The sequence below is a fragment of the Sporosarcina newyorkensis genome, from assembly GCF_900167515.1.
Classification (GTDB): Bacteria; Bacillota; Bacilli; order Bacillales_A; family Planococcaceae; genus Sporosarcina; species Sporosarcina newyorkensis.
The window spans coordinates 1-57,671 of the sequence record NZ_FUYJ01000001.1; the positions used below are offsets into that span (position 1 = coordinate 1).

Annotated in this window: 62 protein-coding genes and 1 riboswitch (1 of these 63 running past the window's edge); of the genes, 59 read left to right on the plus strand and 3 right to left on the minus strand. The window is 42.2% G+C overall.

What is annotated here, in order from left to right; translation table 11 throughout:
• Positions 1-294: 294 nt before the first annotated feature.
• From B5D59_RS00005 to B5D59_RS00020, 4 genes are all read left to right on the plus strand, one after another.
• Complete coding sequence (locus B5D59_RS00005; protein WP_245799408.1) at positions 295-1,332, plus strand: DUF1835 domain-containing protein; 1,038 nt, start codon at positions 295-297, stop codon at positions 1,330-1,332.
• A 52-nt stretch (positions 1,333-1,384) separates the two neighbouring features.
• Positions 1,385-1,738, plus strand: coding sequence for a DUF2200 domain-containing protein (locus B5D59_RS00010; RefSeq protein WP_009497198.1), 354 nt, complete (start codon positions 1,385-1,387; stop codon positions 1,736-1,738).
• Positions 1,739-1,860: 122 nt separating this feature from the next.
• Positions 1,861-2,898 carry a hypothetical protein gene (locus B5D59_RS00015; protein WP_040758193.1) on the plus strand — a complete coding sequence of 346 codons (1,038 nt, stop codon included), beginning with the start codon at positions 1,861-1,863 and terminating at the stop codon, positions 2,896-2,898.
• A gap of 181 nt (positions 2,899-3,079) precedes the next feature.
• The gene (locus tag B5D59_RS00020) at positions 3,080-3,364 is read left to right on the plus strand and encodes a hypothetical protein (RefSeq protein WP_009497196.1); all 285 of its coding nucleotides are present in this window, start codon (positions 3,080-3,082) and stop codon (positions 3,362-3,364) included.
• Between the two features lie 527 nt (positions 3,365-3,891).
• Here the strand turns inward: B5D59_RS00020 and B5D59_RS00030 are convergent.
• The gene (locus tag B5D59_RS00030; RefSeq protein WP_078816431.1) at positions 3,892-4,800 is read right to left on the minus strand and encodes an aldo/keto reductase; all 909 of its coding nucleotides are present in this window, start codon (positions 4,798-4,800) and stop codon (positions 3,892-3,894) included.
• Between the two features lie 62 nt (positions 4,801-4,862).
• Here B5D59_RS00030 and B5D59_RS00035 point away from each other — a divergent pair, with 62 nt between their 5' ends.
• From B5D59_RS00035 to B5D59_RS00090, 12 genes are all read left to right on the plus strand, one after another.
• Positions 4,863-5,414 (plus strand): NUDIX hydrolase, encoded by a 552-nt coding sequence (locus B5D59_RS00035; RefSeq protein WP_009497193.1) that lies wholly within the window; start codon positions 4,863-4,865, stop codon positions 5,412-5,414.
• Between the two features lie 62 nt (positions 5,415-5,476).
• On the plus strand, positions 5,477-5,989 hold the full coding sequence (locus tag B5D59_RS00040) for a hypothetical protein (protein WP_078816433.1): 513 nt from the start codon (positions 5,477-5,479) through the stop codon (positions 5,987-5,989).
• Between the two features lie 96 nt (positions 5,990-6,085).
• Entirely contained in the window at positions 6,086-6,556 is a 471-nt protein-coding gene (gene fur, locus B5D59_RS00045) for a ferric iron uptake transcriptional regulator (RefSeq protein ID WP_009497191.1), read from the plus strand.
• 44 nt (positions 6,557-6,600) lie between these two features.
• Positions 6,601-7,500: a site-specific tyrosine recombinase XerD gene (xerD, locus tag B5D59_RS00050; RefSeq protein WP_078816434.1), complete on the plus strand. Its 900-nt coding sequence runs from the start codon at positions 6,601-6,603 to the stop codon at positions 7,498-7,500.
• A gap of 23 nt (positions 7,501-7,523) precedes the next feature.
• On the plus strand, positions 7,524-8,717 hold the full coding sequence (gene deoB, locus B5D59_RS00055) for a phosphopentomutase (protein WP_078816435.1): 1,194 nt from the start codon (positions 7,524-7,526) through the stop codon (positions 8,715-8,717).
• An 8-nt stretch (positions 8,718-8,725) separates the two neighbouring features.
• The gene (locus tag B5D59_RS00060) at positions 8,726-10,021 is read left to right on the plus strand and encodes a pyrimidine-nucleoside phosphorylase (protein ID WP_078816990.1); all 1,296 of its coding nucleotides are present in this window, start codon (positions 8,726-8,728) and stop codon (positions 10,019-10,021) included.
• Positions 10,022-10,896: 875 nt separating this feature from the next.
• Positions 10,897-11,250: an STAS domain-containing protein gene (locus B5D59_RS00065; RefSeq protein ID WP_040758189.1), complete on the plus strand. Its 354-nt coding sequence runs from the start codon at positions 10,897-10,899 to the stop codon at positions 11,248-11,250.
• Positions 11,240-11,686, plus strand: coding sequence for an anti-sigma F factor (gene spoIIAB / locus B5D59_RS00070; RefSeq protein WP_009497185.1), 447 nt, complete (start codon positions 11,240-11,242; stop codon positions 11,684-11,686). The genes B5D59_RS00065 and spoIIAB overlap by 11 nt, the downstream gene beginning before the upstream one ends.
• Positions 11,687-11,689: 3 nt before the next feature.
• Positions 11,690-12,478 carry a SigF/SigG family RNA polymerase sporulation sigma factor gene (locus tag B5D59_RS00075; protein ID WP_009497184.1) on the plus strand — a complete coding sequence of 263 codons (789 nt, stop codon included), beginning with the start codon at positions 11,690-11,692 and terminating at the stop codon, positions 12,476-12,478.
• 1 nt (position 12,479) lies between these two features.
• Positions 12,480-13,940: a spore germination protein gene (locus tag B5D59_RS00080; protein WP_078816436.1), complete on the plus strand. Its 1,461-nt coding sequence runs from the start codon at positions 12,480-12,482 to the stop codon at positions 13,938-13,940.
• Between the two features lie 89 nt (positions 13,941-14,029).
• Positions 14,030-15,358, plus strand: coding sequence for a diaminopimelate decarboxylase (lysA, locus tag B5D59_RS00085; RefSeq protein ID WP_009497182.1), 1,329 nt, complete (start codon positions 14,030-14,032; stop codon positions 15,356-15,358).
• 178 nt (positions 15,359-15,536) lie between these two features.
• Entirely contained in the window at positions 15,537-15,911 is a 375-nt protein-coding gene (locus B5D59_RS00090) for a GNAT family N-acetyltransferase (RefSeq protein ID WP_009497181.1), read from the plus strand.
• Here the strand turns inward: B5D59_RS00090 and B5D59_RS00095 are convergent.
• Entirely contained in the window at positions 15,908-16,417 is a 510-nt protein-coding gene (locus tag B5D59_RS00095) for a DUF309 domain-containing protein (protein ID WP_009497180.1), read from the minus strand. The genes B5D59_RS00090 and B5D59_RS00095 overlap by 4 nt on opposite strands.
• A gap of 37 nt (positions 16,418-16,454) precedes the next feature.
• Here B5D59_RS00095 and B5D59_RS00100 point away from each other — a divergent pair, with 37 nt between their 5' ends.
• From B5D59_RS00100 to B5D59_RS00170, 14 genes are all read left to right on the plus strand, one after another.
• A complete protein-coding gene (locus B5D59_RS00100) occupies positions 16,455-17,201 on the plus strand; it encodes a segregation/condensation protein A (RefSeq protein ID WP_078816437.1) in 747 nt (248 codons plus the stop codon).
• The gene (gene scpB, locus B5D59_RS00105; RefSeq protein WP_078816438.1) at positions 17,194-17,811 is read left to right on the plus strand and encodes an SMC-Scp complex subunit ScpB; all 618 of its coding nucleotides are present in this window, start codon (positions 17,194-17,196) and stop codon (positions 17,809-17,811) included. Before B5D59_RS00100 ends, scpB begins: the two co-directional genes overlap by 8 nt.
• A complete protein-coding gene (locus B5D59_RS00110; RefSeq protein ID WP_078816439.1) occupies positions 17,808-18,818 on the plus strand; it encodes a D-alanyl-D-alanine carboxypeptidase family protein in 1,011 nt (336 codons plus the stop codon). The genes scpB and B5D59_RS00110 overlap by 4 nt, the downstream gene beginning before the upstream one ends.
• Positions 18,819-19,016: 198 nt before the next feature.
• A complete protein-coding gene (locus B5D59_RS00115) occupies positions 19,017-19,748 on the plus strand; it encodes a pseudouridine synthase (RefSeq protein ID WP_078816440.1) in 732 nt (243 codons plus the stop codon).
• Between the two features lie 104 nt (positions 19,749-19,852).
• On the plus strand, positions 19,853-20,386 hold the full coding sequence (resA, locus tag B5D59_RS00120) for a thiol-disulfide oxidoreductase ResA (RefSeq protein ID WP_078816441.1): 534 nt from the start codon (positions 19,853-19,855) through the stop codon (positions 20,384-20,386).
• 15 nt (positions 20,387-20,401) lie between these two features.
• Positions 20,402-22,051 (plus strand): cytochrome c biogenesis protein ResB, encoded by a 1,650-nt coding sequence (resB, locus tag B5D59_RS00125; RefSeq protein WP_078816442.1) that lies wholly within the window; start codon positions 20,402-20,404, stop codon positions 22,049-22,051.
• Positions 22,051-23,235: a c-type cytochrome biogenesis protein CcsB gene (ccsB, locus tag B5D59_RS00130; RefSeq protein ID WP_078816443.1), complete on the plus strand. Its 1,185-nt coding sequence runs from the start codon at positions 22,051-22,053 to the stop codon at positions 23,233-23,235. Before resB ends, ccsB begins: the two co-directional genes overlap by 1 nt.
• A 290-nt stretch (positions 23,236-23,525) precedes the next feature.
• Positions 23,526-24,245: a response regulator transcription factor gene (locus B5D59_RS00135; RefSeq protein WP_078816444.1), complete on the plus strand. Its 720-nt coding sequence runs from the start codon at positions 23,526-23,528 to the stop codon at positions 24,243-24,245.
• The gene (locus B5D59_RS00140) at positions 24,242-26,032 is read left to right on the plus strand and encodes an ATP-binding protein (RefSeq protein WP_078816445.1); all 1,791 of its coding nucleotides are present in this window, start codon (positions 24,242-24,244) and stop codon (positions 26,030-26,032) included. Before B5D59_RS00135 ends, B5D59_RS00140 begins: the two co-directional genes overlap by 4 nt.
• Positions 26,033-26,080: 48 nt before the next feature.
• A complete protein-coding gene (locus B5D59_RS00145; RefSeq protein ID WP_078816446.1) occupies positions 26,081-26,617 on the plus strand; it encodes a sigma-70 family RNA polymerase sigma factor in 537 nt (178 codons plus the stop codon).
• The gene (locus B5D59_RS00150; protein ID WP_078816447.1) at positions 26,610-27,815 is read left to right on the plus strand and encodes a GerMN domain-containing protein; all 1,206 of its coding nucleotides are present in this window, start codon (positions 26,610-26,612) and stop codon (positions 27,813-27,815) included. The genes B5D59_RS00145 and B5D59_RS00150 overlap by 8 nt, the downstream gene beginning before the upstream one ends.
• A gap of 72 nt (positions 27,816-27,887) precedes the next feature.
• Positions 27,888-28,022, plus strand: a riboswitch (FMN riboswitch).
• 188 nt (positions 28,023-28,210) lie between these two features.
• A complete protein-coding gene (locus B5D59_RS00155; RefSeq protein ID WP_078816448.1) occupies positions 28,211-28,792 on the plus strand; it encodes an ECF transporter S component in 582 nt (193 codons plus the stop codon).
• Positions 28,793-29,044: 252 nt separating this feature from the next.
• Complete coding sequence (locus tag B5D59_RS00165) at positions 29,045-30,250, plus strand: MFS transporter (RefSeq protein ID WP_078816991.1); 1,206 nt, start codon at positions 29,045-29,047, stop codon at positions 30,248-30,250.
• 172 nt (positions 30,251-30,422) lie between these two features.
• On the plus strand, positions 30,423-30,959 hold the full coding sequence (locus B5D59_RS00170; protein WP_078816450.1) for a DUF1572 family protein: 537 nt from the start codon (positions 30,423-30,425) through the stop codon (positions 30,957-30,959).
• A gap of 126 nt (positions 30,960-31,085) precedes the next feature.
• Here B5D59_RS00170 and B5D59_RS00175 read toward each other — a convergent pair whose 3' ends face one another.
• A complete protein-coding gene (locus B5D59_RS00175; RefSeq protein ID WP_078816451.1) occupies positions 31,086-31,343 on the minus strand; it encodes a ferredoxin in 258 nt (85 codons plus the stop codon).
• A gap of 111 nt (positions 31,344-31,454) precedes the next feature.
• Between B5D59_RS00175 and B5D59_RS00180 the strand changes: the two genes are divergently transcribed.
• The 29 genes from B5D59_RS00180 to hisC form a co-directional block, all read left to right on the plus strand.
• Positions 31,455-32,489, plus strand: coding sequence for a YpbB family protein (locus tag B5D59_RS00180; protein WP_078816452.1), 1,035 nt, complete (start codon positions 31,455-31,457; stop codon positions 32,487-32,489).
• Complete coding sequence (locus B5D59_RS00185; protein ID WP_078816453.1) at positions 32,489-33,922, plus strand: RecQ family ATP-dependent DNA helicase; 1,434 nt, start codon at positions 32,489-32,491, stop codon at positions 33,920-33,922. The genes B5D59_RS00180 and B5D59_RS00185 overlap by 1 nt, the downstream gene beginning before the upstream one ends.
• A 150-nt stretch (positions 33,923-34,072) precedes the next feature.
• Positions 34,073-34,774, plus strand: coding sequence for a LysM peptidoglycan-binding domain-containing protein (locus B5D59_RS18070; protein WP_078816454.1), 702 nt, complete (start codon positions 34,073-34,075; stop codon positions 34,772-34,774).
• Positions 34,775-34,897: 123 nt separating this feature from the next.
• Entirely contained in the window at positions 34,898-35,662 is a 765-nt protein-coding gene (locus B5D59_RS00195; protein WP_078816455.1) for a metallophosphoesterase, read from the plus strand.
• 27 nt (positions 35,663-35,689) lie between these two features.
• The gene (locus B5D59_RS00200) at positions 35,690-36,655 is read left to right on the plus strand and encodes a YpdA family putative bacillithiol disulfide reductase (RefSeq protein WP_078816456.1); all 966 of its coding nucleotides are present in this window, start codon (positions 35,690-35,692) and stop codon (positions 36,653-36,655) included.
• A 108-nt stretch (positions 36,656-36,763) separates the two neighbouring features.
• Positions 36,764-37,459, plus strand: coding sequence for a glutamic-type intramembrane protease PrsW (gene prsW, locus B5D59_RS00205; protein ID WP_078816457.1), 696 nt, complete (start codon positions 36,764-36,766; stop codon positions 37,457-37,459).
• 82 nt (positions 37,460-37,541) lie between these two features.
• The gene (sleB, locus tag B5D59_RS00210) at positions 37,542-38,327 is read left to right on the plus strand and encodes a spore cortex-lytic enzyme (protein WP_139365914.1); all 786 of its coding nucleotides are present in this window, start codon (positions 37,542-37,544) and stop codon (positions 38,325-38,327) included.
• Positions 38,328-38,351: 24 nt separating this feature from the next.
• Positions 38,352-39,635, plus strand: coding sequence for a PepSY1/2 domain-containing protein (locus B5D59_RS00215; protein WP_078816458.1), 1,284 nt, complete (start codon positions 38,352-38,354; stop codon positions 39,633-39,635).
• A 69-nt stretch (positions 39,636-39,704) separates the two neighbouring features.
• Positions 39,705-40,349, plus strand: coding sequence for a flagellar brake protein (locus tag B5D59_RS00220; RefSeq protein ID WP_078816459.1), 645 nt, complete (start codon positions 39,705-39,707; stop codon positions 40,347-40,349).
• A gap of 75 nt (positions 40,350-40,424) precedes the next feature.
• Positions 40,425-41,102 carry a (d)CMP kinase gene (gene cmk / locus B5D59_RS00225; protein WP_078816460.1) on the plus strand — a complete coding sequence of 226 codons (678 nt, stop codon included), beginning with the start codon at positions 40,425-40,427 and terminating at the stop codon, positions 41,100-41,102.
• Positions 41,099-41,683: a lysophospholipid acyltransferase family protein gene (locus tag B5D59_RS00230; RefSeq protein WP_078816461.1), complete on the plus strand. Its 585-nt coding sequence runs from the start codon at positions 41,099-41,101 to the stop codon at positions 41,681-41,683. Before cmk ends, B5D59_RS00230 begins: the two co-directional genes overlap by 4 nt.
• Before the next feature lie 80 nt (positions 41,684-41,763).
• Positions 41,764-42,912 carry a 30S ribosomal protein S1 gene (gene rpsA, locus B5D59_RS00235; RefSeq protein ID WP_078816462.1) on the plus strand — a complete coding sequence of 383 codons (1,149 nt, stop codon included), beginning with the start codon at positions 41,764-41,766 and terminating at the stop codon, positions 42,910-42,912.
• A 142-nt stretch (positions 42,913-43,054) separates the two neighbouring features.
• Positions 43,055-44,365, plus strand: coding sequence for a ribosome biogenesis GTPase Der (der, locus tag B5D59_RS00240; RefSeq protein WP_040758831.1), 1,311 nt, complete (start codon positions 43,055-43,057; stop codon positions 44,363-44,365).
• A gap of 26 nt (positions 44,366-44,391) precedes the next feature.
• Entirely contained in the window at positions 44,392-45,414 is a 1,023-nt protein-coding gene (locus B5D59_RS00245) for an NAD(P)H-dependent glycerol-3-phosphate dehydrogenase (RefSeq protein ID WP_009497150.1), read from the plus strand.
• Positions 45,415-45,425: 11 nt separating this feature from the next.
• Positions 45,426-45,638: a DUF2768 domain-containing protein gene (locus B5D59_RS00250; RefSeq protein ID WP_425441317.1), complete on the plus strand. Its 213-nt coding sequence runs from the start codon at positions 45,426-45,428 to the stop codon at positions 45,636-45,638.
• Between the two features lie 3 nt (positions 45,639-45,641).
• Positions 45,642-46,355 (plus strand): hypothetical protein, encoded by a 714-nt coding sequence (locus tag B5D59_RS00255; RefSeq protein ID WP_078816463.1) that lies wholly within the window; start codon positions 45,642-45,644, stop codon positions 46,353-46,355.
• A gap of 385 nt (positions 46,356-46,740) precedes the next feature.
• Positions 46,741-48,219, plus strand: coding sequence for a stage IV sporulation protein A (spoIVA, locus tag B5D59_RS00260; protein ID WP_009497147.1), 1,479 nt, complete (start codon positions 46,741-46,743; stop codon positions 48,217-48,219).
• A 433-nt stretch (positions 48,220-48,652) separates the two neighbouring features.
• Entirely contained in the window at positions 48,653-48,925 is a 273-nt protein-coding gene (locus tag B5D59_RS00265) for an HU family DNA-binding protein (RefSeq protein ID WP_009497146.1), read from the plus strand.
• A 269-nt stretch (positions 48,926-49,194) separates the two neighbouring features.
• Positions 49,195-49,764 (plus strand): GTP cyclohydrolase I FolE, encoded by a 570-nt coding sequence (folE, locus tag B5D59_RS00270; RefSeq protein WP_078816993.1) that lies wholly within the window; start codon positions 49,195-49,197, stop codon positions 49,762-49,764.
• Between the two features lie 65 nt (positions 49,765-49,829).
• Positions 49,830-50,051, plus strand: coding sequence for a trp RNA-binding attenuation protein MtrB (mtrB, locus tag B5D59_RS00275; RefSeq protein WP_009497144.1), 222 nt, complete (start codon positions 49,830-49,832; stop codon positions 50,049-50,051).
• 36 nt (positions 50,052-50,087) lie between these two features.
• Positions 50,088-50,819, plus strand: a complete 732-nt coding sequence (locus tag B5D59_RS00280; RefSeq protein WP_078816464.1) for a heptaprenyl diphosphate synthase component 1 — start codon at positions 50,088-50,090, stop codon at positions 50,817-50,819.
• A 16-nt stretch (positions 50,820-50,835) separates the two neighbouring features.
• Entirely contained in the window at positions 50,836-51,531 is a 696-nt protein-coding gene (locus B5D59_RS00285; RefSeq protein ID WP_009497142.1) for a demethylmenaquinone methyltransferase, read from the plus strand.
• Positions 51,532-51,557: 26 nt separating this feature from the next.
• Positions 51,558-52,532, plus strand: coding sequence for a polyprenyl synthetase family protein (locus B5D59_RS00290; protein ID WP_078816994.1), 975 nt, complete (start codon positions 51,558-51,560; stop codon positions 52,530-52,532).
• 92 nt (positions 52,533-52,624) lie between these two features.
• Entirely contained in the window at positions 52,625-53,071 is a 447-nt protein-coding gene (gene ndk / locus B5D59_RS00295) for a nucleoside-diphosphate kinase (RefSeq protein WP_009497140.1), read from the plus strand.
• Positions 53,072-53,185: 114 nt separating this feature from the next.
• Positions 53,186-53,956, plus strand: a complete 771-nt coding sequence (locus B5D59_RS00300; protein WP_009497139.1) for a CheR family methyltransferase — start codon at positions 53,186-53,188, stop codon at positions 53,954-53,956.
• Between the two features lie 26 nt (positions 53,957-53,982).
• A complete protein-coding gene (aroC, locus tag B5D59_RS00305; protein WP_078816465.1) occupies positions 53,983-55,164 on the plus strand; it encodes a chorismate synthase in 1,182 nt (393 codons plus the stop codon).
• 1 nt (position 55,165) lies between these two features.
• Positions 55,166-56,272 (plus strand): 3-dehydroquinate synthase, encoded by a 1,107-nt coding sequence (gene aroB, locus B5D59_RS00310; RefSeq protein WP_078816466.1) that lies wholly within the window; start codon positions 55,166-55,168, stop codon positions 56,270-56,272.
• Complete coding sequence (aroH, locus tag B5D59_RS00315) at positions 56,269-56,634, plus strand: chorismate mutase (protein WP_009497136.1); 366 nt, start codon at positions 56,269-56,271, stop codon at positions 56,632-56,634. Before aroB ends, aroH begins: the two co-directional genes overlap by 4 nt.
• 25 nt (positions 56,635-56,659) lie before the next feature.
• On the plus strand, positions 56,660-57,671 hold the 5' portion of the coding sequence (gene hisC, locus B5D59_RS00320) for a histidinol-phosphate transaminase (protein ID WP_078816467.1). It continues 80 nt past the right edge of the window; only the first 1,012 of its 1,092 coding nucleotides appear in the window; it begins with the start codon at positions 56,660-56,662; its stop codon lies beyond the right edge, outside the window.

The following is a 57,671-nucleotide window of genomic DNA, read 5'->3' on the forward strand; positions in this document are numbered from 1 at the left end:
TATTGCTCGTTCTGTAGGAAGCGCTCTAGGCCCTGCGAATAAACACCGGTTGCCTCGAATACGATTTCTGGTAGTTGACCGTCTAGTTTCCTAACCGCACACTAAGTAACCCGAACCTTTTGTGTTTTTTGCGATCGTTCGTCTTTCATTATGAACAAATTAGTTTTGTCCCAGCCCCTTTTTTATTGGTAAAAATATCAGGGGGTAAGTGGCTGGTATGGTATAATTATGGAAAGGTTCGACTTTTGAATTAACTTCTGTCTTTCCTTAGGACTAAAGCAGAGGAGGATGAAAATGGAGGATATAAATTGGTTGAAACAAGCTATCTCTAAATTAGATGAGCAAGAAGCTAAGGCACTATTGCATGTGTTGCTAGTGCGTTCTGAACAGCATGAAGAAAATGAACTGAGCGAAATACTGCAGTCGGTGAAAGAATCATTGCGTCGTCTTTCAAAAAATGATGGGAAAATAGAAGGTCTGGAGACTGTACATATTGTGTTCGGAGATTCTACGGGAGGGAGTTTAAAAGCTTCATTTCGTGAAACTTCATACGAATTAACAGAGGAGATTATCGTATTATCCGACAACTTTTCGGTCGGTCCTATAGAATCCCTTCATACAAGAAAAGGGCTTGAATCTCGTTTTCAATGGTTTAAGGAGAATTATCATCCGTTCTTCGATGATTTTAAACAGTATAAAGCAGGTATGGTAAAAGCGGTTGAGAAAATAAAAGCAATAACACCTGATCAACAGGTCGTTATTTGGACCGGTGAGAACGCTGCAGAGCAAACAGGGTTACGCATCGTACTTTATTTATTGGACAAGAAACCAAATAAAGTCCTAGAGCTCAATACATTTAAAGCTTTCCATGAAAACTTTATGTATTCGCAACTTGAAGAGGAGTTGTTTCCTCGTACATCTGGCGAACTGACTCCCGAGCGACTTCTGCTATTCTATGAACAATTTGAACTTAGACCAATGCGTTTAGCGAAACGGCATGCGCTTTGTGACGAAGGGAAGAACTTATTGCGAATGGAAAGTCTTTTGAGAACATGGGAGCATGGGGAACTGTGGCATTCAAATGTCGATCGAGACGATGATATCATTATTCGTTGTGCAAAGTACCTGCATAAAGAACAAAGTACATATAATTTTATGAAATCAGCTCGCTTGATTGGCGAAGTGATCGGTCATATGCAGCAATATACGGGAGATGAGTGGATAGAATTTCGACTCCGAGCGTTGATTTCCAAAGAAGTTTTTGTATACAGAGGGGATCTTCAGGCAATGCGGCTATATGAAGTAAAATTAAATGAAGAGTTCCTGCGTTGAGTTTCATAAAGTACTGAATTTTTTTAATACGAAATAATTAGGAGGAAATATCATGACAAAACATAAGATTTATACAATGAGTGTTGCAAAGGTCTATCCCCATTATATTGTGAAAGCGGAGAAAAAAAGGCGTACCAAATCAGAAGTCGATGAAATCATTCGTTGGTTGACAGGATACAGTCAAGAAGAGTTTGAAGTACAACTGGAAAACCAGACAGACTTTGAGACCTTCTTCGCGGAAGCTCCTCAATTGAATCCTGCAAGGGCTTTGATCAAAGGAGTAATCTGTGGTATTCGAGTGGAAGAAATTGAAGAACCGATAATGCAGGAAATCCGCTATTTGGATAAGTTAATCGATGAGTTGGCAAAGGGAAAAACGATGGAGAAGATTTTGCGGAAAGGATAATTAAAAGCTAGGGATAGTGATTTTTAATTGAGCTTTCTTTTGTTAGGAATACAGGATCTGTAAAGAAGTAACGTCATATTTTATGAAAATTATTAAAATCGAAAATGACTGAGGTGAAAATTATGGTGTTTAAAAAAGTTTCACTCCATATGATATGGCCAACCTTATTTTTTATCGTACTTGTTTCCAACTTTGCATTATACCGTTCTTCTTTGGGAATCAGCATATTGCCGGCTAATACCAATCCTGTGGTTCTGGGTTCACTAATTGACCTAACCATTGTAGCCCCGATTTTATTTTTAGCTTGGCAACGAAAATTAAGTTGGAAGTCTCTTCTTACCTTGATGGCAGGAGGACTGATCGTCGCACGATTTATGATTCCGATGCAATATCTAGCTCCCTTTAAGACGCTTACACTAGTAGGTTTTGTTATGGAGGGTGCGATCGTTTTACTCGAGGTATTATTGTTGTTCACTCTCTTTAACTATTTACCTGAAATCATCCGCATTGTAAAGAAGAATCCAATTCCGCTTTTATTCTCTTTTTCAAATGCGGTAGAGCAAAAAGTAAGAAAACATCCGATTATACAAGTTATATGTTCCGAAATGCTTATGTTCTATTATGCTTTTAGTCTTTGGAAAAAAGAACCTAAGTATAAAGAAAATACGTTTACTCTCTATAAAAATTCAAGTTTAATAGCATTTCAAGTGATGATGATCCACGCCATCGTGGTGGAAACACTGGGTGTTCATTGGTGGTTGCATGATAAATCTTTGGTTTTATCGCTAATATTGTTAGTTTTAAATATATATTCTGTTGTTTTATTTTTAGGCGATATTCAGGCAATGCGCTTTAATCCCCTGCAAATTGAAAATGATCGTATGTATGTTTCATTGGGATTAATGAAACGTATGGAAATAAGGTGGGAGGACATCGAAGAGGTAATAGAAGATCGTTCTATATTGGAAAAAAAGCTGTCAAAGAACACTATTGATTTTGTGGCCCGCGATTTTGAGAAGACTTATCCAGATGTCATAATAAAATTAAAGCATCCAGGAGAAGCAACTTTGCTAATGGGCATAAAGAAAAAATATGAGCAAGTTGCTATACGAGTGGATGACTCAGTCAAATTTAAAGAAGTATTAAGAACAAAATTATAAGCCAAAAGCATTAATACTGATCTGCCGGCGTTTCCGAGATAATATATTTAACTGAACTTAAAACTATGAACTGTAGATGCGGTAGTAAATCTCCCACAAATGGTCGTGCTTGTTGGACAAAATTATACCTGAAGCGGATCGGAGTACAATGTTAATCTAATCAAGAAAGGATTGATTAACGATGAGTGTTCACCTTTTTAATTTCTTGTTTTATATTTTCCCGACAATCATTTTTGTCATTGCTTTAATTGGGATTGGATGGAGTGTGAGGAAAAGTAAGAGATATTTGATCGGTTATATTCTACTCTTGCTAGGTGCGGGAACCCATTACTATGGGTTACTAATCGTGCGGGCATGGGATGGGATGGCAATATCCCTGTTTTTGGGGGGTGGCTCTATTTTACTTGGTTTGTTAGTTCTTTTTATAACTTTAATTTATACGAAACTGGCAGCTAAACTAGTTTAAAATAAAATCCTCGTTCAACAGTAGTATCTGTGGCAGATCATTGGTCAAATATTTGTGGGTAGTTTCATCCTTTTATTATGTAGTGCAAAATTTATTAGGAAAGGAAACTGCGTAATGAATCTAATCATCGTGTTGTTCAGCTCCATACCTAGCTTGTAAGTAGCTCTATAATCCTTTGAGGCACCTTGCAAGCTTGGGTTGATCAAAGGAGCTGAATATATGTGAAAGACCGGTCAAGAGCGTATACTCGCCACCAACGCGAGCGAATTATTAAAAAGAAAGTATCGATTTTACGGGATATTCTTGGATACGAAGAACGGCATTTGCCCATTCGGGGGACCTTAAGCAAAGGAAAAGTACACTGTTCATGCAAGCTATGTCGATATGAGCAAGTTCATGGTATACCTAAAGCCAAACATCGGGTGATATGGGAGGCGATGGAGAAGGAAATGGACATCTAGTCAATAAAGAACTGCCCGAAAAGTCAGGTAGAACCGACCGTTCGGATAGTTCTTTTTATTATTATCTTAACTTTCAACTCTATGCTGTTCATATCGATGCTGTGCCGTCGCGCGCGTCAGTTCATCTAGCAATTGCGGGTCAATTACTGTCTCATAGGCATTCAGTGTTTGCTGTAGTTGCTCAGGAGTTCGAGCGCCAATTAATGCAGAGGCTACAGCTGACTGCTTCAATGCAAAAGCAATAGCGGCTGCATGCAGATCCGTTGTTTTTTCAGAAAGCGCCTGCACAGTCTTCTGAAGATCCGTTTCTGAATAGGACGCGAAACCATTCATCTTTTCAGCTCGTGCATTGCCTTCATCTGTCAACAAGCCTTTCGCAATTGTACCTCGTGTAATTACGGATGCACCGTGCTGTTCAATCATCGGGAAATATTCTTCAGGTCTACGGTCCAGTAGGCTGTATTGCATCATGACAGAGACTGCACTGCCCTGTGCCAGAAACCGCTGAATGACAGTAGGGCGTATGGAAGAAATGCCGTATTCCCGAATGATCCCTTCTTTTTTCAACACCTTGAACGCTTCAATCGTTTCTTCCACGTTGTCTTCCATCGTGCCTCCATGTAGTTGGTACAAATCAATATAATCGAGTTGTAAACGCTGTAGGCTTTGCTTTACTGCTTTCATGATATGTTGCTTTGATGGATCCCACTTCCAGCCTTCCTCGCCTGCTGTCCATTTATTACCCGCTTTCGTCGCAATAATCAGATCTTTTCGTCTTTCTTTTAAAATAGTTCCTACAAGTTCTTCATTTGTTCCTTTATCATACAGATCTGCCGTATCGAAATAGTTGATGCCATTATCAATGGCAGCATCGAGTACCGATTGAGCCGCTTTCAGGTCAGTAGGTAATGACATACAGCCGAGTCCAAGTTCGGAAACTTGTAAATCACTGGAACCTATTTTTCGCTTCTTCATTTGCATCCCTCCTATACCTTTCATGGTACAATGAATTCGAGATAGAAAACCAATGGAAAGGGTTGAAAGTTTTGAAGTTTGAAGAACGCACCCTATCGACAGAAAAGATCTTTACAGGTAAAGTGATTTCAATGCAAGTGGATGAGGTCGAACTGCCTGACGGAAAAATTGCGAAAAGAGAACTGGTGAAACATCCGGGCGCTGTCGCGATCATCGCAATTACCGCAGAACGTAAACTGGTCTTAGTGGAACAGTTCAGAAAAGCGCTGGAACGAACGATGCTTGAAATCCCGGCAGGAAAAATCGAGCCAGGAGAAAAACCGGAACTGACAGCGATCAGGGAACTGGAAGAAGAAACTGGCTACCGTGCGAATTCATTTAAATATCTCCAAACCTTTTCCACCTCACCGGGCTTCGCGGATGAAATTATTCATTTATACATAGCGGAAGATTTGGAAAAAGTCGATCAACCTGCTGCAGGTGACGAAGATGAATTTATCGATGTACTGGAAGTGACAGTCGAAGAAGCAGAAGAATTGATCGCGAACGAACGAATCTATGATGCTAAAACGGTTGTCGGGGTTTGGTATGTAAAAAGTCTTCAATTTGATTAAAATTGAGCTAATTTAGGACGGACAAGCATATGTTGTAAAAACGATGCGGAGGTGTCCTAATTATGGCTCGATCATTGTCTTTTATTTATTTATTCGTTATACTCGCAATCAGTTATATTGGAGGGGCGTTGTTATTCAGGGAGTGGCCGATCAATGCATTGGAAACAATCGTCGGATTATATGATCAGCGAGTAGTGAAAGGGGCAGAAGCGTCCATCTGGTCTCCTATAATCGTGACGTTTACTTTCATTACGTTGATCATCATTCTGTCTAAATATAAGAGAGTCCGTTTTATCCTTCCGTTGATCGGGGCAACGAAATGCGTACTCTTCGGCCTTTCCTCTACATATTTACTGTCGACTGGCATGAAGCTTGTAATGTATGCCGTTTGGTGGTTCCCGTTTCAATTGGTCGGTTGCTTTCTTTACCTTATCTTATGCACCGTATTGAACCCGCCATTCTTTGTTGCACCGGCACTCAAGAAAGATCGTCCGCTTTCTGCTATTCCGTTGCTGATCGGATTGCTTTTAATCATCCAGCTATTGGAACTATCGATCTTTTATTTTATAAAATAAGCTCTATTAATAACCAGATAGAACTGATCATTTCCTTTCTATTGTCAACTTGAAAGACAGTTTGGTATAATGGAGACAATTTGAGGGGGGCGTCGTATGGAAAGCCGAATCGAACGGATCAAGAAGCAATTGCACGGGGCCAGCTATAAGTTGACGCCTCAGCGTGAAGCGACTGTAGCCGTTCTTCTTGAGAATAAAGAAGACCATTTAAGTGCGGAGGATGTATTCCTCTTAGTAAAAGAGAAAGCTCCAGACATTGGGCTTGCTACTGTTTACCGCACGTTGGAATTACTGACTGAATTAAAAGTTGTCGATAAAATTAATTTTGGCGATGGCGTGGCACGCTATGATTTGCGGGAAGAAGGCGCAGCGCGTTTCCATCACCATTTGATTTGCCTGGAATGTGGCGTCGTTGATGAAATTCAAGAAGACTTACTTGGTGAAGTGGAAAAAGTAGTGGAGAGCCGTTATGGATTTACGGTGAAAGACCACTGGCTGACCTTCCACGGAATTTGCAAACGTTGTAAAGATACAGAAAAGAAGAAAGAGGACGATGGGATGGCATAAGTGCTATCCTTTTTTACTTTTTCATTAGAAAGGGGTCACCTTTTATGAAAGAAGCACGGTTTGCGCTGGAAGACTATGTACACTTTTTGACAGTGGAGCGTCAGCTATCACAGAATACAGTGAAATCCTATCAGCGAGATCTGACTTCCTACATACGCTATCTAGAAAGTTTACAGTTGGAAACGCTTAATTCGATTGAACGTTCCACTGTTTTACAGCATATAAAAAAGCTAAAGGAAAGCGGCAAGTCTTCTCGCACACTTTCACGACATATTTCTTCAATCCGTTCGTTCCATCAATTTTTAGTGAGAGAACAACTCACGACACATGACTGTACCATCCATTTGGAACTTCCGAAAATTGAACAGAAGTTGCCGGATGTCTTGTCCATCCCAGAAATAGAGCAGCTGATGGATGTAGTGGATTGTACTGCACCCCAAGGATTACGAGATTTAGCACTTCTGGAGTTGTTATACGGGACCGGAATGAGGGTAAGTGAATTGATAGCGATTGATTTGGCTGATCTTCATTTGACAATGGGATTTGTCAGGGTCTTTGGTAAGGGAAGCAAAGAACGGATTGTGCCATTGGGACGTTCTGCAATTGATGCTTGTGGCAGTTATTTGAATGACGCGCGCCCGAAGTTTATTGGAGCCGGGCAGGACCCGGATGCTTTATTCGTCAATATGCATGGAAAGCGATTGACAAGACAAGGCTGTTGGAAGATTCTCAAGGATGCGGGGCAGAAAGCGAATATTCAAAAGGTGATTTCTCCGCATTTGTTGCGCCATTCATTCGCCACTCATTTAATCGAAAATGGAGCAGATTTGAGGGCAGTCCAGGAAATGCTTGGTCATGCTGATATTTCTACGACACAGCTTTATACGCATGTCAGCAAAAAGCGTTTGAAGGATGTATACAGCATGTATCATCCAAGAGCGTAATCCACTATATTGGAGGTTTTTTTATGAAAAAATTACGTTATAACCGAGTTCATTTAATCGTACTAGATTCAGTAGGCATTGGGGAAGCACCCGATGCCGAGGCTTTCGGGGATGTTGGAGCCAATACTCTTGGACATATCGGGGAAGAAATGGATGGTTTAAAGATGCCGAATCTGGAGCGGCTGGGACTAGCCAATATTGCGCCTGTCAAAGGATTGGTACCTCAAAAAGATGCATTAGGATATTATACAAAGATGGAAGAGGCATCAGTCGGTAAAGATACGATGACAGGGCATTGGGAAATCATGGGCTTACGCATAGATAAGCCGTTCAAAGTGTATCCGAATGGTTTTCCGCCAGAATTGATCGAGGAGCTGGAATTGAAAACGGGCCGTAAAGTGATCGGTAACAAGCCGGCAAGCGGAACGGAAATCATTGAAGAACTCGGTCAAGAACATATGGAAACGGGTGCAATCATTGTTTACACTTCTGCGGATCCTGTTCTTCAAATTGCTGCCCACGAGGAAATCATTCCAATCGAAGAACAATATCGTATTTGTGAAATTGCCAGAGAATTGACGTTGCGTCCGGAGTATCTGGTTGGACGTATTATTGCGCGTCCATTCGTTGGTGAACCGGGTAATTTTAAACGGACGACAAATCGTCATGATTACGCGCTGAAGCCGTTCGGTAAAACAGTTATGAACGAGTTAAAAGATAAAGGATATGACGTTATCGCAATCGGTAAGATTGCAGATATTTATAATGGAGAAGGCGTGACAGAAGCCATTCGTACAAGCGGGAATATGGATGGAGTGGATAAACTGGTCGATGTGATGCAAAAAGAATTCGAAGGAATCAGCTTTATCAATCTAGTCGATTTCGATGCACTTTATGGCCATCGTCGTGATCCGATCGGTTACGGCAAGGCATTGGAGGAATTCGATGCGCGTATGCCGGAAATTATGGCAGCCCTTCAGCCGGACGATTTATTGATCATTACAGCAGATCACGGTAATGATCCAGTTCATGAAGGTACAGACCATACGAGAGAATATGTACCGTTGCTCGTCTATTCACCTGGCAATAAAGGGGCTGGGGAATTGCCGATACGTAAAACATTCTCTGACGTCGGCGCAACCATAGCTGAGAATTTCCAGGTAGACAAACCTGAATACGGAGAGAGCTTTTTATCTTTATTGAATAGGGAGGACTAATCGGCATGCTGCGCATAGTGGATATCATTGAGAAGAAACGAGACGGGGAAGTACTGACAAAAGAAGAAATCGAATTTTTTGTCACTGGCTATACAAATGGATCAATACCGGATTATCAGGCAAGTGCGTTTTTGATGGCTGTCTTTTTTCAGAAGATGACAACGGAAGAGCAAGGCCATTTAACAATGGCTATGGCAGAGTCAGGCGATCAGATAGATTTGTCAGCCATTGAGGGAGTGAAAGTGGATAAGCATTCCACTGGAGGCGTGGGGGATACGACTACGTTGATTTTAGCTCCGTTAGTCGCCGCTTGTGGTGTGCCGGTTGCCAAAATGAGTGGTCGAGGACTTGGCCACACAGGCGGTACGCTTGATAAGCTCGAAGCAATTGAAGGATTCCATGTGGAAATTTCGACGGAGCAGTTCATTCAGCAAGTGAATGAACTAAAAATCGCCGTGATCGGACAAAGCGGAAACTTGACACCTGCCGATAAGAAGTTATACGCGCTGAGAGACGTCACGGCGACAGTGGACAGTATCCCGCTTATCGCAAGCTCCATTATGAGTAAGAAACTTGCGGCGGGTGCAGATGCGATTGTCTTGGATGTCAAGACGGGCGCCGGCGCGTTCATGAAGACATTGGAAGACTCTCGTCAGTTAGCGGACGCGATGGTGGCAATCGGCAATGAAGTAGGACGTAACACGAGTGCCGTCATCTCGGATATGAGTCAACCGTTAGGGCTCGCTATAGGTAACGCGTTAGAAGTAAAAGAAGCGATTGAGACACTGCAAGGTAAAGGACCAGCCGATTTGACGGAACTTTGCTTAGTTCTTGGCAGTAAAATGTTGCTGGCTGCCGGCAAAGCAGCATCCGATGTAGATGCACGGGCTCAGTTGCAAAGCGTCATTAAAAATGGTGAAGCGTTACGCCTATTCGGCGAATTAATCAAAGCACAAGGCGGTAACGCGGAAGTTATAGCAAATCCTGATCTCCTTCCGCACGCACAGTATCAAATCGAAGTACCTGCTAAACAAAGCGGCTATGTAAGCGAGATCGATGCAGACGAGGTAGGAGTAGCAGCAATGCTGTTAGGAGCCGGTCGCGCCACAAAAGAAGATGTCATCGATTTGTCAGTTGGAATTGTCTTATGCAGAAAAATCGGAGACTACGTCAAAGAAGGCGAACCACTCGCCATTCTTCATTCGAATAAGCAGCAAGTGGACGATTCTATCAAGCTGCTGCAGGACCATATATACATCTCCGCCGAAAAAGCAGAAGCACCATCCTTAATTCATTCTTTATAAATAATAAAGCCATATGTCCAGGTGATTCCGCGAAGAAGGAATCTGCCGGGACATATGGCTTTTTTTGTTGTTTATGTGTAAAACAGTTTTTCAATGTACATACTCTTATTTAGCTTGAGATAGTTTAACCAATTGTAAAGCTAAGTGAACTCCAGTGAACTCTTGGCGGGAGGCAATCCCTCAGCGGCGCAGCGGTATCAATGTGCATCCCAGTGTCCCTTATCTTGGACACATTAAAAGTCGAGCGACGAGACAACAAAAGAGTAATGTCGTTGAATACACTTCGGCGCTAGCGGATGGCTCCCGCGATAAGCCAGTCAGGAAGACCGCCTGTCTGTCTCATCACTCCGCCTACCGCTTGTAAGGCGCCTACGTTCAGTAAGAGGAAGAGATAAGGTAACTTCTCCTTGCAAACTGAATTCAGACTACTAAGCAGACACTGAAGCATTGAAAATTTTAAACGCTACGCACCTTATTTTCACCATACCAGCGCAGCCGCAACTGCGGGGTCAGCCGTAGCCATGAGACAGCTAGCATGCTTTTGCTAGTTGGCTCTTGGCGGGAGGCAATCCCCCAGCCGCGCAGCGGTGTCAATGTGCATCCCAGTGTCCCTTATCTCGGACACATTAAAAAGTCGAGGGACGAGACAACAAAAGAGTAACGTTGTTGAACTTACTTCGGCACAAGCGGTAGGCGCCAACGTTCAGTAAAAAGAAAAAGCAGACGCATGATTTTTGCCGTACCAGCGGCGCCGAGACTACTTTTCAATGTCGTAAGTTAAGAAGTTTTAACGTCTCATGACTAGTTTTGTCAAAAGTAAAGGATTCGGGTTCTAAATGTGGAATGATAGCTTCATGAAGGAGGCGTTTGAACACATGGCAACTATTACCCAACTGGAAAATGGCATTGTTTTGATCACGCTGGCAGGTGAACTCGACAACCATGAAGCCAATCAAATTAGAACTGAAGTATCAACCGCAATATTCACAGGAAAAACACGCGCAATCATTTGGGACCTATACAAGCTAGGCTTTATGGACAGCGCAGGCATTGGCCTCATACTTGGCAGAATGCGTGATCTTGCACCCGTCAACGGAGAAACCTTGATACTTAATCCGTCACCAACAATGGAGAAAATCTTTCAATTTTCAGGCCTGAGCGCTGTGATTAGAAAATGTACAGTCGAAGAAGCAATCGACGAAATCGGAGGGGTTGTACATGAAAAATGAGTTGACCTTATCGTTTCTGGCGATCGAAGAAAATGAAGCACTTGCACGCATGGCGATGACTTGCTTCATCACACCGTTAGATCCGACTTTAGAAGAAATTTCCGAATTTAAGACCATCGTATCTGAAGCTGTCACGAATGCGATTATTCATGGCTATGAATGCGATGGAAAAAGTTTGGTAACCATTCATGCGACGATTGAAGACCGCCTCATCAAAATGACTGTAAAGGATGAAGGAATGGGGATTTTTGACGTAGAGCAGGCGATGGAGCCGATGTTTACGACAAAGCCGCAAATGGAGCGTTCAGGCATGGGCTTTACTATTATGGAAAGTTTCGCTGATTGTATCCGTGTAGATTCTACCCTCGGAGCCGGGACTATCGTGACATTCGAAAAGAACTTTTCGCCGGTCACAGAAGTAAGTAGAATGAGGTGACATATGGAAGCATCTGTTGAGAAGCAACACGCTCTACTGTCCCAAGAGAAGATGAGAGAACTCATCAAAGAATCACAAACGGGTGACAAAGAAGCTAGAAGAATGATGGTAGAAGGCAACACGAGACTTGTGTGGTCTATCGTTCAGCGATTCGCTTCGCGTGGTGCGGATTTAGAAGATTTGTTTCAAATTGGCTGTATTGGCTTGATGAAATCAATAGATAAATTCGATCTTTCGTATGAGGTGAAGTTTTCAACGTATGCAGTTCCGATGATCGTAGGAGAAATTCAACGCTATTTGCGTGATGACGGTATGGTGAAAGTAGGCCGGACTATCCGTGAGCTGAGCTATAAGATTCGACATGCGACGGATGATTTCATTAAGAAAAATGGTCGCTCCCCTTCCATCTCGGAAGTAGCGGAATTACTCGAAGTAACGGTGGAAGATGTTATATTAGCGTCTGATGCGTTGCGTGACCCGGCTTCGTTACATGAGCAGTTATATGAAAGTGATGGAGATAGTCTGACCTTAATGGATCAGCTACGTGACGACCGTTCAGAGCGGGTTTTCGATCATATTCCATTGCGAGACATCATTACTCGTTTGAATAAACGGGACCAAACAATTATTTATATGCGTTACTACTTAGATTACACCCAAAGTGACATCGCTGAACGGATCGGTATCTCACAAGTACAAGTTTCCAGACTGGAAAAGAAAATCTTGGCCCAGATGAAAACTTGGATGGGAGCGAATGCCGAAGAGGCACTCGAGAAGGTGAGGAGAAAATAATTTGACCAAGAATCTATTTAAGTCTATAAGAGAAGGGGAAAGGTGGTTCATCAACCAGTTTGGCGAAGACGAAACATATGACGCTACACGTCGGTTGATTCACCTGTGGGATAAAGAGATACTTCTTCTGTATATGAATGGACTAGTAGATGGCGAGGTCTTAACTACCTTACTGACAGAAATGCAATACCGCAATGAATTATTTAAAGATGCTTCTTCCGACGAAGGAACAGATCGTGCGATGATCGATTATTTTCCATATCATGCGCTTGAGGTAGTCGAGGATGAAGATACGCTGGCAAAGGTTATATTAAGCGGATTAGCCGTTTTCGTCATGAGTGATGGATTCACATTCACTTTAGATGTTCGAAATTATCCAGGAAGACAACCAGAAGAGCCGGACACCGAAAAAGTTATTCGCGGTTCAAGGGACGGTTTCACGGAAAATATTTTGACCAACACGTCGTTAATTCGCAGAAGATTGCGTGCTACAGAGCTTCGTTTTGAAATGCATGAAACATCTGTAAAAGGAAAAACGGATATTGCCATTGCTTTTTTGAAGGGCGCAGCGAATGAAGAGCATTTGGATTTCGTGCGAAAACGGCTGGATGATCTAAAAACTGATGGCCTCACGATGACGGACAAATCATTGGAAGAATTCTTATTCAAACAAGGATTCCATCCAATGCCGTTCGTTCGTTATACCGAGCGGGCAGATATTTGCGCGGCTCATTTACTGGAAGGTCATATCGCGATTATTGTAGATACATCACCTTCCGTCATTCTGGTGCCTGTCACACTTGTTCATCATCTGCAGCACGCGGAAGAGTACAGGCAAGCACCCTTGATCGGAACATTTATTCGCGGAGTGCGTTTTATCGGCACATTTTTCAGCTTAGTGATGCTGCCGTTTTGGTATTTACTCTCTACCAAAATTGAATTCGTTCCGGAAGCCATTAAATATATAGGACCGAATGAATGGGGTGAAGTGCCGTTATTTGTGCAGCTGATCTTGGCGGATGTAGGGATAGAGATTTTACGGATGGCGGCCATCCATACACCGACCCCGCTATCTACTGCGATGGGGTTGGTGGCTGCTATTGTCATCGGACAAGTTGCAATAGACGTGGGACTTTTTTCTTCTGAGGTCGTATTGTATGTCGCTGTCAGTGCAATTTTGACATTCGCGATTCCTTCTTTTGAATTAAGTATAACGACGAAAGTTTTTCGGGTTTTCTTGTTAGTTTCCGTAGCTTTGCTTGGAGCACCTGGATTTTTCCTTGCGTTTGCTTTTATTTATTACTATTTATGTTCTTTGAAACCGATGAATGTGCCGTATTTGTGGCCGTTCACCCCATTCTTCCCAAAAGCCTTGCTTCGTGTATTGATTCGATTCCCGATGACAATCGATGATCCGCGGCCGTTTGTTACAAAATCCCCTAATCGTGACAGGATGTCTTGAATGCTTAGGACCTGTTTGGATCGAACATTGCCTCTTTCCGTATTCTTATGATAAAGTTTATCTAAGAGAATTCGGAAGGGGTATGTAAGATGCATCTTTATGGGACACAAACGGTGGATGAAAAAGGCCATTTAACAATCGGAGGAGTGGAAGTCACCGAGATTGTTTCACAATACGGAACGCCTGTCATGGTATATGACACGGAGTTGTTCAAGGAACGCGCGTCAGGTTTCAAAGAGACATTTGAGAAAAAAGGCATGAAGGCGCAAGTGGCGTATGCGAGTAAAGCTTTTTCTTCCATTGCGATCTATCAATTGGCAGAGCAGCAAGGGCTGTCTCTTGACGTCGTATCGGGTGGAGAATTATATACTGCTGTTGCAGCAGGCTTTCCTCGCGAGCGCATCCACTTCCATGGAAACAATAAAAGCAGAGAAGAGATTACTTATGCATTTGAAGAACAAATCGGCTGTATCGTAATCGATAATTTTTTGGAAATCGACATCATTAAGGAAATCGCTTCTGAGCGCAAGCAGAAAATGAATGTCTTGATTCGCGTTACACCAGGAGTAGAAGCTCATACCCATGATTATATTACGACTGGACAAGAGGATTCGAAGTTTGGTTTTGATTTGAAAAATGGACAAACTGATCAAGCCTTTAACGCGTTGCTCGATCATGAATTCGTTAATTTTCTAGGGATGCATTGCCATATCGGATCACAAATATTCGAAACGGATGCATTTAAATTTGCGGCAGAAGTATTGATGGAGAAAATGATGGAGTGGCGAACAGTTCATCAGTTTATTTGTCCGGTATTGAATTTAGGCGGCGGATTCGGCATTCGTTATACTGAGGAAGACCATCCACTTGAGCCGGCAGTGTATGTGGAAGAAATGGCTGAAGTTGTGAAGTCGATGGCAGGGGAATACGAATATCCGGTTCCTGAAATTTGGATTGAACCTGGCCGGTCTCTTGTCGGCGATGCCGGCACGACGATTTATTCTGCTGGCAGCACGAAAGAAGTGCCTGGTATCCGGACATATGTAGCAGTTGATGGCGGGATGTCTGACAATATTCGCCCGGCATTGTATGATGCGCACTATTCAAGTGCCATCGCCAACCGGATGAATGAGCCGCACGATCAACAGTGGACTGTCGCTGGGAAATGCTGCGAGTCAGGGGACAAATTGATTGAAGAAGCCTTTTTGCCTAGAGTGGAGACTGGTGATCTGCTAGCTGTTTTTTGTACGGGTGCGTATACGTATTCCATGGCCAGCAACTACAATCGTTTGCCTAGGCCAGCTGTTGTATTCGCGGAAAAGGGTCAGCACCAACTAGTGGTGAGACGGGAAACCTATGAAGACATTATTAAATTGGATCTTCCGCTACATCAGCAAGCGAAGGAGATTTCTCAATGAGGAAGAAGAATCTGATCCTTTTCCTAGCGATTCTCGTCATTGGTTTAATTTGGGGAGCTGCCTATTGGTATTTTGTTGTGCCAGTGATTGATCCCCGGTAACTGTAAAGTGATGAGTTGAATATAATGGAATGTTCATGTAAACTGTACAAAGGATTTCTGAAAAGAAGGGGTTACTATTGAAACTTATACGTTTTAAAAAGGCGCATGAGAAAATTGCTATGGGTTTTTTATCGTACATCCCTAGCGAAAAAATGTTGCGTAAACTACAAGAAACCATCCAACTATATCTTTGTGATGAGGATTGGCAGCTATTTCTTTATAAAGAGTCAGAGGATTATATCGGATTGATTGGTGTAGAGGTACATGAACACGATAAAACCTACACCATTCAGCATATTTCGGTCAATCCATCTTTTCGTAGCGAAGGAATTGGCTATGATATGGTAAAAGAACTGGCGCTAATCTATCCCGGCTATCAATGTCAAAGTACTGATTTCACTGAGCAGTTTATAGAAAGATGTAAACGAAAAGAAGAAGGCGCAGATATTTAACTGCTGCCCTTCTTCTTTTCTTCGCGTTGAATGAGAATATCAGACCGATCTCTTTGCATATGTTTATGAATGACAGATGCGCTGTTCTTCGGAAGAAGTGAAATCGTCGGCTTGGCTTTTTCAGACAGTTCCAGAAGTGCTGGTGAAATCGGCAGAAGGAATGGAGTAAAGATTGCATCGCCCTCAAGACGGTCCAAGCTGTCTTTCAAGTGGTCGATCAGTTGATTCACTGCTACCTCTTCTTTGTAGACGCTGTATTCAATCGGCATTTGTTGAAAACGATGAAGTGCTTTTGTCAATGTGCGAGCCGCACCTGTTAAGTTGCCTCTGCGCCAATGATATAATCCAGTAGCCATAAGAATATAGCCGGTCAAGGGATGTTCTTTCGAAAAATCCTCTTGCATTTTCCAATATTCTTCTAGCACTTCGTGGCATTCGAAATAATCTTGATTGTCGTTGAAATACACAATAAAATGTAGAAATAGAGGATGAGAGTAAGGATGCATCCTAAATCATTCCTTTCTGTTAAGGTAGGTAGTTAAAATGAGTTATAGTGTGAAATTAGAAGTTTTTGAAGGGCCGCTAGATTTATTATTGCATTTGATCAATCGATTGGAGATCGACATTTATGATATCCCCATGGCGGAATTGACACACCAGTACATAGAGCATCTATATGCCATGCGCGTTCTCCAATTAGACGAACTAAGTGAGTATCTTGTATTGGCGGCCACTCTCCTGGAAATTAAAAGTAAAATGTTGTTGCCGGTCAATGAAGAGGAAGCATTTGACGATGATTTCGACTATGAGGAAGAGGACCCTCGTGAAGAGCTCATTGCCAGATTGATTGAGTACCGGAAATACAAAGAAGCGGCGAATGTATTGCGAGAATCTGCTGCGGACCGCGATGAGCATTTCACGAAAAAGCCTGAAGATCTATCGGGCTATGGAGAACTGCCAGTTCAGGAATCAGAAGATCCGTTAAACGTCTTTGATTTAATCGGTGCTTTCCAAAAGATGCTTCATAGAAAAAAACTTCGCTTGCCCCTAACAGCGAGTATAACAAAGACAGAGCAATCTGTCGGGGATAAGATGTCTGTCATTATGAGTAAGCTGGAGACTTGTGGCGGTGAATGCGAGTTTCATGCGCTTTTTGAGACCGAAACTACAGCAGAATTGGTGTTGACATTCCTATCACTGCTCGAACTGATGAAACTTCAGGAAGTTACAGTTCGACAAAGCAATAATTTCGAAGAGTTGCTAATCTCATTGATTCAAGGAGATGTATAAATTGGAAATAGAATCACAGCTCTTGAGCATGACGGAGAGTTTTTTATTTGTAGCAGGTGAGGAAGGACTGACTCTTACTCATTTGGCTGCTTTATTGGAACGTAATGAAGATGAGACGCTAAAAATACTGACTGCTTTGCATGAGGACTATGATCAGGACTCGAAGCGAGGCATCACCTTGAAAAGTTATGGCGGCAGCTACCGATTGGTGACGAAAAGTGAATTGGCAGATGAGATCAAGAAGATGTTGGAGAATCCGAAGCCTTCAACATTTACTCAAGCAGCATTGGAAGTTCTTGCGATCATCGCATATAAACAGCCGGTTACAAGGGTTGAAGTAGATGATTTGCGGGGTGTGAAATCTGAACGGGCTCTGCATTCATTGACAGGTAAAGGTTTTGTGGCGGAAGTTGGGCGAATGGAAGGACCGGGAAGACCGATTTTATACGGTACGACGGATTTCTTCCTCGATCGTTTTGGTCTTGCGTCTTTAAAAGAATTACCGCCACTTTCTTTGGAAGAAGAAAAGGAGCAGGAAGATCCAGACTTATTTATGACAAAGTTTCAGGAAGCATTCTCAATTCAAGACGAAGGAGGAATTGACGCTTGAGAAAGTCTTCAGTCATTGTTTTGTTGTTGTTGGGATTCGTGCTATTCGCTTCACCCCAAGCTGCAAGTGCGGCAGGATCAGCTTGGGCAGTGATCGACGCTGAAAACGGCAGACTGCTAAAAGGAGAGAATGAACATCAACCCTTGCCTATTGCGAGTCTAACGAAGATGTGGACGGCCTATACATTTTTGGAGTCGCAATCGGAAAGTCAGGAAACAATCATTTCAAAAGAAGCGGCGTCCGCAGAAGGTTCATCAATCTACTTGGAATATGGCAGCGCTATGCAAACGGACGATTTACTCTATGGACTGATGCTTCGTTCAGGGAACGATGCTGCTCAAGCACTAGCTGAACATGCGGGCGGGTCTGTAGAAGGCTTCGTTCACTTGATGAATGAAAAAGCGCAAAGCCATGGATTAGAACAAACCTATTTTACAAACCCATCCGGCCTACATGATGATCGACATTTATCTTCAGCGTACGATACGGCTAAAATGCTTTATTATGCGATGGAAAACCCGAAATTCCGGAAGATTGCTACTACGACGAATTATCCATTTGAGACGGAACACGGCAAAAACAGCTGGCAGAATAAGCACCGTTTGCTGCTATCCGAACCTACAGCAATTGCTGGCAAAACGGGCTTTACAAAGGTGGCCGGTCGAACATTAGCTACGTATTTCGAAAAAGATGGTAAGTCCGTTATTGTTGTAACGTTAAATAACGGAGACGACTGGAAAGTACACAAACATTTATCGCAACAAGCGTTTTCCGAATATCAAAACCATACCATCGCAAAAAAAGGACGCTATCAAATCTTCCCTCATATGACCGCAAAACTAGATACTCCCATTAAATTACTCGTATCAAAAGAAGAGAAAAAACACCTATCCAACGTTTTACAAATACCCCAAACCGAAGAAACTCAAAAAAAAGGTTTCTGGTCGATTTACTTGGACACAGAACCGATCAAGACAGTAGCGGTCGATATCGAAACGGAAAAGTGAATTGAATACACACAATTTCGAAGATTGTCCTGTCTAGGTCAGTCTTCTTTTCATTTACCGCAAAGTGTGACATAATTTTTTCAGTATCAATTAAAGTAGAATAAGTTAGGTATGTCGTTTTTTACCGACCTTCATACAGAAGTAACAACGCATCATCTACACGCAGAGTTCTATTTAGGTAACATCAAGGAGGAAACCATGGAAAGATTACAAAAAGTATTGGCGCAGGCCGGCATCGCATCTAGAAGAAAGGCAGAAAAACTCATCGTTGACGGCTTGGTCAAAGTAAATGGCAAAGTCGTGACGGAACTTGGAACAAAAGTTAGCAGAATGGACACAATTGCAGTAGAAGGTGTTCAACTGACAAAAGAATCGCCTGTCTACTACTTACTCTATAAACCACGTGGCTATATTTCCACTGTACAAGATGACAAAGGACGCAAAACAGTAATTGACTTAGTACCGGAAGTTAGCGAACGGATTTTCCCTGTCGGCAGACTGGACTATGACACGTCGGGCGTGTTGTTGCTGACAAATGACGGAGATTTCTCTTATTTGATGACACATCCGAAATTTGAGATTCAAAAAAGGTATGTCGCAAAAGTTAAAGGAATCCCTACGCGAGAAAATCTTAAAAAACTAGAGACAGGCATTGAGCTGGAGGATGGTAAAACAGCGCCTGCTCAGGTGAAAATGACAACTGTCGATAAAAAAACCAACTCTGCGATTGTAGAGATCACCATTCATGAAGGACGCAACAGACAAGTCCGCCGAATGTTCGATGCGATTGGCTGCCCTGTGCAGAAGCTAAAGCGTGAGCAGTTCGCCAATTTGACGACACGCGGGCTGAATGCAGGAGAAGCGCGAGAATTGACGACCCATGAAATTAAACAACTGCGTGTTCTTGCGGAAACCGGGAAGATCGGCTAAGAAAGCCTCAAAAGTTCACAAACCTATCACTAGTGCGACGTCAACTGAATTTGCGTTTTGGTATAATAGCGATTGGAACGTATTTACGACGGGAGGTATTATGATTGGCCAAGAAAAATAAAAAACAGATCAGGCTAATTAGCAGGACAGTCCTTCTATTAATTATGGCAGCCATCATTGTATATGCGATTACTTCAAAAGACAGAGTGAAGGTCTTAGCAGAAGGGGACAAGGCTCCTGACTTCGAGCTTGTAGATCTGGAAGGAAATGCACATCGTCTATCGGATTATAAAGGTGAAGGTGTGTTTTTGAATTTCTGGGGAACTTGGTGTCCGCCATGTAAGAAAGAAATGCCTCATATGGAGGATATGTACAAAGATTTTGAAGCAAAAGGTGTACATATACTGACAGTCAACGTAGGAGAGCCGAAAGTAAAGGTAGAACTCTTCCGAGATGACTTGAACCTCTCATTCCCGATGTTATGGGATAAGAATAAAACAGTAATGGATCTTTACAACATCAAACCGCTGCCTACAACCTTCTTGATTAATCCCGAAGGCAAGATTACGAAGATTATTAAGCAAGGGATGAGTGAACAGCAAATAAGGGAGTATTTAGAAAGTATTCAACCAAAGTAAGGAGTTTGTTACTCAATGAGCAATATTAAATGCCGATGCGGTCATGAAAACCCTTATGGTACGGAACTTTGTGAGAAGTGTGGGCGTCCTTTGTCTGAAAAGGCAAAGAAAAGTGACATAGTGGATATGCGATACGAAGGATCTTCCAGAAGATCCCAGACGTATAAAAGCTCGATTGTCGATAAAATATGGAACTTTTTCTCCAGTGTGAAGATTGGTGTCAGTATAATTGTAGCTGTACTGGCTGCTTCAGCGATCGGAACCATTTTTCCGCAGAAATTCTACGTCCCCGCTACAACGGATGCCGAGTATGCGGAATACTACGAACGTCTATATGGTGTGGTAGGAAAGATTTATTATCAGCTCGGCTTTTATGATATGTACAATAGTTGGTGGTTTAAAGTACTGATTGTCATGCTGGCAACTTCAATTATCATTGCGAGTATTGACCGTGTGGTACCTTTATATAAATCACTGAAAAAGCAACGTACACGTCGCCACCCATCCTTCATGAAGCGCCAGCGTATTTATGGAGAAGGGGATGTAGAAAACACGGAAGAGGCTCTTGCCAAGGCAGAAGAGAAGTTGAAAGAACTGCGCTATAACGTGAAAACAGAAAATGGTGCTATTTTAGCAGAAAAACATCGTTTCTCACGTTGGGGCCCTTATGTAAATCATACTGGTTTGATCATTTTCTTTGCGGGAGTTCTATTGAGAGGGATTCCTGGCTTCTACGTCGATGAAGCGATGTGGCTGCGTGAAGGGGAAACGCGTAATATTGTAGGAGCGCCTGGCTATGTACTCGAAAACCGAGGATTCATTTTAGAGAATTATACGAAGGACGAAGCTGAAGAAGTTTTCGGTGAGGCTCTAGATAAAGTGGGCTCGATTGTAAAGACGTATCAGACAGATGTCACCCTTTACAAAGAAAAAGAAGGCGCATTACCGGGGAGTGACGACCTCGAAAAAATGCAGGATTATTCTATTGTAGTCAACAAGCCGTTGAAATTTAATGGCTATAATGTTTTCCAGATGGACTATAAGCTGAATGAATTGAGTACCATGACTTTTCATTTGGTGAACAAATCAACGGAAAAATCATTAGGTGAGTTCACAGTTGATTTGAGTAAGCCTGAAAAAGAGTATGATCTTGGAAATGGTTCGTCCGTTAAGATGATTGGATTCTATCCGGATTATGACGGAGTGAAGGACGGTGAACCTTACTCTAAATCGCCAGTTCCGAATAATCCAGCGTTCATTTTCCAAATGAAGACACCGGATAAGCCGGAAGGTGAAAGAAGTTTCGTTGCGATTCGCCAAACGCTGGAAGTGGAAGAGAACGATTATGCCGTTAAATTTGCTTCTGCTGAAACACGTAACATATCAGGTTTAACGATCCGAAAAGACAAAACGCTCTATATTTTGCTATTGGGTGGTCTGATCTTCATGATTGGTGTCATCCAAGGATCTTATTGGCAACACCGCCGGATTTGGGTCCAAAAAGATGCGGAAGGTCATATATTGGTTGCGGCCCATACGAATAAAAACTGGTTCTCTTTACGAAAAGATCTGGATAAAGTTCGAGAGTCTGCCGTCTTGCCTGCTTATATAGATCGTCAAGATCCTGAATTGGACAAGCAAGAACAGGAAGGGGACGAAAAGTAATGGATTTAGTTGCTGTCAGTAGTAACTTGTTGTTTGTATCATTTGTTTCTTATTTAGTGGCGACATTATTTTTTGGCGGAGCCATCAAAAAATCGAAAACTGAAAAGGCCTACCATAACAGTAAGTGGGGAACGATTGGATTAGTCATTACAATTATTGGATTCCTTGCTCACTTAGGCTATTTCTTTACGAGATGGGCCGCATCAGGCCACGCACCTCTCAGTAATATGTTTGAGTTCACGACTGCATTCGGGATGATGCTCGTAGGGGCATTTATTCTGTTATATATTATATACCGGACACCTTCGCTTGGGTTATTTGCTTTGCCGATTGCGATTATCATTATTTCATACGCAACGATGTTCCCGAGAGAAGTTACTCCGCTAATCCCTGCATTGCAGAGTAAATGGTTATTCATCCATGTAATTACAACGGTTATTGGTGAATCAATACTAGCAATCAGTGCTATAGCAGGCCTTGTGTTTTTAGTGAAAAATATAGATATGACAAAGAAATCTAAACAACGTTTTTGGATTGAAGCTGTTATGTATACATTAATACTTGTACTTGGTTTTGTCGTAACATCCACGACATTCAAGGTAATGAATTATGAAGCAGAATTTACGTATATTGATAAAAATCAGGCACCTGCTGAAATTACGTATCATGTTCCTCCGTTATTCGGAATGAATGAATACGAAGCGATGACGCCCGATGCTATGACTCCTTGGATTGAGATGCCGCCAATTGTAAACGCACAAAAGTTATCCTCTCTTGTCTGGGCCGTTGCGGTAGGTTCTGTGCTTTATCTGTTATTACGTTTAATTGCACGCAAACCAATCGCCGCAGTATTCCAACCGCTTGCAAAGAAAGCGAACTCTCAGCTGATGGACGAGATCGGCTATCGTTCAGTCTTAATCGGTTTCCCTGTCTTCACGCTCGGTGCATTGATTTTCGCAATGATTTGGGCGCATGAAGCATGGTCACGGTTCTGGGGCTGGGACCCGAAAGAAGTTTGGGCGCTCATCACTTGGTTATTCTACGCTGCATTCCTTCACCTGCGTTTGTCTCGCGGTTGGGAAGGAGAAAAATCAGCATGGCTGGCAGTGATCGGTTTCGTGATCATTATGTTCAACTTGATTGCAGTTAACTTGATTATTGCAGGCTTGCATTCATACGCGTAAGCTTAGACTGCATGGCAAAACTTGTCATGCAGTCTTTTTATCTGAATTCAGATGAAAACTCTCACCTCTATTGTTTGTAAGATGTATGTGAATTTATTACTGAGCGGTAGGTATTCAGACGCCTGCTGAGCACAGATATAGCTTCCGGCAGATGTCATGGATTTTTAATGGATCATTACGAGTGCGCTCGAAAGAATCCGGACGCAATTACGCCGAGGCGTAATTGATTTCTTTTAAACACTAGAAATTGTACAATGGACATAGAAGATTGTCGAAAGGGGTAATGATTTGTGGAAGAAACAGTGAAATTATTAGTAGTGGATGATGAGGATCGGATTCGCCGACTGCTGAATATGTATCTATCTCGCGAAGGTTATGAAATCGACGAAGCGGTGGATGGAGCAGAAGCTTTGGAGAAAGCGTTTGCTGAACAGTATGATTGCATATTGCTTGATGTCATGATGCCTGAAAAAGATGGGTTGGAAGTGTTGGCAGAACTGCGTGAACATAAGCAAATGACACCTGTCATTCTTTTGACTGCAAAAGGTGAAGAATCCGACCGTGTAGGCGGATTTGAAAGCGGTGCGGATGATTATATCGTCAAGCCATTCAGTCCGAGAGAAGTGGTACTGCGTGTTAAAGCGATGCTTAGAAGGTCGGTTTCTTTCCCGAATGTTTCATCGTCTACCACATCGAAAGATTTAGTCGTATTCCCTCAATTAACAATCGATCACGATGCACACCGTGTAACGGCGGAGGGTAAAGAAGTGAATTTGACGCCGAAAGAATATGAATTGCTCTATTTCTTGGCGAAATCTCCGGATAAAGTGTTCGATCGCGAGCAGTTATTGAAGGAAGTTTGGCACTATGAGTTTTTTGGAGATTTGAGAACGGTAGATACGCACGTCAAACGACTTCGAGAAAAGTTAAGTCGTGTATCTGAAAGGGCAGCCAAAATGATCGTCACCGTCTGGGGCGTCGGTTATAAGTTCGAGGTTCCGAACGAATGATTAGAATATGGAATTCAATTGTCGGGAAGCTATGGGCCACCATATTGCTTCTCGTTTCATTTGTCCTGTTTATCGTGACATTGCTTCTGCTGGAGTTTCTGGATAATTTTCATACGAAACAAGCAGAAGAATCCTTGCAGAGGGAAGCTGCCACCATCAGCAAAATTGTCAATGATCATGAAGGACAAACTACGAGTTCCATGCATTTGATCATAGAAGACATACTGGACACCGAGACCAATGCGATAATAGTGGGTCAAGAAGGGCAAATTCTTTATTCGTTCCATACGGCTGCAAGTAAAGAAGAAATTGAAAAAAAATTGTTATCTGAACGAAGTCTTTTTGAATCACCGGAAGTTGGCGATCAGATTGTAAAGGAAATGATCCTTCCATCTTTAGACGAAGACGAAGTAATGGGGCAATATTTGATTCTTTCTTATCCTTATGAACAATTTTCAGGAGAAAAAGCAAGTGTCCTCATGTACCAAAGTTTGGACGCAGTACACCGCACGACGAAAAGTACAACTAATATTGTATTCTTATCAGCATTCATTGCATTCATACTAACTACATTTTTTGCCTTTTTCTTATCGACACGGATTACGCTGCCGTTACGGAAAATGAAACAAGCTGCATTCGAATTGTCCAAAGGGAATTTTGATACTCATTTGCCAGTTGCACAAAACGATGAAATTGGTCAACTCGCAACAGCATTTAATCAAATGGGACGTCAATTAAAATACAATATGGAGTTAATCAAACAGGAGAAAGAACAATTATCCAGTATTCTAACTTCCATGACAGATGCAGTTGTTACGTTTAATCAGGATTATTCGATATTGCTGAAGAATCCACAAGCCGAGCTGTTATTAAAAAAATGGTATGGCTACAATGAGAAAAAGCATCATCCTCTGCCAAAGGAAGTCTTCCATATGTTGGAGCATGCGATCTCATTTTCGGAGGAAGTGGAAGATGAGCTTGAATTAGGTGGACAGTTCTATGTCATTTCCATCAGTCCTCTCTATAGCGAAAATAATATTCGAGGTGCGGTCGCTGTATTTCGGGATATGACGGAACAGCATAAATTGGATAAATTGCGTTCAGACTTTATTGCCAATGTCTCCCACGAATTACGGACTCCTATTTCGATGTTGCAGGGGTACAGTGAAGCGATTATTGACGATGTGGTCAGCAGTGAGGAAGAACGCATGGAAATGGTTCGAATTATTCATGATGAATCCAAGCGAATGAGTCGCTTGGTGACAGACTTGCTGGACTTGGCAAGAATGGAATCGGGTCATATCCAGTTGCATGAGAACCCATTGCCGATCTTCGAATTTATGAATCGTATGGTAACAAAATTTTCTCAAGTAGCAAAAGACGCGCAAGTGAATCTCACCTTAAATACAGAAGAATCATCAAATCTAGTTATACTTGCCGATGAGGATCGCCTTGAACAAGTATTCACTAATTTGATTGATAATGCGATTCGTCATACACCTAATGGAGGTGAAGTGACACTAGGAATCCATCGATCGAATGGGATGCTTGATCTGTCGGTTTCTGATACAGGCGTAGGGATTCCTGAAAAAGACTTACCATTTGTCTTTGAACGTTTTTATAAAGCAGACAAAGCGAGGACGCGAGGTAAAGGTGGGACAGGTTTAGGTTTGGCTATCGCAAAAAACATCATGGATGCACATCACGGATCAATTTTGGCGAAACATGGAGATGAGAAAGGAACCGTCTTCATTTGCTCACTTCCATTTGATTCTCCAAAGAATTGAAACCTTTCCTCAAATGAATCGACTACTATAATAGAGCGAGGGGATTAAATGGATGATTCCGTTTTCCTGCGATTGTACGAAGAATATAACCGAGATGTATTTAATTTTTTGATCTATTTGACTCGTAATCGAGACATAGCCGAAGATTTAATGCATGAAGTATATGTTCGCGTACTGAAATCATACAGCAACTTCGAAGGAAAAAGTTCAGAGAAAACATGGCTGTTTGCAATTGCGAAAAATGTCTCGATTGATTATTTCCGTAAACAAGCAACCATGAAGAAGCATACAGATCTTCATTTCGATTGGGAAACACAGGAATTGGTTGCACACGGTCTCCTGCCTGAGCAACTTATCGAATCGGATGAAGAGAAACGACTAGTTTTGGAAGAATTGCATAACTGTACAGGCGATCAGAAAATGGTCATTCTCATGCGGTTCTTCCAAGACCTCACGATTGCTGAAACTGCAGAAGTTTTGGAATGGACAGAGGGTAAAGTAAAAACTACCCAGCATCGTGCAGTAAAGGCTTTGAAGGAAAAGGTAGAAGCACGTTCGGTGAGAAAGGGGCGATCAAATGAGTAATGATAAGTGGAATGAAGAAAAAATTGAAACTACATTACGCGAAATGCCTACGATTTCAGATCACCGCTCTAAAGAAGATGTACTAGCAAGACTTAAGAAAGATCCGAGAGTAAACGAAGAACCCCAGCCAAAGAAGAAGCGGATGAAAGCGAAATGGCAGCCGATTCTTGTGGCTGTTGCAGCGATTTTATTGCTCAGTATTTTAGTGCCGACGTTTCTCAATCCATCGAATCAAGTATCGATGGATAAAGCGGAACCGGTGGATAATGCGGACCCTGCTCCGGCATCACTGGAAGAAAATTCAGAATCAACCGAGTCAAGTCAAGATATGGCGACATTCTCTAGAGCTTTACCGACGGCCCCGCATTATGCCGTCTATCCGTCTGACGTAGCTAAACAGAAGGCTTTTCATATAGGTCTGGCGACGAATCAGGCAACGGTTGTACCTGTGACCTTCCTTATACCGAATGAGTTGGTAGAAAGTGATTTAGGAACGATACAGCCGGATGCTGTTGCACTTTACAATATGTATGCCGGAAAACTAGATGAGGAATCACTCGGCTTCACTGAGTATCACCCGTTTAACGCGGTGATTTCATCGAATGAAAAACAAGTATGGATGAAATTTGCTGCAGATCATTCGTACGACATGGCGAGCGCTACGCTAGAGATGTTGAATCAAGCCGTTCAAGATACGTTTTACGGATTCGATGAAGTCAAATTTCTTCGAGAGGACGGATTGCCTATTGTATTTGATCAGATCGGTGAAGCGAGCAAACCTATTGTGCTGAAAGGCTCTAAATCGCAACAAGCCTATTATCGATTCACTCAAGAAAATGGGGAAGAGTTGCTTTCTTCGAATTTCGGTAAATCCTTTAAATCGCCACAAGAAGCTTTGTTGAGCATGAAGAAAAAGCCGAATGACATTTATTCTAGTGTCGTTCCAGAAGGCGTAGATTTTAAAGTCTCGGAAGACAAGGAAGTGCTCCATGTGGAATTTAGTGATGTATTAGATTTAGATAGTATGCAAGTGGAAGAGGCTATGCAATTAATCGAAGGTATTTTATTGACTGCTGCAAGCTTTGATCGACAAGTACAGTTCGATCAAATAATGCAAGAGCAATGGCAGGATTTTGATTTTACACAGCCGCTGCCGAAACCAATTGGAGCGAATCCGAAATTCCTTATTCTCAAATAATTCTGTTTTGTAGACTCAAGTAGTTTACAAAACAGTTTTTTTTAGTTACAATAGGAATATAACATAATATTGATTCATCTTCGGGGCAGGGTGTAATTCCCGACCGGCGGAAATAAAATAGTCTTCTATTTTTAGCCCGCGAGCTTAACAGCTGATTCTGGTGAGATTCCGGAGCCGACAGTATAGTCTGGATGGGAGAAGGTGAAGGTGCAGCCATCTTTTTGTGTACGCAAAATGATGCTTGTTTAAACTCGGATAAATCCTTGAAAATTTATCTGTTATTAACAGTGCATTTAACTCTCCCTAAAGCGATTTGCTTTAGGGATTTTTAGCGAAGCAGCAGATGAGCAAGCCTTTCCTCTTTTGAAGTGAATCGCAAAAGGAGAGAGGAACAAATGAAAAACATGAAGTTACGCAAGTTAATTTTGATTGCTGTTTTAGGAAGTATATCCACCGTTTTAATGCAGTTTAACTTTCCATTGCCTGCATTGCCTGGATTTCTGAAGTTTGATTTCAGTGAAGTTCCGGCTGTCGTCGCAATCATGACAATGGGACCAGTTGCAGGGATCGGTGTGGAATTATTGAAGAATATCATGTATTGGTTTTTATCCGGTAGTCCAACGGGTGTTCCTGTAGGTGAAATTGCAAACTTTGCAACAGGTGTCATGTTCATCATGCCGATTTATTGGATCTACATGAAATATCGTTCGACAAAAGGGCTGGCGGCAGGTTTGATCGCAGGTACAACAGCAATGGCGATTGGTATGAGTGTCTTGAATTACTTTGTGTTTTTCCCGATGTACACTTATTTCCTTGGTATGCCAGCTGTAACAGGTGATGCACTTTATAAAATGGTCATTTTAGGGATCTTGCCATTCAACCTCATTAAAGGTGTCATATTATTGGCGATTTCGTTGATGTTATATAGAAGTATGGAGAAGTGGATTCTCCAGCAACAGAAGAAGTTATTAGTTTAATTAAACAAACGGCAGTTTCTTTTTAAAAAGGGGCTGCTGTTTTATTTTTTGATTTGGTGCTCGTAACATGGTAAACAATGTTGGATTACAAAGTTTAGTTGTTATACCAATAGGTTTTAAATTGTCTAACCAAAAAACGATAAACCTTAATCCCCCGAGGTTTATCTCTAAAGGTAAAGGAGCCAAGGGTATATGAACAGTCCAATTTAAGAATCCCCAGCTTTCTAAGTTAATCAATTTTAATTGGGGGATATACAATTGAATAAAAACTTCATTTTACTCATAACAGGGCAGTCACTTGCAAGTATTGGTGATGTTCTGTATATGGTTGGCATTATAAGCACGATTTTTGCGTTAACAGGATCTGCAACGGCTGCGTCCTTTGTGCCTTTTACAATTACGTCCTCGATGTTTTTATCGAGTCTTTTGACACCTCTAGTAATAGGTAAAGTTAATTTGAAGTGGTTACTGACTGGATCACAATTGGGAAAAACAGGCCTGATCGTAGTACTAGGACTATTTTTAAGTGGGATATCAGGAGCAAATTATTATTTGGTGTTTCTCGTCATCTCTGGCATTGCGTTCCTTGACGGATGTGCTAATCCGATAAAACTAACCATGATACCGCAGTACGTAGAGCCAGAAAGATTAGTTCGAGCGAACGGTGTAGCAGAAACGATATCCCAATTCATTCAAACGGTGATGTGGTTTGTAGGCAGTTTATTTTTGATTTTCATGGATGCACAGCAGTTAATTTGGGTTGTTAGTCTCATGTTTGCACTATCAAGTATCATGATGTTTTTATTGGATAATGTAGAACATCAGAGATCGAAACAGGAAAGAAAGCTCGATCGGACTAAAGTTGGTTGGAAAACCTTGTTTGATGTCCCTGTATTACGGAAAATAGCATATATGGAAGTCTTGGAAACCGTGGCTGCTACAGTTTGGATTGCCGCTATTTTGTATGTGTTTGTCAGTGATGCACTGCACGTAGACGAAAAATGGTGGGGCTTCATCAACGGCTCCTTCTTTTTAGGGCTAATAATCGGAAGCATCTATTGCATAAAATACTCTTCTCTAGTCGAAAGAAAGCTTGCCAAAATAATTTTCATTGGCTCTTTATCTAGCTTTTTTATAACTATATTATTTAGTGCAACCAGCAATCCGATGATTGCTTTATTGTTGGCAGTTGGAATTGGTTTATTCGGGCAGTTAAAGAGCATTCCTCAACAAACAGTAATTCAAACCAGCGTAGCGAAGGAAAAGTTGTCTACTGTATATACATCTTTGGGGGCGATTTCAACAGGGATATTCGGAATATCCTCTCTTGGTATGGGTATTCTGGCAGATTTATTTGGGGTCAGGAGTGTTTTTCTTGTTTCGGGACTAATGCTTGCTATCGTCACGTTGATTGTATATAAGAATAAGCATTTGTTTGTTCGGAACATAATGGAATAGTATTTTAACATGTGGGTTTGTTGTTTTACGAACCCATATTCTCACTTAGTTAATTAATTTAATATCTTCTGCAAAGAGTGCTATAGCTAAATGAAAATTGTGCCATCAGATCATTTATCAACTTACAGATGATAAATTAGTAAGTCACATTATTTTACTAGGAGGAGCTCCCATGAATCTTGGAACTGAATATTTGAAAGTTGTGCAGGATAGGTTTAGAAGTGTTAAAGATCTTGGAGATAAGACGATAAATCAATTGACAGAAGACGACATTCATTGGAAGTTAAACGAAGCTTCCAATAGTGTTGCGGTTATAGCCAAGCATTTAAGCGGAAATATGATATCTCGATGGTCGGACTTTTTAACTTTGGATGGAGAAAAAACCTATAGGAATCGTGATCAGGAATTTGTGGATCATGTTTTATCGAAACGAGAATTAATAATAGTTTGGGAAAATGGTTGGAATACTCTATTCGGCACATTACAAGATTTAGATGATAAAGATTTAGTAAAGAAGGTAACAATTCGTGGTGAAAGTCATACGGTGCTAGAAGCGATTGAAAGGCAAATGGCTCACTATGCTTATCATATAGGGCAGATAGTTTATATTGGTAAGCAGTTAAAAGGGGACATTTGGGAAAGCCTTAGTATCCCCAAGGGAGCGTCTGAAGAATACTTACAGGAAAAGCTGAAAAGGCAAGAGTCATAAAGTTCTTGATACTTCACGTCATATCCCGGCCACAATCCAATGTACTTTAATTGTTTAGAAACATATTCTTTTTATAACAATCAAAAAACAACACATCCTGCGTTCGGAAGTGTTGTTGTTCATGAATCAATCTTCATATTTTAATGGATCGCCTTCAAAAGGAGCATCCGCAATTTTAATTGAATCAGTTGGACAGCCATCGAACGCATCTTCGAGATCTTCCATCAGTTCTTCTGGAACTTCAGTGTTTCCCATGTTATCATCTAAAATAACAAACGCGATTCCCTCGTCGTCATAATCATAGATATCCGGTGCAGCAGCCCCGCATGCACCGCAAGCTATACATGTATCCTGATCGACAATTGTGTACTTTTTGCTAGACATTGTCTTTCTCCCTTCTTCCATTCACTCAACCTATTTTGCATCTACTCTATTCTAAAGCTGTTTTCATCACTTTTCAACAATAAAACTCTATTTCTTCGGGAGGAAGCGTAATTGGTTTTTATTTCAATCTTATTAACGATGTTTCAGCGCCTTCATGGCGAACGATCTGCACAAGGAGTGTATCATATTCTTCGCGGCAAAAGATCCGGGCAAACATTGCAGGATGTCGAAAACTATCAATTGAAACCATTTTATTCGTTATTTCCAAACCTATCAACCGATGGTTATCGTCGACAAATTGAACGTTTGATAGCAGAAGGTTTAATACGTATTGAAAATCAAGTCGTTTACGTTACAGATAAAGGCCGCAAGAATATGCTGCATGCGCCATGGCGTTTCAATGGGTGGGAATACCGTGGCGGAGAAAGGGAATTCGTTAAGCGGCTGGCACTTACTGTACAAACATTATCGTATATTCGGACCGGGCAGACAATGTTTGCACCGATACAAAAGGAGTTGCATATACAGCAATTCGTCAAAGAATTCCTTCGCAGACAGACGGTATCGGTGGATGAACTTGCAAAAAGAGTACATAAAGAATTGGTACAGATTCTATCTGAAGCGAATCTGACCGATCTGCAACGAACGATTCTTTCATATAGGTTGACTGGTGTGCAATTGACGGCTTATACATGGGAGCAAATAGCGGAAGCGCTGAATTCGCCTGTCACAAGTGTTCAAATCTATTTCCTGGAAAGCTTACATATCGTACTAGATTTCATTGAAGAACATGAGGACATGCCTTTAGTGAAAAGCTTGGCTGTAGGGTGCAGAGTGGAGAACTATTTGACGCAATCTGCAGAACGATCGCGTAAATTGGTTCAACAAGGGTATTCTATAGAGCAGATTGCTTCGCTGCGCAATCTGAAACTCAGTACAATAGAGGATCATATGGTGGAAATGGCTGCAAATGTAAAAACTTTTCCGTATGAAGAATTTGTCACCGCTGAACAGATCCAGAAAGTTTGGCAGCAAATTGACCGGTTGCAGACAAAACGATTGCGTGTATTAAAAGAGCGGTGTGCGGAACTATCATATTTTCAGCTTCGGTTAATTATCATCCATGGAAAGCGGGTGGACAGTTGATGGACATACAAGACGTTTTACAGCAAAGGTTTGGCTATGTTGCATTTCGGCCCGGACAGGAAGAAGTGATCCGTCATATTGTAGCTGGCAGGGATGCGGTCGCGATTTTTCCCACCGGGATGGGCAAGTCACTTTGTTATCAACTTCCTGCCTACGTAATGGATGGCGCAGTAGTCGTAATCTCCCCACTGGTTGCATTAATGGAAGATCAAGTCGCTAATTTACGTAAACATAAAGAAAAAAGAATTGTTGCGATAAATTCATTTTTATCGAGACAAGAGAAAGAATTGGCTCTGAATACATTGCATCAGTATAAATTCATTTTTCTGTCACCTGAAATGCTTATGCAAACAGCGGTTCAACAATTGATCGAGCAATTGAACGTGGCGTTTTATGTAGTGGATGAAGCACACTGTATATCGGAGTGGGGATTCGATTTTCGTCCGGATTATTTGCGGATGAAAGAAATTTTCGCAGGATCGAAAAGGGCACCTGTTTTAGCTTTAACCGCGACGGCAAGTGAAAAGGTAATAGAAGATATCACGTCTTATCTGCAGCTCAATCAACCGCATATCGAACGTCAGCCGATCGATCGGCCTTCTATATCTTATCGTGTATTGCATTTAGAAAATCAATTGGCGAAAACAGACTGGATCATTGAAAGATTGTCCGTTACGATCGGTCCAGGCATTATCTATGTCGCTTCTAGAAAGCGAGCGGATGAATTGGCGGCGGTCCTGCAAGAAAAAGGGATCCGGGTGGCGAGTTATCATGGAGGCAAGGAACAAGATGAACGTTCCATCATTCAAGAACAGTTTGTACAAGGTGACCTAGAGTGGATTTGTGCAACCAATGCGTTTGGGATGGGAATCCATAAAGACGATATCCGTCAAATTATCCACGAGCATTTACCGGCTACTCCATCCGCTTATGTACAAGAGGTAGGCAGGGCGGGACGCGATGGAGAAAAAGCAGCCGCAACACTTCTTTACAGTGAAAGAGATATACAAAAATTGAAATTCATCGTTTTTGAAGACTTGCCTGACGAACAACAAATCCGTTATTATCATTCATTGATGCAGACGGGGGTAAGTGGATCGCTTGCGACTGAACAATCCGGACTGACAGAAGTGGCGGCCCGACTGCTGGATTATTATTTCGAGCAGTTTGACGAGGAAAATGTCATTCGTCAAATTCGTCAAATCTTTCAAGTGAAAGAACGACAAATCGCGGACATGGAGAGATTTGTGAGAAGTGAAGATTGTTTAAGAGAAAAGCTTCTCAGTTATTTCGGTGAAAAATCTGCTACAACTTTCGATTGTTGTTCACAATGTCAGAATATCGCCGATGAATGGATGGTTAGGACGACAGTTGAACAAAAACGTTCGACTAAATTGGATTGGAAAGAAAGACTGCATCAATTACTAGGCTAAGCCTTCTGTCCTTATTTACTTTTCCGACAAAATTCGGCATAATGGAAGTATGAATACGTTCGGATGATGTCTATTTCTTGATAGTTTTGAGAAATGAATTACATCACATAATTGGAACTGACATTATGAGATGTGAAGGAGAAGTTGCATATGAAAAAAGATGACTATGAACTTGATTTTGAGCAAAATCGTAAAGAGATTACTATAGAAAAAGAGTCTGATAAACTACCTTCTCGTTCAGAAATTCATAGAAAGAAAAAGAAGGAGAATCAGAATCGGACGAAGTTAATTAATATTCTTCTTGCTATATTTACGTTAATACCGATTGTGATTTTAGTATACGTTTTATCCGATTTATATTCGCCTGCCGTCCCGAACCAAGTGCCGGTCGAAAAATCGAAGGTTTCAGTCAGCAATAATTCCGTTGCAGATGGCAATTTGACCGGAGTTGCTAAGGGAAATAAAGAGCAACCGGCAGAAACAAAAAAACCAAATGCGGATGCTGCTAAAAAGCCTGCAGTCGAAGTAAAGCCTGAAAAGCCGGTGGAGAAACATAAGCAGCCAGCCAAGCAACCGGAGCCGAAACCAGAAGCAAAACCAAAACCAAAACCTGAAGCAAAGCCAAAACCAGTGGAAAAGCCAGCACCCAAGCCGGTGGAGAAGCCTGTGGAAAAACCGGCGCAAAATAAACCTGCTACGGGTGTTAGACATCATGTCGTCAAACCGAACGAGACGCTGTACCGTATTTCTGTCAATTATTATGGAAGTGGCGCTCATGTTCAGAAGATTCAACAGGCGAACGGCTTATCGTCCAATAATATAAGTGTGGGGCAGACACTTGTGTTGCCTTAGGTTACGTACAATTGAGCAACATTTTATGACTTTTATCTAAAAATTGATATGATAATGATGGTTTTTTTACTAATATTTTAAAAGCAAAGTGGATGCTTTGCTTTTTTCTATGGGAGCTGTGTGATGAAAAGGTATCAAACGACTTTGTTATCCGTCTTAATGTCTGGCGCTGGCCTGCTGGCATATATGTTTTCACTCGCACATCGGAACAGAGTGTTGACGCACACAGTTGCTTTAGAAGGCGCAACTGCCAAGAAGTTGACGGTTTTTTTTATTTCTGATATTCATAGGCGCCGGCTTTCAAACGGGCTGATAAATAAACTTCGTACTTTTCCTGTTGACGCAGTCATTGTAGGGGGAGATGTGGCTGAAAAAGGAGTGCCGCTTTCTCGTGTAAAACGAAATTTTCAACTGTTGGCCACGGTTGGTCCTCTTTATTATATTTTCGGAAACAATGACCAAGAGGTGGGAACAGAGGAGCTCTTGAAAATCATTGAAGAGTCAGGCGGAGTGACGCTTGTCGATCAAACGATACGTATTCCAGGGCATCCGACATGGGGACTATGCGGATTGGAAGACCCTTCAAATGGTACAGTTGATGTCGATCAGGCAGTTGCCTCGACAATTGGTTTTAAACATCTCATTTTAGCAGCCCACAATCCTTCTCTATTTCGTAAGATTGAAGGGCGTATGAAGCCGGATCTCATGTTGGCTGGCCATACGCATGGGGGACAAATCCGTTTAGGTAAATGGGGATTGCAAGATTTAGGTGTTTTTCAAAAAACAACAAATGGTGCCAAGTTGATTAGTAATGGTTTTGGCACTACGATGGTGCCATTACGGCTTGGTGCCAAACCTGAATGTCATGTAGTGGAAATACATTACTGAGCAGATGGGGTAAGGAGAGTAGATTTCATGTATTCTGTTGACGCAGTAATTGTCGGCGGCGGTCCGTGTGGCTTATCCGCAGCAATCGAATTACAAAAAATAGGGTTGTCCGTAATTGTCATTGAAAAAGGAAATATCGTTCATTCCATTTACAATTATCCGACCCACCAAACATTCTTTAGTTCCAGCAGCAAATTATCGATCGGCGATATTCCATTCATTACGGCGATTGATAAACCAAAGCGAAATGATGCATTGGTGTACTATCGCACGGTGGCTCAACTTAAGAATTTGCGAATCAATAGCCACGAACGAGTAGAAAACGTTCAAAAGCAAGGGAACGGATTCATTGTCCAGACTGATAAAGCGACATATGAAGCTTCCTATGTAGTGGTGGCAACGGGTTATTACGATCAACCGAACAGTCTGAACGTCAAAGGTGAAGAGTTGCCGAACGTTTATCATTACTTTAAGGAGGCCCATCCTTATTTTAATAAAAATGTTGTTGTGATCGGCGGCAAGAATTCAGCCGTTGACGCGGCTTTGGAGTTGCAGCGAGCAGGGGCGCATGTTTCGGTTATTTATAGAAAAGACAGCTATTCAGCGAGTGTAAAACCATGGATTTTACCAGGGTTTGATAGTTTGGTGCGAAATGGACAAATTCAAATGTATTTTAATGCGTGTGTCACGGAGATTACGGAGACGGCTGTAACCGTCACTCAGCAAGGAAAGACGTTTGATTTGGCAAGTGATTACGTCTTTGCGATGATCGGTTATCATCCGGACCATCCTTTTTTACGCAGAATAGGTATACAAGTGGACGAAGCGTCAGGACGTCCGATTTTTAATGAAGAGACGATGGAAACGAATGTGGAAAACCTTTTTATCGCAGGTGTGATAGCTGCGGGCAATAATGCCAATGAAATATTTATCGAGAATGGCCGCTTTCACGGCGGGATGATTGCAGCAGCGATCAAACAACAGAACGAATGAGAAAGCCGCCGGACTGAAAAACGTCCGGCGGTTCTTTAGTAGGAGAACTATAATACTAGAGTGCTGCAAGTAGGTTTTGTGATACACTAGCGTCATGGGGAGGCGCCTATGTTTATTCTACTTACTGTCGCGATTGCGCCAGGGCTAGCACTTTTCAGTTACTTATATCTCCGAAAGCAAATCGCAAAAGAGCCATCGCGAACATTGTTTCATGCGTTTATGTATGGAGCTATTATGACTTTTCCGATTTTGTTCATTCAGCACGTTTTTGAAGAGGAACATGTATTTTCTAATGAATTTTTACGTAACGTTTTATTTACTAGTAGTTTAGAAGAGTTTTTCAAATGGATCATCATTTTTATCCTTGTATACAAAATCATTGATTTTGAGGATGCGTACGACGGAATTTTGTATGGCGCTAGTGTTTCGCTAGGTTTTGCCACCGTTGAAAATATTTTATATCTTCTTTCATTCGGACTGGACACAGCATTTATCCGTGCGTTGCTGCCCGTATCGAGTCATGCTTTATTTGGCGTTGTGATGGGCTATTATTTTGGTAAAGCCAAGTTTTCGACAGAATCCGAAAAAGGCAGATGGGTTTGGATTGCCTTTTTAGCTCCGTTCACGCTCCACGCATTCTATAATGCAATCTTGTTCTTATATGACTATTGGCTATATTTAATGATTCCTTTTATGCTGTTCCTTTGGTGGTTTGGTTTGACTCGTGTGAAATATGCCCATACATTTGCGATGCAACAATTTAGAAAGAAAATAAATGCAAAACCAGAAAATCCGTCTACTTAGGCGGATTTTTTATTTTTTATCATAAAATTTAAAGCATTGGACAAACTAGAACAAAGCAGAAAAATTTGGAGGTGGATGTTACATGAAGCGAGTTGCTGTACGCTTCCTATTTTTACTCATCGCCGGTGTAATGGTTCTTTCATTATTTGTCATTCAAACGGAAGCATTCAGTGCGCGTGACTTGGCAAAAGGTGCTAAAGGCGATGATGTTATTGAATTGCAGGCAAGGCTGCAGTACATCGGATTTTATCATGGTGAAATTGATGGTAACTTTGGTTATGGAACATACTGGGCATTACGGAACTTTCAAGAACAATATGGCATGCCGGTAGACGGTATTGTTGGTAAAAACGTCAAGAAGAAGTTGCAGGGAATCTCCGATTACGATGAGAAGTATGTCAAAGGGCAAATTGCAAAAGGGAATCAATTTACGTATTATGGCGGCCAGCCTTTAGAGGCGCAAGTCAAGAAAGGCAGCAAACCGCAGAAACAAATGCAGACACCTGCGAAATATTCGGATCAGGATATAAAGTTATTGGCCAATGCGGTTTATGGGGAAGCACGGGGGGAGCCTTATGAAGGGCAAGTTGCGGTGGCAGCTGTAATTTTGAATCGGATTGAACATGCTGATTTCCCAGATACCGTCGGGGGAGTTATTTTCCAACCAGGAGCCTTTACCGCTGTATCAGATGGACAAATTTGGCTGACCCCGAATGAAAGGGCAAAAGAAGCTGTCATCGATGCGATCAATGGCTGGGACCCATCTGAAAATGCGATTTATTATTTCAATCCAATTACAGCAACGAGTAAGTGGATCTGGTCACGACCGCAAATTAAGAAAATCGGACTGCACATATTTTGTAATTAAAGGAAAGGAGGGCGAGGCGACGATATGAAAAGAATGCTCTTTATTATGACCTATTCATTCATAGTACTCGGGATTTATGCCTTTGGTAAAACTCAAGAGACCGAGCAGTTATCGGTGGCTTTAAATACACAGTATTCAAAAAGTATTTCGGACGCTTCACAAAAGCTAGGCGAACTTGAGGAATCGGTTAAAAAATCATTGCTGTTTGAAGACGAAAAAAGCTCAGCTAAAGAGCGAGAAGATGTTTGGCGACTGTCATCGGATATCAAAGCTTCAATAGGTGCTCTTCCTGTGAATGAGAGCTTTTCAACTTCTTGGATGAACTATTTAGGCCGTCTCGGGAATTATGCGAAAGAATCTACAGAGCAAGGCAATAAAGATGATTATTATGCTGTCATGAAACGGGCTTCGGATAACTTGGATGAACTCTCAAGTGAATGGCAAGTGGCTACTTCTGATTTATTATCAGGCGATATGACAATGCAGCATTGGGAGAATAAACTTGGCAGCAACGTCGAAAATGAAGGTAATTGGGGTAAAATGGGGGCATCCATCAAACAATACGGAGAAGCTGTATTTCCTTTGACGGCAAGTGAGTCGGATGCGCAAAAGAAAAAAGAATTACGTAATATTAAAGACCAGAAAATTACAGAAGACGAGGCAATCGAACGATTTAAAAAGCTTTTACCTGAAGTCTCGAATGATGTAATTGCCGCAGAGAAAAGCAGAAAAGGAGCACCCTATCCTTTTTATCACATTCGTTTTTCCGAAAATTCATCAATTGGATATATTGACATCACCCAAAAAGGCGGACATATCTTATCGTATTTGGTAGAACGTCGAATGGGAAAACCAACAAAGTCATTTGAAGAATTAAAGAAAATGGCTGCGGTGTTCCTAGATAAGGCGGATTACAAAGACGTTGTATTGGAGGAGTCCAGGGAAAATGATGTGGCTTGGCATTTTGTTTTCGTCAGGGTGAATCCAGATAACAATGCAAAAGTATTTTCTGATCCGATTCATATTAAAATGGCGAAGGATAATGGGGAAGTATTAGGGATGGATACATCTGAATATATTCGTAAAGAAACACTAAAACCGCAACCCATCCGGGACGTGAATTGGAAAGAGTTTTTCCGAACGGGCGTAAAGGTAATGGAAGAAGAGCTTGCATATGTTGAAAATAAGCAATTAGAGCAACGTTTGGCTCATTATCTTACAGTCGTTTCCAATGATAAAAAACCAGAGACCTATAAAATTGTAGTGGATACGGACACATTAGAAGTAATTAAAACCGAAAAACAATAAGAAATAGATTGGAAAACTCTTCACCGCGTGACATAATAGTATCAAAAGTAACTATTGGCAGGTGGAGAGATGAAGTTAACAATTGGTACGGTGTTGACGATTGAGAAGGATTACACAGAGGAATCCGAGAAGTTTAAATCCCGTGTTGTAGATATCGAAGAAGATCATACTCATTTTATGATGGACTATCCAATTAGCATGGAGACTGGGAAAACGGCTTTCTTCATTGATGGCACCCAGTTATTGATCACATTTGTTGATGACCTCAAAATGTCCTATGCATTTCGTACCGAAATTCACAGCAGGATGAATCGAACAATTCCGATGTTAAAACTGAAATATCCTGGAGATAAAGAACTGATCAAGATTCAGAGACGTGAATTTGTCCGAGTCGAGACATCATTGGATGTAGCCTTACAAGCTGATTCAGAATCGTTGCAATTGGTTTCATCCGACTTGAGTGCAGGCGGGTTGGCAGTCAATATGAAAAATCATGAGTATTTCCCCCAACAAACAGAGTTGGATTTGATGATTGTACTTCATTTTTCCAAAAATGAAATCAAATATATTTCCTGCAAGGCGAAGGTCGTAAGAAATTGGGAGCAGGACAATCGCCGGCTAAGCTCTTTAAAGTTTGAAGAAATTGATGAAAAAGATCGCCAGCATATCATTCGGTATTGTTTTGAACGTCAATTAGAGTTGCGTAATTCTTAAGGAAAAGTCTATCTTCAAAAGACTTTTCCTTTTTGCATATGGTACAATAAAGGCGAAAATGGAGGGGTTTTTAGCATGACTGGTGGAATGAGAATTGCAATCGACGGACCTGCGGCAGCCGGTAAAAGTACAATTGCTAAATTAGTGGCGAGAAAATTAGGATACACTTATATCGATACAGGAGCGATGTATCGGGCCATCACGTATAAAGTACTTCAAAATGCCGTGGATCCACATGATGAAGAAGCCATCGCTCAACTTGTGGGACAAGCAGAAATTGAGTTGCAACAAGGTGAGCAAGCGCAAAAGGTAATTTTGGACGGTCGCGATGTGACGGAGGTCATTCGTTCACATGAAGTGACTTCCCAAGTTTCCGCAATTGCGGCACTTACGTCAGTTCGTCAACTTTTAATGAAAAAACAACAGAACTTAGCAAAAGATTCATCTGTCGTAATGGACGGCAGGGATATCGGCACGTCTGTGCTGCCAGATGCGGAATTGAAGATCTTCATGACGGCATCCGTGGAAGAACGAGCAGAGAGACGTTTATTAGAAGAAAAGCAACGGGGCAATACAGTGGATTATGAAACATTGAAAGGAGAAATATCAGCGCGAGACAAGGCAGATAGCGAACGCGAAATTTCTCCATTAAAAAAAGCAGAAGATGCGATTATAATTGACACAACGGGGAAAACAATAGAAGAAGTGACAAATAGTATCGTTGAATATGCCGAAAAGAGGTTAGCTCGATGAACTTATATCCTTTAGGCAAATTTTTGATCAGTACGATTTGTTATCCACTTTATCGAATTAAAGTAATTGGCAAAGAAAAATTCCCTAAAGAAGGCGGGGTGCTTTTATGCACCAATCATATAGATAATCTTGATCCGCCTGTAGTCGGAATCACTTGCCCGAGAACCGTTCATTTCATGGCGAAAGAAGAACTGTTCAAAAAGCCGATTCTCAAGTCCGTTCTGCCGCAAGTACAAGCGTATCCAGTGAAAAGAGGCATGAGCGACCGTGACGCCTTCCGGACGACGATCAAATTACTTCGTGATGGGAAAGTTGTCGGCCTATTTCCTGAAGGTACAAGAAGCAAGACAGGGGAGCTCGGTAAGGGGTTAGCGGGAGCAGGTTTCTTTGCTTTAAAAGGAGGCGAAGCAAAAGTAGTACCTTGTGCAATCATCGGCCCGTATAAAGCTTTTTCACAACTGAAAGTCGTTTATGGCGATGCAATTGACATGACGCCTTTTCGCGAAAGAAAAGCTTCTGCTGAAGAAGTGACAGAAGCGATTATGGCAGAGATCTCCAAGTTGATAGCGCAACACAAATAAAAGAATAAGTGCAATTTTTTGTTTTTAAGTGTAGATTCGAATACTATAGAGATAAGATTCATTATGGAGGAGGACTACATATGACTGAAGAGATGAATATGGATGAAGTAAAAGAATACCGTGAAGGTGATCATGTAACAGGTGTAGTTACAAAGGTTGAAGAAAAATCGGTAACTGTTGAAATCGCAGGCGCTCCATTTGATGGCGTCATTCCGATCAGTGAACTCTCAAGCTTGCATATTGAAAAAGCAGCCGATGCAGTCGAGGTCGGTGATGAATTGAAGTTAGCGATTACAAAAGTTGAGGACGATGCATATGTTTTATCGAAGCGCCAAGTTGACGCGGAAAATGCATGGGATTCATTAAAAGAACAATTTGAGAACGGTGAAATCATCGAAACAGAAGTAAAAGACGTAGTGAAAGGCGGACTTGTCGTAGACTTGGGAGTTCGTGGATTTATCCCGGCTTCACTAGTTGAAGATCATTTCGTTGAATCATTCGAAGATTATAAAGGACGTACGATGACATTTAAAATTGTGGAGATGGATCAAGAAAAAAATCGATTGATTCTATCACATCGCGCGGTCGTCCAAGAACAAAACGATAAGAAAAAAGAAGAAGCACTTTCGTCGATCCAAGAAGGCGATGTTTTAGACGGTACTGTACAACGGATCGCTTCATTCGGAGCTTTTGTTGATATTGGCGGCGTAGATGGCCTTGTCCATATTTCACAAATTTCCCATGGACATATCGAAAGTGTCTCCGATGTCTTGAAAGAAGGAGACGAAATTAAGGTAAGGGTCTTGTCTGTAGATCGCGATGCTGAACGTGTATCTCTATCCATCAAGGACACGCTGCCTGGACCTTGGGAAAATGTCGCTGAAAAAGCGCCGATCGGTTCTGTATTAGAAGGAACAGTAAAGCGTCTAGTGGCATATGGTGCATTCGTGGAAATCTTCCCGGGTGTCGAAGGACTTGTCCACATTTCAAGGATTGCACATACGCATATCGGTACACCTCACGAAGTGCTTGAAGAGGGGCAGACGGTTCAGGTGAAAGTACTCGATGTCAATCCAGAAGAGAAACGAATTTCATTAAGCATCAAAGATCTTTTGGAAAAAGAGGACGATCCTCGCGAAGAGAACTTCAGCTATGAAATGCCTGAAGAAACAACCGGCTTTTCATTCGGAGATGTCATCGGCGATCAGCTGAAGAAATTCAAAGAATAATATTATCAATGATGAGTCGATTGTGATCAACTAACAACAACTTAATTACTATGTATGATGAGAATGATGATGCTTTCATATGCATCATCATTCTTTTTGTGTATAATATTCAAAGATAGGTCGGAAGGGTGTAATGAAACAAATGAAAAAACCAACAGTAGCAATCGTAGGGAGACCGAACGTCGGGAAGTCGACAATTTTCAATCGCATCGTAGGCGAACGGATCTCCATAGTGGAAGATGTGTCCGGCGTGACACGAGATCGCATATACAGCCCGGCGGATTGGCTGAATTATGAATTCAATTTAATCGATACGGGCGGAATTGACATCGGTGACGAACCATTGCTGGAACAGATCCGTGCTCAAGCTGAAATCGCCATCGATGAAGCGGACGTCATCATCTTTTTGACGAACGGGAGAGACGGCGTAACCGATGCGGATGAACAAGTAGCCAGAATGCTTTATAAAACAAAAAAGCCGATTGTCTTGGCAGTTAATAAAGTGGATAATCCGGAAATGAAAGAAATGATTTATGATTTCTACTCACTTGGTTTTGGAGAACCATATCCGATATCCGGTTCGCACGGGCTAGGTCTGGGTGATTTATTGGACGCGGTCGCTGAAAGCTTTAAGGAAATGGATCTTGAAGAGGAAGATGAAGACACAATCCGTTTTTGCTTGATAGGACGGCCGAATGTCGGAAAATCGTCACTTGTTAACGCGCTTCTCGGGGAAGACCGCGTAATTGTCAGTGATATTGCTGGTACGACTACCGATGCGATCGACTCTGTTAAAGAAGTGGATGGGCAGCTTTTCAAGATAATCGATACTGCCGGTATGCGTAAAAAAGGTAAAGTGTATGAAAACATGGAGAAATACAGTGTGCTCCGTGCACTGAAGGCTATTGATCGATCTGATGTCGTCCTAATCGTCCTTAACGCGGAAGAAGGAATTCGTGAGCAGGATAAGCGGGTCGCAGGATATGCTGAAGAGGCTGGGAAAGGTGTCTTGTTCGTTGTGAACAAATGGGACACATTGGAGAAAGACGATAAGACGATGAACAAATTTATCGACGATATCAGGGACCAGTTTCGTTTCTTGGATTATGCACCGATTCTTTTTGTGTCTGCTAAAACAAAGCAAAGAGTGCATACATTATTTTCCAATATTCAAATGATTAGTGAAAATCATGCATTGCGCATCCAGTCGAGTGTCTTAAATGAAGTAATCGAAGATGCTGTAGCGAGAAACCCTGCGCCTGCTGATAAAGGGAAACGTTTGCGGATCTATTACGCGACACAAGTTGCCGTCAAGCCGCCGACTTTTGTTGTATTCGTCAACGAACCATCGCTTATGCACTTTTCTTATGAACGTTTCTTGCAAAATAGATTGCGGGAAGCTTTTGGCTTTGAAGGTACGCCGATTCGCTTGATCACGAGAGCAAGAAGCTAAGTACTAGATAAGAAAGGGTTGGGGTAATGGAAAACATCTCTATAATAGGAGCAGGAAGCTGGGGAACAGCTCTTGGATTCGTACTCGCTGAAAATGGGCATGACAGCTTGATTTGGACAAGACGTGCTGAGCAAGCGGATGAAATCAACCAACAGCATTCGAACAGTCAATATCTGCCTGATGTGAAGCTGCCCGAAAATCTTACATCCACTAGTGAACTGGACAAGGCGGTGCAGCATGCGAATATAATCGTCCTTGCTGTTCCGACAGTTGCCATGCGTCAAACGTGCAAAAAAATTCAAGCTGTACTTAAAACTCCTACAATTTTTGTTCACGTCTCAAAAGGTATTGAACCAGATTCCTTAAAACGGATTTCGGAAATTATTGAAGAAGAAGTGGATGAATCGCTTCGCTCTGCAATTGTCGTATTATCAGGTCCGAGCCATGCGGAGGAAGTAGTGCTCCGTCATCCAACGACTGTGACAGCCGCTTCATCCAATATGGAGGCGGCAGAGCGTGTACAGGATTTATTCATGAACAATTATTTCCGAGTCTATACCAATGCTGACGTAGTGGGTGTTGAGCTTGGCGGTGCGTTGAAGAACGTCATTGCGTTGGCTGCAGGAATATCGGATGGTCTGGGTTATGGCGACAATGCCAAAGCCGCACTTATTACACGAGGCTTGGCTGAAATTACGAGATTGGGTGTTAAGATGGGAGCGGAACAACAAACGTTCTCAGGTTTGACAGGTCTCGGTGATCTTGTCGTAACGTGCACGAGTGTCCACTCACGAAATTGGAAGGCGGGCAATCGCCTTGGCAAGGGACAGTCACTGGAGAAGGTGACGGATGAAATGGGAATGGTGATAGAAGGCGTGCGCACAACAAAAGCTGCCTATCAGCTGGCAGACCATTTCGACACGACCATGCCGTTGACGGAAGCTTTGTACTCGATTTTATTCGGAGGCATTCCACCGAAGCAAGCAGTCGACCAATTGATGAGCCGCGGGAAGAAACAAGAAATCGATATGTTCTTTGGCGGTATATAAATAGTAGGAAGGTGACAATTTTGTCCTCGTTAGATAAAATGTGGCTATCTTTTTACGCGATGGGTTTTATGGCGATTTCAATGGGCTTGATCTATACAAGTCGTTATAAATTGAAAAATCGCGTACTTAAAATCTTGTTTGCCATTATAGCCTATGTATTATTAATTACTTCGTTCTTTGCGATGGTCTATTTAGTATTCAATGGACCTACTGGAGGAGCATAAAATATGAATAGAAAAGTAATCGTATTAACTGTCATGTTGTGTGTTGGATTGCTGTTGTCGGGCTGTATATCACGTACACCTGAAGAAAAACAAGTAAGTGAAACGCCATATCCTGACCAGTTGGAAACAGTTCAAAAAGCAGTGGATAGTTACCAAGAACAAGCAGGTGGTCTATTGCCGATCAAAACGCGTGACATGGAAACCGATCAATATATCAAATATCCAATAGAGTTTTCAAAAATTGTACCGGATTTCACTGAAAAAATTCCATCCAATGCTTTCGAAAACGGTGGAATCTTTCAGTATGTCCTTACAGACGTTGAAGAAAACCCGACTGTGAAACTTGTAGACCTCCGAATAGCAGAGAAATTACGTGATTTGAATTTGCGGAAATTCATCAATGGCGAACTGCCATTTTTAGACCCGGTAGGCGAGTTTGTCTATGAAGTGGACTTTAAGAAAATGGGTTTCAAAGAACCTTTAACTGTAGAAAGCCCATACTCTAACGCTCACCTGCCAATTGTCGTAGCAGGAGACGGCCATTTCTACGTGGACTACTCCATAGATTTGAATAAGATTCTTACGGAAGAAAAACCTGAAGTCGAGCAAGGAACGGACATCCGCTACCTGCTTTCCGAAACCTCAGCCATTCTACCAGCCTACTCATTGCCATATACTGTGAACGAAGACAATGAGCCGGTATTTATGAAGAAATAATTTTTTTGTTTTGCTGGAAGTTGTTCAACTGATCGCAGTGGAAGTTTTGTTTTTGTATCACTTTGCAGAACGGACTATCTAGTTGATTGGAGTGGAGGGCGGCGACTCCTGCGGGATTAGCGTGACAGGTGAGACCCTGGACTGAGCGAAAGCCGTAGCGAAGGACGGCTTTTGCGGGTAAAAGCGAAGCGTTAGGAGCACACGCTCTTAGAAGGAAGCGGCTCACCGCACGTCCCGCGGAAAGCGTCCGCCCGCAACGGAAATCAATGGTGCCCCCACACTTAGTCATAAATAGCTAGATATTGAAAAACGTTTCATGCTTTATTATGCATGAAACGTTTTTCTGTTTCATAAACTACTATGCGGAGAAAAAGGAGGGCGAAAGATGAAAGAAGAATTATATGAAAATCTTGCTAGAAGAACAGACGGTGATATTTATATAGGTGTGGTAGGCCCTGTGCGTGTAGGTAAATCCACCTTTGTCAAACGAGTCATGGAAGAAGTCGTTATTCCGAATATGACCGATGCAAACGACCGTATACGCGCGCAAGACGAGTTGCCTCAGAGTTCCCCTGGCCCGGTGATCATGACGGCAGAACCGAAGTTTGTGCCCGCTCAAGGCACAAACGTATCAATTGGAGAAGGAGAACTGGCATTTCAGATTCGACTAGCGGATTGCGTAGGCTATGTAATCGACGGCGTCAAAGGCTATGAAGACGAGGAAGGACCGAAATATGTTCATACCCCTTGGCACAATGAACCGATCCCGTTCGAAGAGGCGGCAAGGATAGGCACAGACAAAGTCATCCGGGATCATTCAACGATCGGAATATTGCTGACAACGGATGGTACCGTTAATAATATTTCTCGCTCTGCTGCGGAAGTCGCGGAGAATGAAATCGTCTCTAAGCTGCAGGAAATTGGTAAACCGTTCGTCATTGTATTGAACTCAAAAATGCCTGCGCATGAGCGTGCACTGGATTTAAAACAGCAACTGCATGAAAAATATGGCGTTCCTGTCATTGCGATCAGTGCTGATCAATTGAACGCTGCGGAAATTCAGCTGATCTTAAAAGAAGCACTGTATGAGTTTCCGATCACTGATATTGAACTGCAACGTCCGGACTGGATGGAAGAGCTGGGGGATGATCACAAACTGAATGCTCGAATCGACCATGTCATCAATGATGGTTTCCTGGGTGTTTCAAAAATACGTAAAGTACAGGAGATTGCTGAATTATTGCAAGAAGAGGAGTTTGTACGGCAGGCTGACGTCGTAGAAGTCGATGCAGGTAAAGGAAAAGCGATCGTTAATATAGATATGGATGAACGTGCTTATATTGCCGTATGTGAAGAGTTTATGGGTAAAGAGATGCGATCCAAAAAAGATTGGCTCGTCTTCATAAAAGAAGCCGTGAAAGCCAAGAAGTCCTATGATATGTATGCGGAAGCGATTGATACAGCAAAGCAGTCGGGCTATGGTGTTGCCCTCCCTACGATCGCAGACTTCCAGCCGACACCGCCAGAGCTGATCAAACAAGATACATTCTATGGTGTCCGAATGAAAGCGAAGGCGCCTTCGCTGCATATAATACGAATCGATATGGAAGCTGAATTTTCTCCGTTGATCGGTTCGGAATTCCATAGTCATCACTTACTTAAAGAATTGAAAAATGCTTATTTACATGATCGGGATGCTCTATGGGAAACACAGTTGTTTGGAACCCCGCTGCATGAAGTGATGAAAGAAAGTATTCGTTTCAAGACCGCAGCGGTCCCGGACAAAGCTAGAAAACGACTGAGAGAAACAATTGAACAAATGGTGAATGACGGCAATAAAGGCATGATCACATTTATCGTCTAATGAATCAATTACGCCTCAGTGAGGAAGTGTCCAGATTTCGAATCGAACCTGTTCGTATAACTCTTTTCGAAATCTGTGACGTTCAATTCCAAGCGCCCGTCTCTCGGGTCACTTCGGGAAAGTCTCCAGTGCCTGTCAAGACTAATCAGGGCTTTCCACTTTTGACGACATTTGCTGAACAAGGAACTACTCCGAATTCATCCCATCTCCTATTGGAGAAAGAAATAATCTGCTGAATAAAGATAATGTAGAGAAAGATCCGACAAAAGCGGGTCTTTTTTCTATTGTTTTTCCTTTAAAAAGGGAGAAAAGCACAGAAAAACTGTTTATCGCGATAAAGCGCAATAATATTGTTGCACCGCCGTTTTTCTTATGTTACTCTTTTTACAGTGTTAACAGCAATAGCATCCCCTTTTGAGAGGAGGTGAACGGTGTGAATAAAACAGAATTAATTAACTCTGTAGCAGAAGCGGCAGGTCTGACGAAAAAAGACGCGACTAAAGCTGTTGAAGCTGTATTCGATACAATTCAAGCGACTCTTGCGAAGGGTGAGAAAGTTCAATTGATTGGTTTCGGAAACTTTGAAGTTCGTGAACGCGCTGCCCGTAAAGGACGTAATCCACAATCGGGTGAAGAGATCGAAATCGCTGCAAGTAAAGTTCCAGCTTTTAAAGCAGGTAAAGCACTAAAAGACGCAGTAAAATAATTCGAGATTTTACATAGGAGTCCGTCCAGCGAATCTGTCAAACAGATGGCAATGGATGGACTCCTTTACGTTTGTACATAATCAATTACACTCGGTGTAGTGGCGTCCCGGTTTTGAAGTAAGTGTGCTCGGTTCACTCCTTTCAAAAACTGTGAAATCCGCCGGCGTGTCTGTTGGATAAAGAAAAGTACCCTAACTGTACGGAATGTGTAGAATATGCTACTATTTTGGTGAAATAGGTTTTGTTCCTATAAGGAGGACATACTGTGATGAATGAGCAAGATTTAAATAAAATAAAACAAGCAGTCACGATGATCTTGGAAGCCATCGGCGAAGATCCAAGCCGTGAAGGCTTACTTGATACGCCCAAGCGTGTCGCCAAAATGTATCATGAAGTATTTGAAGGATTGAATAAAGATCCAAAAGAATATTTTGAAGTAGTCTTTCATGAAAACCATGATGAAGTCGTACTAGTAAAAGATATTCCATTTTACTCTATGTGCGAACATCATTTGGTCCCGTTCTTCGGAGTTGCCCACGTTGCGTATATACCGCGTGATGGAGTGGTGGCTGGATTAAGTAAATTAGCTAGAGCCGTGGAGACGACTGCAAAACGCCCGCAGCTGCAGGAACGCATTACATCGACAGTCGCAGATGCGATGATGGAAATGCTGAATCCGATCGGTGTCTATGTCATCATTGAAGCTGAGCATATGTGCATGACGATGAGAGGTATTAAAAAACCTGGTTCTAAGACGATCACAACAGTAGCTAGAGGAATTTATGAACATGACGACGTAAAACGTGCTGAAATTCTATCTCTGCTCAAAACGAACTGAGGCCTTTGCGGAACGCTCGATTTATATGCTATCATTAAGACCATATAGAGACTGGAGATGCAAAGATGACACAACCTGACTATTTAGTTATTAAAGCGAAAAAAGACGGAGTAAATGTCATTGGGTTGACGAGAGGCAACGACACAAAGTTTCACCATACTGAGAAGTTGGATCGAGGAGAGGTCATGATTGCTCAGTTTACAGAGCATACATCTGCCATTAAAATTCGGGGTGAAGCTGAAATCCATACAGCTCATGGAATCGTTTCGAGCGAAGAAAAAGAATGACCGGCAATTTAAGGCTGATGGGAATGGAGTTTACTGATGGATACAAAAGGATTCACTGACCAAGTCGACAATTATATACAAAACTTGCGAAGCGCTATTTATCAACCGATTGTCGAGCGAGATGCGGGACATGCACCAATCGATAGACAAAAGGCATTTTTGCTTTTACTGCCTATGTTGAATGGAGAGTCATGGACGGATGAAATGCATCAAGCGTCTTTAGCAATTGGCGCAATTCACACGGCGTTTGATATTCATGATCAAATCGATAGTACAGATGCTTCATCCAAGGAACAGCAGCTGATGGTGCTTGCTGGTGATCATTTCAGTGGCATTCATTATAAGCTATTGGCATCCATTCCAAACTTCCATCTCATCCGTTCTTTATCTGTTGCGATCGGCAGGATCAATGAATGCAAGACAACTTTGCTGCAAGAACCTCCAAATTCCATTGAGGATCGGTTACAATTGATTGGTGAAGTGGAAAGTGCTTGCATAATAGAGTTTTATCATACGTTCGGTTTTACCCGATATATTTCTATTGTTGAAGTGCTGTTTCCTTTAATTTGGCTGATAGAAAGCGGTCAACAGGACTTGAATCGAATGAAATTTCCGCATTTAGCTCCGAATGCAAGAGATACGGAAAAATGGATTCAACAATTGCAGGAAAACTTAGATGATAGATTACACAATAACTTTTATTTACATAAACCTTTAGTCGATCAAGTACTGAAGATGGCAAAGCAAGGGGCAAGCAAACTGATTTAGAAAGTAGGGGCAAATCGTGGCGGTCTCAAAAGAAGAAAAAGTTCATAACGTCTTTGAAAAGATTTCAACAGACTATGATAAAATGAATTCCGTAATCAGTTTCAATCAGCATATAAAATGGCGGAACGATATTATGGTTCGGATGAATGTGCAGCCGGGCTCAAAGGCATTGGACGTCTGTTGTGGCACAGCGGATTGGACGGTAGCGTTAGCTAAAGCGGCAGGTCCTGCTGGCGAAGTGACAGGACTTGATTTCAGCGCAAATATGCTGGAATCAGGCAGAGAAAAAGTGGCTCCCTATCCGAATATTGAGTTAGTTCAGGGGAATGCCATGTCACTACCTTTTCCAGATAATTCATTTGATTACGTAACGATCGGATTCGGCTTGCGGAATGTGCCGGATTATCTAACTGTTCTGAAAGAAATGCATCGCGTACTAAAACCAGGTGGAATGGCTGTGTGCCTGGAAACCTCTCAGACTAAAATACCTGTTTATCGTCAGGCGTTTCGATTTTATTTTAAATACATCATGCCGTTATTCGGGAAGCTCTTCGCAAAAAGTTATAAAGAATATTCCTGGCTGCAAGAATCGGCGAATGATTTTCCGGGGATGAAAGAGCTGGCACAGCTTTTTGTCGAAGCGGGCTATCAAGAAGTTTCGTATAAGTCTTACAGTGGCGGGGCTGCGGCGGGACATATCGCATACAAATAATGAGTAAATGGGAGAAGGTAATGGGTTTGGAAAAAATTAAGTTGATGTCACTTTACACGGATTTCCGGAAAGATGTGGCCTATATTGAAAAAGAGCTTGAACGTTCCGTGCAATCTTCTTCTCCCATTGTTCGTCAAGCTTCTTTACATTTATTAAAAGCTGGCGGGAAAAGAATTCGTCCCATTTTCGTTATTTTGGCTGCACAATTCGGCAACTACTCCCTCGAAAAAGCAGCAAAGGTAGCTGTGTCGCTTGAATTAATTCATATGGCATCTCTTGTACATGATGATGTCATTGATGATTCCGACATGCGACGCGGTTTAGAGACGGTTAAGGCGAAGTGGAATAACCGTGTAGCCATGTATGCCGGTGATTTCATCTTTTCACGTGCGCTGACTTCTATTGGCAGCATTGAAAAAGAAGCGGTACACCGAATTTTGGCGGAGACGATGTTGGAAATATGCAAAGGTGAAATCATTCAAATTGATTTTCAGAGACAAACCGACCAAGGCATGCGGGATTATCTGCAACGTATTAAGCGGAAAACGGCACTATTGCTAGCTTCCAGCTGTGAACTGGGTGCATTGAGTGCGGATGCGGATGCGGAAACTGTACGGAAACTCAGAAGATATGGCTATTTCACAGGAATGGCTTTTCAGATAGTGGACGATATCCTCGACATCACGTCAACAGACGCGGAGCTTGGTAAGCCAGCGGGCAGTGACTTATTGAATGGTCATATTACGTTACCTATTTTATACATAAAAGACGATGCTGAATTCAGACCGTATATGGAACGTGCATTCGCTGGAAATATGCTGGAGTCCGATCGGCAAAATATGCTACGCTACATCCGGCAGAGCGACGCAATAGACAAAGCACAGCATGTCAGCGATCTTTATTTAGAAAAGGCGCTAAAAGAACTTGATGGTCTCCCGAATGGCAAGTCGAAAAAAGCATTAATCCAAATTGCAGACTTCATCGGGCAACGAAAATATTGACGAATCTTGTTTATAGTTGAAAGAAAAAGACGTCAGTGGTACGATTTAAAAGGGTTATTCCCCGATAGACAGATGAAGGAGTGTTTTGACAGATGGAAAGAACATTTTTAATGGTAAAACCAGACGGCGTACAACGTAACCTGATCGGTGAAATTGTCAGCCGCTTTGAAGACAAAGGGTATCAAATGGTAGGCGGGAAATTAATGAACATTTCCGAAGAGCTTGCACAACAACATTATGGTGAACATAAAGAACGCCCATTCTTTGGTGAACTTGTAGACTTTATCACTTCTGGACCAGTATTCGCAATGGTTTGGGAAGGTGAGAATGTCATCTCAACTGCACGTTTGATGATGGGTGCTACGAATCCAAAAGAATCTGCTCCTGGAACTATCCGTGGAGACTTCGCTGTAACGGTAAGCAAAAATATTATTCATGGTTCAGATTCACCTGAGTCAGCAAGCCGCGAAATCAACTTGTTCTTCAAAGAAGAAGAGCTTGTGACTTATGACAAATCAGTGAACAGCTGGATTAACTAATCGCCAAAAACAGCCGAGCGAATTTCGCGTGGCTGTTTTTCTTATACATACGGCATGCTTTTTCCGTTATAATAGGAACATACATAGAAAGATAGGGCAGTAGGAGGGCTTTGCATGTCTGATTATTCGATATTAATTCAAGGGATTAAAAGGAAGACCGGCATTGATTTATCGTTATATAAAGAAGCCCAGATGAAACGTCGATTGACTTCCTTATATGAGAAGAAGGGCTTCCGGGACTTCAGAGAATATTTTGAAGCGATTCAATCTGACAAAGAGATGTTGGATGAATTCTTGGACCGCATGACGATTAATGTTTCTGAATTTTACCGCAATGCAATCCGGTGGAATGTGCTGGAGAACAAGATACTACCGCAATTATTGGAGAAGAATAAGAGATTGAAAGTGTGGAGTGCTGCTTGTTCCACTGGCGAGGAGCCGTATTCATTGGCAATGGTGATGGCAACGCACATTCCATTGCGAGATATTTCAATTTTGGCTACTGATTTGGACGCTGGCGTCATTAACCGTGCCAAAGTAGGGTTATATGGCGAACGTTCGTTAAAAGAAGTGCCAAAATCAATCGTCAGTAAATACTTCGTCAAAGAAGGGCAATCGTATCAAGTGGTAGAGGAGATCAAGAAAACCGTAACATTCAAACAGCATAATTTGCTGGAAGATCGTTACGATTCGAATTATGATCTCATCGTTTGCCGTAATGTCATGATTTATTTCACAGAAGAAGCAAAAGACCAGATTTATACGAATTTTTCTAAGGCATTAAAGCCAGGGGGCGTTTTATTTGTCGGCAGTACAGAGCAGATATTCAACCCTGAAAAATACAACTTTGAATCAGTGGATACATTCTTTTATAGAAAAAAATAATACGAACATTCAAGGGGGAACTGAACATGCGTTTTATTACAGCTGGAGAATCACATGGTCCACAATTGACAGCTATCATTGAGGGCTTACCTGCACAAATGGAATTGACGGCAGACATGATCAACAAGGAATTAAAGAGAAGACAAGGCGGTCATGGAAGAGGTCGAAGAATGCAGATTGAGAAAGACCGTGTAGAAATTTCTTCAGGTGTACGGCACGGTAAGACAATCGGTTCTCCTGTCACACTAACAGTCGTAAACGATGACTGGAAGCACTGGACGGGGATTATGGGTATCGAACCTTTGGCAGAAGATATGAATCCTGAGGACGTCAAACGTCAAATTACGAGACCGCGCCCAGGCCATGCAGATCTAGTCGGCGGCATGAAATATGGACATCGCGATTTACGGAATGTGTTGGAACGTTCTTCTGCACGTGAAACGACAATGCGGGTTGCAATCGGCGCAGTTGCCAAGCAATTCTTGCGTCAGCTAGGCATAGAAACAGTTGCTCATGTGACAGAAATCGGAGGAATCGAGACGGATCCTTCTACATATGCAAACCTTACGATTGAAGACTTGCGTCAGACTGTCGAGGAAGACCCAGTGTATTGTGCAGACAAAGAAGCTTCGGCCAAAATGACAGAGGCAATTGATGATATTAAAAAGCGGGGCGACACGCTTGGTGGAGTCGTCGAAGTGATTATTGAAGGGTGTCCTCCTGGGATTGGCAGCTATGTACAATTTGATCGGAAAATGGACGGCAAATTGGCTGGCGCGATGATGAGCATCAATGCGTTCAAAGGTGTTGAAATTGGATTAGGCTTTGAGATGGCAAGGATACCGGGCAGTGAAGTGCACGACGAAATTAGTTGGGATTCAGAGCGGGGGTACTACCGTAAGTCCAATCGCTTAGGCGGACTGGAAGGCGGTATGACGACTGGAATGCCTATCGTTGTACGAGGTGTAATGAAGCCGATTCCAACATTGTACAAGCCGCTTGAGAGTGTTGATATAGATACGAAGGAGCCGTTTACAGCAACAATCGAGCGATCGGACCCTTGTGCAGTGCCTGCAGCGTCTGTCGTGGCAGAGCATGTCATTGCGACAGAAATGGCTAAAGCGATCATGAATGAGTTCCGTTCTGATACAATGGACGGTCTGCAAAAGGACATTGAACAATATAGACAGTATGTAAAGGAGTTTTAAGATGGAAAAGTTAACGGTTTCCGTCAAAGAGCATCAGTACAATGTTTATGTGGGTTCAAAAACGTATGAATTATTTGCTTCAGAATACGCGGACCTGATTAACAGCACGGATAAAATCGGCATTATTGCAGATTCACATGTAGCTGAACTGCATCTTCCGTTATTGAAAAATGCGCTTGCACGCACAGGACGCGAGATTTCGGTCAAAATCGTGCCGGGTGGCGAAAGCTGTAAAAGTTCCGACGTGTATGTTGATTGCCAGTCGTTTCTATTGACGGAAGGATTCACACGTAATTCGCTTCTCATTGCTTTTGGCGGCGGCGCCTGCGGAGATTTGACTGGTTTTGTTGCAGCAACTTTCATGCGAGGCATTCGCTTTATTCAATGTCCAACAACAGTGCTCGCTCATGACAGCGCGGTTGGAGGAAAAACGGCGATTAATATGCCGGAAGGAAAGAATATGGTAGGAGCTTTTCATCAGCCGGCTGCAGTGTTGTTTGATACAGATGTCTTCAAGACGCTGCCGGCTTCTGAAATGCGTTCAGGGATGGCTGAATTGATTAAGCACGCGTTTATTTCCGATGCGGTCTGGACTGAGCAGCTTCTCGTAGAAGAACAATTTTCCACGCCATCGATCGAGTGGTTAGAAAGTGAATTAATGCAAGGGATACATGTGAAAGCGCAGATTGTCGGAGAAGATGAATTTGAGCATTCCACGCGTAAGTTTTTGAACTTCGGCCATACGTTCGGCCATGCGGTGGAAGCGGCATCGGGATACGGCAAATTGAGCCATGGGGAATGTGTCATGATTGGGATGGGTTATGCGTTTCTTCTTAGTGAAAAACATGGGGATATTTCGGCTGATTTCACGAATCAATACTTACAATTTGCGAAGCAAAACGGCTATACATTTGAACCGGTATTTTCATATAGCTTCGATGAGTTGTTGTCGTATATGCAGAAAGATAAGAAGGCTTCATTCGGAAAGATGAATTTTGTCATGTTAAAAGAAATCGGACAGCCATTTGTCAAGGAAATTACTACTGAGCAATGCAGGGAAGTGTTTGAAGAGTTTAAGCAGAAACTAGAGAGCGGGGGGATTGTGTGAGTGTCAGAGGTATTCGAGGCGCGACGACTGTAGAAAAAGACGAAGCACAGGAAATATTGAAGGCAACTGAAGAACTTGTGTTGGAAATGGCGAAGGTGAACCGGTTTGATCCAGAAGATATCGCTTCGGTCATCGTGTCTACGACGGTGGATGTCAAAGCGGCATTTCCCGCTAAAGCCATTCGTTCGATAGAAGGTTGGACGTATGTTCCTGTCATGTGTACACATGAAATCGATGTTCCAGGTTCCATGCGTAAATGCATCCGGGTCATGATGAACGTCAATATCGAAACGAAGCAAAGTGATATCCAACACATCTACCAAAATCATGCAGTTCAATTACGACCGGACCTACAAAAATAACTCATTTCTAAAAGGGGGCCCCAAAATGAATTGGAAGCCGATTTTATCAACTATGAAACCATATACTCCAGGCCGTTCAATTGCTGAAGTAAAACGTACATACGGACTGCAGGAAGTAAACAAGCTCGCATCAAATGAAAATCCGTATGGTTCTTCTCCCGCAGTCGCAGAGTATCTACGCTCTAAAGCGGATCAATTTGAAATGTATCCAGATGCGTTCACTGCTGGCTTGCGCACGAAGCTGGCAGAATTTCATCAGGTCGATCCGATGGAAATTTTATTCGGTAACGGTTCCGATGAAATGGTAACGATGATCTCAAGAGCGCTTTTGCAGCCAGGTACAAACACCGTAATGGCTTCCGTTACATTTCCTCAATATGCACATAATGCGAAAATTGAAGGTGCTGAAATCCGTCAAGTGCCTATGCTCGATAATGGGGATCATGATTTAGAAGGGTTTTTGAAGGCAGCGGATGATCATACAGCCATTATTTGGGTATGTAATCCGAATAACCCGACAGGTAACTTGCTATCGAGCAAAAAGATCAAAGATTTCTTAGATCAGGCACCTAAAACGGCTCTTGTGGTTCTTGATGAAGCGTACTTTGAATATGTCACGGATCCTGGACAGGAAGATGCGATGAATTGGATCCATGATTACGACAATTTAATTGTGTTGCGGACGTTCTCCAAGGCGTACGGGCTGGCTAGTTTCCGTCTTGGCTATGGCGTTACGAACAAAGCCAATATGGCAGAATTAAATAAAGTACGCAATCCATTCAATAATAACTCTCTGGCTCTTGCAGCGGCAGAAGTGGCGCTTGGAGACCAGCAGTTTCTTCAAGACTGTGTGAAGAAAAATCACACAGAACGTAAACGGTATGTCGACTATGCAGAGAAAAATTCTATAGCCATCTATCCTTCCGAAACAAACTTTGTATTGATAGAAGTACCGATGGATTCCGATGAAGCTTGTGAAAAACTGTTACAGCATGGGTTTATCGTACGCAGCGGGAATTTGCTCGGTACTCCGGGGT

Excerpts from the sequence above, each read along its gene's own strand:
- B5D59_RS00005 (WP_245799408.1), top strand. The coding sequence starts at position 295 with ATGGAGGATATAAATTGGTTGAAACAAGCTATCTCTAAATTAGATGAG.
- B5D59_RS00010 (WP_009497198.1), top strand. The coding sequence starts at position 1,385 with ATGACAAAACATAAGATTTATACAATGAGTGTTGCAAAGGTCTATCCC.
- B5D59_RS00015 (WP_040758193.1), top strand. The coding sequence starts at position 1,861 with ATGGTGTTTAAAAAAGTTTCACTCCATATGATATGGCCAACCTTATTT.
- B5D59_RS00020 (WP_009497196.1), top strand. The coding sequence starts at position 3,080 with ATGAGTGTTCACCTTTTTAATTTCTTGTTTTATATTTTCCCGACAATC.
- B5D59_RS00030 (WP_078816431.1), bottom strand. The coding sequence starts at position 4,800 with ATGAAGAAGCGAAAAATAGGTTCCAGTGATTTACAAGTTTCCGAACTT.
- B5D59_RS00040 (WP_078816433.1), top strand. The coding sequence starts at position 5,477 with ATGGCTCGATCATTGTCTTTTATTTATTTATTCGTTATACTCGCAATC.
- fur (WP_009497191.1), top strand. The coding sequence starts at position 6,086 with ATGGAAAGCCGAATCGAACGGATCAAGAAGCAATTGCACGGGGCCAGC.
- xerD (WP_078816434.1), top strand. The coding sequence starts at position 6,601 with ATGAAAGAAGCACGGTTTGCGCTGGAAGACTATGTACACTTTTTGACA.
- deoB (WP_078816435.1), top strand. The coding sequence starts at position 7,524 with ATGAAAAAATTACGTTATAACCGAGTTCATTTAATCGTACTAGATTCA.
- B5D59_RS00065 (WP_040758189.1), top strand. The coding sequence starts at position 10,897 with ATGGCAACTATTACCCAACTGGAAAATGGCATTGTTTTGATCACGCTG.
- spoIIAB (WP_009497185.1), top strand. The coding sequence starts at position 11,240 with ATGAAAAATGAGTTGACCTTATCGTTTCTGGCGATCGAAGAAAATGAA.
- B5D59_RS00075 (WP_009497184.1), top strand. The coding sequence starts at position 11,690 with ATGGAAGCATCTGTTGAGAAGCAACACGCTCTACTGTCCCAAGAGAAG.
- lysA (WP_009497182.1), top strand. The coding sequence starts at position 14,030 with ATGCATCTTTATGGGACACAAACGGTGGATGAAAAAGGCCATTTAACA.
- B5D59_RS00095 (WP_009497180.1), bottom strand. The coding sequence starts at position 16,417 with ATGCATCCTTACTCTCATCCTCTATTTCTACATTTTATTGTGTATTTC.
- B5D59_RS00100 (WP_078816437.1), top strand. The coding sequence starts at position 16,455 with ATGAGTTATAGTGTGAAATTAGAAGTTTTTGAAGGGCCGCTAGATTTA.
- scpB (WP_078816438.1), top strand. The coding sequence starts at position 17,194 with ATGTATAAATTGGAAATAGAATCACAGCTCTTGAGCATGACGGAGAGT.
- B5D59_RS00115 (WP_078816440.1), top strand. The coding sequence starts at position 19,017 with ATGGAAAGATTACAAAAAGTATTGGCGCAGGCCGGCATCGCATCTAGA.
- resB (WP_078816442.1), top strand. The coding sequence starts at position 20,402 with ATGAGCAATATTAAATGCCGATGCGGTCATGAAAACCCTTATGGTACG.
- ccsB (WP_078816443.1), top strand. The coding sequence starts at position 22,051 with ATGGATTTAGTTGCTGTCAGTAGTAACTTGTTGTTTGTATCATTTGTT.
- B5D59_RS00140 (WP_078816445.1), top strand. The coding sequence starts at position 24,242 with ATGATTAGAATATGGAATTCAATTGTCGGGAAGCTATGGGCCACCATA.
- B5D59_RS00145 (WP_078816446.1), top strand. The coding sequence starts at position 26,081 with ATGGATGATTCCGTTTTCCTGCGATTGTACGAAGAATATAACCGAGAT.
- B5D59_RS00150 (WP_078816447.1), top strand. The coding sequence starts at position 26,610 with ATGAGTAATGATAAGTGGAATGAAGAAAAAATTGAAACTACATTACGC.
- B5D59_RS00155 (WP_078816448.1), top strand. The coding sequence starts at position 28,211 with ATGAAAAACATGAAGTTACGCAAGTTAATTTTGATTGCTGTTTTAGGA.
- B5D59_RS00170 (WP_078816450.1), top strand. The coding sequence starts at position 30,423 with ATGAATCTTGGAACTGAATATTTGAAAGTTGTGCAGGATAGGTTTAGA.
- B5D59_RS00175 (WP_078816451.1), bottom strand. The coding sequence starts at position 31,343 with ATGTCTAGCAAAAAGTACACAATTGTCGATCAGGATACATGTATAGCT.
- B5D59_RS00185 (WP_078816453.1), top strand. The coding sequence starts at position 32,489 with ATGGACATACAAGACGTTTTACAGCAAAGGTTTGGCTATGTTGCATTT.
- B5D59_RS18070 (WP_078816454.1), top strand. The coding sequence starts at position 34,073 with ATGAAAAAAGATGACTATGAACTTGATTTTGAGCAAAATCGTAAAGAG.
- B5D59_RS00195 (WP_078816455.1), top strand. The coding sequence starts at position 34,898 with ATGAAAAGGTATCAAACGACTTTGTTATCCGTCTTAATGTCTGGCGCT.
- B5D59_RS00200 (WP_078816456.1), top strand. The coding sequence starts at position 35,690 with ATGTATTCTGTTGACGCAGTAATTGTCGGCGGCGGTCCGTGTGGCTTA.
- prsW (WP_078816457.1), top strand. The coding sequence starts at position 36,764 with ATGTTTATTCTACTTACTGTCGCGATTGCGCCAGGGCTAGCACTTTTC.
- sleB (WP_139365914.1), top strand. The coding sequence starts at position 37,542 with ATGAAGCGAGTTGCTGTACGCTTCCTATTTTTACTCATCGCCGGTGTA.
- B5D59_RS00215 (WP_078816458.1), top strand. The coding sequence starts at position 38,352 with ATGAAAAGAATGCTCTTTATTATGACCTATTCATTCATAGTACTCGGG.
- B5D59_RS00220 (WP_078816459.1), top strand. The coding sequence starts at position 39,705 with ATGAAGTTAACAATTGGTACGGTGTTGACGATTGAGAAGGATTACACA.
- cmk (WP_078816460.1), top strand. The coding sequence starts at position 40,425 with ATGACTGGTGGAATGAGAATTGCAATCGACGGACCTGCGGCAGCCGGT.
- B5D59_RS00230 (WP_078816461.1), top strand. The coding sequence starts at position 41,099 with ATGAACTTATATCCTTTAGGCAAATTTTTGATCAGTACGATTTGTTAT.
- rpsA (WP_078816462.1), top strand. The coding sequence starts at position 41,764 with ATGACTGAAGAGATGAATATGGATGAAGTAAAAGAATACCGTGAAGGT.
- der (WP_040758831.1), top strand. The coding sequence starts at position 43,055 with ATGAAAAAACCAACAGTAGCAATCGTAGGGAGACCGAACGTCGGGAAG.
- B5D59_RS00245 (WP_009497150.1), top strand. The coding sequence starts at position 44,392 with ATGGAAAACATCTCTATAATAGGAGCAGGAAGCTGGGGAACAGCTCTT.
- B5D59_RS00255 (WP_078816463.1), top strand. The coding sequence starts at position 45,642 with ATGAATAGAAAAGTAATCGTATTAACTGTCATGTTGTGTGTTGGATTG.
- spoIVA (WP_009497147.1), top strand. The coding sequence starts at position 46,741 with ATGAAAGAAGAATTATATGAAAATCTTGCTAGAAGAACAGACGGTGAT.
- folE (WP_078816993.1), top strand. The coding sequence starts at position 49,195 with ATGAATGAGCAAGATTTAAATAAAATAAAACAAGCAGTCACGATGATC.
- mtrB (WP_009497144.1), top strand. The coding sequence starts at position 49,830 with ATGACACAACCTGACTATTTAGTTATTAAAGCGAAAAAAGACGGAGTA.
- B5D59_RS00280 (WP_078816464.1), top strand. The coding sequence starts at position 50,088 with ATGGATACAAAAGGATTCACTGACCAAGTCGACAATTATATACAAAAC.
- ndk (WP_009497140.1), top strand. The coding sequence starts at position 52,625 with ATGGAAAGAACATTTTTAATGGTAAAACCAGACGGCGTACAACGTAAC.
- B5D59_RS00300 (WP_009497139.1), top strand. The coding sequence starts at position 53,186 with ATGTCTGATTATTCGATATTAATTCAAGGGATTAAAAGGAAGACCGGC.
- aroC (WP_078816465.1), top strand. The coding sequence starts at position 53,983 with ATGCGTTTTATTACAGCTGGAGAATCACATGGTCCACAATTGACAGCT.
- aroB (WP_078816466.1), top strand. The coding sequence starts at position 55,166 with ATGGAAAAGTTAACGGTTTCCGTCAAAGAGCATCAGTACAATGTTTAT.